Raw genomic sequence first — 50,256 nt, forward strand, 5'->3', positions numbered from 1 at the left:
GAGACGGCGGTCGACGAAACTGGAGAGGAGGTATTACGAGCTCCTGTGCGAATTGAAGGGAGCGCTCCCGCAAACTGCCTATTGACAACTTATAGGAGCGTCGGTTTTTATTTCGCGAAATTCGGCATGGTTGAGGGCGATCGGTTAAGCGTAGTAGATAGGCCCATTTCGTGGCGAACGAATCAGGCTGAGGTGCAAAATGGCCCCCGTCTCAGAAAAATCGTCGGCAAGGTAGCAAAATGTCCCGCGGGCAGGAGGCTTCTCGCGGGGCAAAGAAGAGGGGCTTATTGGTGGCGGACCGAGGGGTTCGGCATGGGGTTTGCCGCGGTCGCTCTTAAGGCATTACAGCTCGACGAGCTGGCCGGTCTCGGCGGCCTCCTTGATGGCGTTGAGAAGCGTGAGCGTCTTGACGTTGTCGGCGGGGGTTACGACGGGCTCGACCTCGCGGCGGACAACCTTCACAAAGTGCTTGAGCTGCATCTTGTGTGGCAGCGCCGGGTCGACAGCCGGAATCTCCATCTGCAGCGGCTTGTGCCAGTTGGAGGCGCCGTCGTAGGAGAACTGGTGCAGGCGGGGCAGCGACAGGGCGCCCTTGGTGCCGCCGATAAAGTAGGCGTCGGCGTCGAAGGGGCGGTACTGCGGATCCTCGCGAGCGGTTGCCTCCCAGTTCCAGGGGCTGGCGGTGGCGTCGGAGATGGTCATGCTTGCGAGCGCGCCATCGGCAAAACGGACGTTGACCACGGCGGAGTCCTCGGTCTCAAAACCGCGGGCGGCGCTGGACTGCATACCCTGGACGGCAACAGGCTCGCCCAGCAGATAGCGGAGCAGGTCGACGTCGTGAACCAGGTTGACCAGGATCGGGCCGGCACCCTTCTTGCGGCGCCACTCGACATCGAAATACTCGTCATTCTTATAGATCATGTAGTGGAAGCTCGACACGGTGAGCTTGCCCAGCTCGCCGGACTCGATGATCTCCTTGGCCTTGTTGACGAAGGGGTTGTGGCGACGGTGCTGACCTACGAGCACGGGCACGCCGGCGGTCTCGGCCTCGGCGGCGAAGGCCTGGGCGTCCTCGAGGTCGTTGGAGATCGGCTTTTCGACCAGCGGCACGATGTTGCGCTTGACGGCCTCGCGGGCAACGCCCAGGTGCAGGTCGTTGGGCGTGGCGATGATGACGGCCTCGGGTTTGACCTCGTCCATCATCTGGGCGGGATCGGTAAAGAACGGCACGCCGGCGGCCTCGGCCGTGGCGCGGGCGCCTTCAAAGGCGTCGGCGATGGCGACGAGTTCGGCCTCGGGCTCCTCGGTGACAAAGCGGATGTGGTTGCGGCCCATGGCGCCGGCGCCGATGACGGCAATGCGGACGGGGTTGAGCTCAGACATTTCGACTCCTTAATTAATGGTGGCGGCGGAATGTGACAAAGGGACAGTCCCTTTGTCACATCGGCAATTACTAAGCGGACTTCTTCTTGCTGTCGGAGACCATCATGTAGACGGTGAGCACGACGGCGATGGCGGCGATCACGATGGCGCCGTAGAAGGACTGCTGGTAGGCGGCGCTGCCGGCCTCGGCGTGATACAGCACGGCGGTGATGGGCTGGCTGATCCAGGTGGAAGCGGCGTAGCCCAAAAACATGATGCCGTAGTTGACGCCGATGTTGCTGGTACCGAAGGCACCACCGGTGAGCGGCGGGTAGATGACGAGCAGGGCGCCAAAGCTAAAGCCGAGCAGGGCGAGCGCCACGAAGAACATGCTCTGCGTAAAGCTCATCGACATGATAACGAGCGCGACGATGGTGACGATAAGGCTGATGAGCAGCGACTTGTAGGCACCAAGCTTGTCGATGATCTGACCAAAGGACAGACGGCCGACCAGGTTGGCGCAGGTGTTGACGGAGACGACCACACCGCCGAGAGCGACGGCAGCGGCGCTCGTGGGGTCGGCGAAGAGCTGGACGGCGGCGATGGAGGCAACCTTGCCGACGAGCAGGGTGCCGGCGGTGGCGGCAAAGGCGAAGGTGATGATGAGGACCCAGAAGCGCGGGGTCTTGACCATCTCGCCCGGGGTGAGGTCGCCGAAGGTGCCGGCGTGGGCGCCGCCCTTGGGGGCCTCGAAGCCCTCGGGCAGCCAACCGGCCTCGGGGGCCTTCAGGAACAGGGCGGAGGCGGCGATCATCACAAAGAAGATGATGCCGAGCGCCTTAAGGGCGCCAAAGATGCCAAGGCTCGGGATGAGCAGCGAGGCGAGCACCGGGGACAGCACAGCGGGGCCGGCGGTCGAAGCGGCCAGGGTGATGCCGGAGGCGAGGCCCTTCTTGTCGATGAACCACTTCTGGCCGGTGGTGAGCGCCGGGTTGTAGCCCAGGCCGTTGCCGACGGCGGCGACGAGCGAGAACCACAGGTAGAACTGCCACGGCTCGGTGACGGTACCGGACATGAACCAGCCCAGGCCGTAGCACACGGCGGCGGCGATCACGACGTTGCGCGGGCCGATCTTATCGGAGATGCGGCCGGCGAAGATGCCCGTCACGGCCATGATGGTCTGAAAGACCGGGAAGGCCCAGGTAAGGGCGCTCGACCACTCGGGGTAGACGGCGAGCAGGTTCTTGCTCACGACGGAATACAGCGCGATGGAGCTGATGAAGAACATGGTGACGCACGCGGCGGAAAGCACGACGGCGCGACCCTTGTTGGAGTTGGTGGAAGCCATTGGACTCTTTCTAATCGATACGGGGGAGGAACAGGCGTGTCTGCGGGTCCTCCCTGTCGGGTTGGTTTACTGGTCAGTCGGCTTGGCGACGCCGGACTCATCGGACCAGAGCTCGACACCCTTGTTCTTAAGGTAGTTGTCGGCATAGGCGCGACGGCCGCCGGGCTTGGCGGTGAGGTCGCCCATCATGTTGGAGAAGCCGCCGTCGACCTTGATGGCGTCGCCGGTGGTAAAGTCCGAGCGCTTGGACGCCAGGAACATGACGGCGTTGGCGATATCGCTGACCTCGCCGATGCGGCGCGTGGCGATCAGGCGGCTGCGGCTCTTTTCGACCTCGGGGTCGGCGTAGAAGTTGGCCGACATCGGGGTCTTAACGAAGCAAGGCTCGACGCAGTTGGAGCGGACGCCGTAGGGGCCCCATTCGGCAGCCAGCATCTTGGACATCATGTTGACGCCCGCCTTGGTGGAGCTGTACACGCCCGAGAACGTCTCGGGGGAGTGGCTGGCAACGGTCGAGATGTGCACCAGGCGACCCTGGCCGGCCTTGATCATCTCGCGACCAAAGCGCTGCGAGGTGATGAAGTAACCGGTGAGGTTGACGTTGAGCACCTGCTCCCAGTCGCTCAGCGGCAGGTCCTCCATGGCGGCGAAGCGCAGGATGCCGGCGGTGTTGACAAGGACGTCGACGCGGCCGAAGTCGGCGATGGTGGCATCGACGGCGGCCTGAACCTCGGCCTCGTCGGTGGCGTTCATCTTGTAGCCCTCGGCGTGGATGCCAAACTCGGCGGCGAGGTCGGCGGCTGCGGCCTTGACCTTCTCCTCGTCCAGGTCGAGCAGGACGACGTTGGCGCCGTTGCGGGCGAACTCGCGGCAAATCTCGACGCCCATACCGCCGAGCGCGCCGGTCACGGCGCAGACATCGCCCTCGAGCTTAAGCCAATTGCTCATAGGAACTTCCCTTCTTGTGCCTCCCGGTGGGTCGCTCCCATTAACCGACCCACGTGGTTTTCGCTGGTTATCGTATGCTTTGCATTTGCGCAGGTGAATTGCATATTTGTTAGAATGGCGTTAACCGTAGGTTTATAGCTCGCAAGACGATGTGTCCTTGATTGAGTGTGTGACCTGCGAAAACAACCCCCTGTGGCACCATGTGGCCATGGGCGCGAAAACGGGAGATTGACGTGTACGATCGACGACTCGAGGCCATATCGGCCGCCGCGGAGCTGGGAAGCTTCTCGCGTGCGGCGGCAAAATTGCGCGTGTCGACCCCGGCGCTCGTCAAGCAGGTGTCGGGCTTCGAGGCCGAGTTTGGCATCACGCTGTTCGAACGCTCGCACTCGGGCGTCAAGGTGACGCCGGCGGGCGCACTGCTGGTGGACGACGCGCGCTCGATCATGCGGCAGTCCGAGGACGCGCTGCGCCGTGCCCGACGCGCGGCGGGCGATGGCGGTGCCGTGCGCCTGGGCGTGTCGATGATGTGCCCAGGGCGCCAAACGCTGTCGATGTGGTCGGGCATCCACGATCTGGAACCGTCGCTGCGATTTGAGATCGTGCCGGTAAGCGACCTCTACGACGAACGCGAGACCGTCATGCGCAGCCTCGGTCGCGAGGTGGATGTGGTGCAGTCGAGTTTTTCGACCCCGCGCTGGGGTGACGCCTGCCAAAAGCTCCGCATCGTTAACGTGCCGTTTTATATCGACGTGCCACGCACGAGCCCGCTGGCGCGCAAGACACGCATTACGGTTGCCGACCTGGAGGGCATGCGCCTGCGCGTGCTCCGCCACGGCAACGACGCAATGGACAGCCTGCGCATCGACCTTCTGGCCGACGGCGGCGTTGACGTGATCGACGTGGACAGCTTTGACTTTGCGCTCTTTAACGAGGCAGAGGAAAAGGGCGACGCGGTGCTCACCTGCGGCGCATGGTCGGGGGTACACCCGGCCTTTGTGGGCGTGCCGTTCCTATGCGGTCGCGAGGTGCCGGTCTTTTTGCACTATCCGCTCGAGCCCACCCTCCAAGTCCAAAAATTCGTCAACGCCATGGCACAACTTCTCAAATAGCCAAAAGAGTCCCGTCCCAAATTAGCTACCCTTTGCTACGGGTTTAGCGGTCCTCGCGTTGCGGCCCGGCTGCCTCGGCTGTCTTTACGCGGTTCTTGTCGATGTACATGTTTTTGTCGGCCTGAGAAAAGAGCTCACGCATCATAGGCGGTTCATCAAAATCACTGGAAAGCGCGTAGCCCACCGCATAGCTGATAGGCATGTCGGGGTGAGCCCCGGAATACTCGTTCACGTTCGCACGAACCCGAGCGAGACAGGATTCCACAGCGGCTCGGTCGGCATCCCACAGCACCGCGATAAACTCATCGCCGCCGTCGCGACCCACAAAGCACGTCTCCGACGCCACACTTCCCAGTTGTTGGGCAAAAGAGCGAATGTATTCATCGCCCTTCTCATGGCCGAAGTTGTTATTGACCATATGCAGATTGTTAAGATCGAAGACGCACAGCGCAACGGGCGGTTCAGCGGAAACGGGATGCTCCTGCCCCAAGATCTCCTCGCACTTATTCTTATTGGGCAGTCCTGTGGCTTCGTCGAGATAGACTTTGCTCTGCAGCTCGCGGTTGAGCGCGGCAGTGCGCACCGCGCGAACAAGTTCGACCGCAAAGGTCGCCACCAAGCCCACGATGTCGATGATCACCAAGCCCTCGAGATAGTTGAGCGCCGACGCCTTCTCCTGAGAGTAGTCCTCTGCGAGTCGCGTAGCATCGTCGCAAATGCCAAAGAACTCCTCGCTCATGGAGATGATGTCGGTGCTCTCGTAGCCGACTTCGCGCACGCGGCTAATCTCGGCGCAAAGCTCATCATAATAATTTGCAAGCTCGGTCATCTTTGCCTGATACTCATCGTCGTCGAGACGGACGAGGTTGAGGTCGTCACTTCCGTAACGCAAGCCGTTGATGTATGAATCCACGGCTTTGAGCAGGTCATCTTGAGGCTGGCCCGCGTCCTCGAGCTTAACGATTCGCTGCGTGGTACCGCGCACCAGACCGGCGTAATTGACCACGCGCGCCGTGCCCTGGATATCGGAGACGAGCAGCATAACATTGATGAAGAAGAAGATGAGAACTGCCGTGAGCACCATCATGAGCAGGCGCACCGCCTGGCTGGCCTTCTTGGCGACAGAAGTATTCACAAGTTCACTCCCCTAAATGACAAAAGAGCAGGCAGCACGCAGTGTGCTGAAATTCATGGGTGGTTAACTCTACCATATGGGCCAGCAGCCTCAAACTGCAGCAGACGCTCGTCCAAATTGGCGTGACGCTTGCCTTGTTGTTCTTGACCTGGCTGCGCTATCGGACATGCTTCTGGTCTTGGATCACCATGGGAAAGCTCATCCCGTTTTGTGCGTCTAGAGTGGGATGCGGCTTCCCAAAGGTGCCGTTAGGGGAAACTACATCCCGGTTTACTCCCTTGAAATGGGATGCCGTTTCCCGGAGGGGGTCCAGCGGGAAACGGCATCCCATTCTGGGCCCGAAAAGTGGGATACGGTTTCCGGCTGGCATGAAAAAAGCCCCCACAGCTCATATGAACTGCGGGGGCTTATGCGTTGCGGCGTAGTTCCGGGTTGCCAGATCTACTCGAGCTCAAAAGCTCCGGTGTACAGCTGGTAGTAATACCCGCGCTTGGCGATCAGCTCGTCGTGGTTGCCGCGCTCGATGATACGGCCGTGGTCCAGGCAGATGATCGCGTCGGAGTTACGCACGGTGGAGAGGCGGTGCGCGATGACAAACGTCGTGCGGCCCTCCATGAGCTTGTCCATGCCCGCCTGCACGATAGCCTCGGTGCGGGTGTCGATGGAGCTCGTGGCCTCGTCCAGAATCATCGCCGGCGGATCGGCGACGGCGGCGCGCGCGATCGAGATCAGCTGGCGCTGGCCCTGCGACAGCTGCGCGCCGTTACCGGTGAGCATGGTGTCGTAGCCGTCGGGCAGGCGGGTGATAAAGTCGTCCGCTCCCGCGAGCTTGGCCGCCTTGATGCACTCCTCGTCGGTGGCGTCCAGGTTGCCGTAGCGGACGTTGTCCATGACGGTGCCGGTGAACAGGTTCACGTCCTGCAGCACCACGCCGAGCGAGCGACGCAGATCGGACTTGCGAATCTTGTTGACGTTGATGCCGTCGTAGCGGATCTTGCCGTCGGCAATGTCGTAGAAGCGGTTGATGAGGTTGGTGATGGTCGTCTTGCCGGCACCGGTGGCGCCGACAAACGCGACCTTCTGGCCCGGCTTGGCGTACACAGACACGCCGTGCAGCACCTCGTGGTCGGGCGTATAGCCAAAGTCCACGTTGTCCATGACCAGGTCGCCACGCAGCGGCACGTACTCGATCTCGCCGGTCGCGCGGTGCGGGTGCTTCCAAGCCCACATGCCGGTGTGGTGGTCGGCCTCCTCGAGCTGCCAGGTGTCGGGATTCACCTGTGCGTTGACAAGCGTCACGTAGCCCTCGTCGGCCTCGGGCTCCTCGTCGAGTAGCTCAAAGATACGCTCGGCGCCGGCAAGGCCCATGACCACGGCGTTGATCTGCTGTGAGATCTGGCCGATCTGGCCGCAGAACTGCTTGGTCATGTTGAGGAACGGCACCACGACGGCGATGGAGAGCGCCATGCCCGAGAGGCTCAGGTTGGGCACGCCCAGCGCCAGGAAGATGCCGCCGGTCAGCGCGACCAGCACGTAGAGCAAGTCGCCCAGGTTCCCGAGGATCGGCATGAGGATGTTGGCGTACATGTTGGCCTTCTGCGAGACCTCGAAGAGCTTCTCGTTGCGCTCGTCAAAATCGGCCTCGGCGGCGGACTCGTGACAGAACGCCTTGACGACTTTCTGGCCGTTCATGACTTCCTCGATATGGCCCTCGACCACGCCGAGCTCGGTCTGCTGCGCGATAAAGAAGCGCGCGGAGTTGGAGCCGAGCAGCTTGGTCATAAAGGTCATAAAGGCGATGCCGGCAATGATGACCAGGCACATCCACACGCTGTAATACAGCATGATGAAGAACACGGTGACGATGACGATGATCGTCATGAGCAGGTTGGGCAGCGACTGGCTGATCATCTGACGCAACGTGTCGATGTCGTTGGTGTAGTGGCTCATGATGTCGCCGCGCTGGTGCGTGTCGAAGTAGCGAATCGGCAGGTCCTGCATGCGGTTGAACATCTTTTCGCGCAGCTTCTCGAGCGAGCCCTGCGTGATGACGGCCATGGCGCGGTTCCAGAAGAGCGAGGAGGCGACGCCCACGGTGTAGATGCAGCCGAGGGTGGTCACGAGCTTCAGAATCTTGGGCTGCGCGGCCGTCCAGTCGCCCGACTGCCACGATTCGCTAATGACCTGCAGCGCGCTCTGAAGAAACGTCGCGCCGATGGAGTTGATGATGGCGCAGAGCACAACGCCGGCGACGACGAGGGGCAAAAGCACCGGGTAGAAGCCAAAGAGCATCTTGATCAGGCGCGTCATGGTGCCGCCCTTGCGGTTGCGCGCGCGCTCGGCGGTAGCGGCCTTACTCATGTGCCTCGCCTCCTTCCTGGGTCTGAGCTTGCGGTGCGGATGCCTCGGTGTCGGCTGCGGCGGTCTCGCCCGCGTCCTCGCCTTCGGCACTCATCTTATTTTGCGAGGTAAAGGTCTCGCGGTAGATCTCGCTCGTCTTGAGCAGCTCATCGTGGTTGCCGATGTCCTTGATGCGGCCGCCCTCCATGACGATGATGCGGTCGGCGTCCTGCACGGAGCTGATGCGCTGGGCGATGATGAGCTTGGTCGTGTTGGGCAGATAGCTCGCCAGGCCCTCGCGGATCTTGGCGTCGGTCTTGGTGTCGACGGCGCTCGTGGAGTCGTCCAGGATCAAGATCTTGGGGCGACGCAGCAGGGCACGCGCGATGCACAGGCGCTGCTTCTGGCCGCCGGAAACGTTGGAGCCGCCCTGCTCGATCCAGGTGTCGTAGCCCTTGGGGAAGCCGTCGACAAACTCGTCGGCGCAGGCCAGATGTGCGGCCTCGCGGACTTCCTCGTCGGTGGCGTTCGGGTCGCCCCAGCGCAGGTTCTCGGCGATGGTGCCGCTAAACAGCACGTTTTTCTGCAGGACCATGGCTACCTGGTGGCGCAGCGCGTCCAGGTCGTAGTCGCGCACGTCCACGCCGCCGACGCGCACGGTGCCCTCCGTGACATCGTACAGACGGGCGATCAGGTTCACGAGCGTCGACTTGGCCGAGCCGGTGCCACCGATAATGCCGATGGTCTCGCCGCTCTTAATATGCAGGTCGATATCGTCGAGCGCCTGGCGGCGGGCATGCTCGGAATACTTAAAGCTCACGTGATCGAAGTCGATGGAGCCGTCGGCAACCTCGTGCACGGGCTCGGTCGGGTTAGCGATCGTGGGCTCGGCGGCCAACACCTCGGTAATGCGGTGCGCCGACTCATCTGCCATGGTCACCATGACAAAGATCATCGACAGCTGCATTAGGCTCATCAGAATCTGGAAGCCGTAGGTAAAGATGGAGGAGAGCTGGCCCACATCGAACAGGGTGCCCTGGCTCGTGATGATGAGCTTGGAGCCCAGGTAGATGATGACGACGAACGCGCCGTTGACGCAGATGTTCATCATGGGGTTGTTGAAGGCGAGCAACTTCTCGGCGCGGGTGAAGTCCATCTGGACGTCGCGCGCGGCGGTGGCGAACTTCTCCTTCTCGTAGTCCTGGCGCACGTAGCTCTTGACCACGCGCATGCCGGTGACGTTTTCCTCGACCGATTCGTTGAGCGCGTCGTACTTGCGGAACACGCGGGTAAAGATCGGGCGCACCTTATAGATGATAAAGAACAGGCCAAAGCCCAGCAGCGGAATGATGACCAGGTAGACCATGGCGACGCTGCCGCCCATGGCGTATGCCATGGTAAAGGCAAAGACCAGCACCAGCGGCGAGCGCACGGCGATGCGGATGAGCATCATAAAGGCCTGCTGCACGTTGTTGATGTCGGTGGTGAGGCGCGTGACGAGCGAGGAACTCGAGAACTCGTCGATGTTGGCGAAGCTGAACGTCTGGATCTTGTAGAACAGGTCGCGACGCAGGTTCTTGGCAAAGCCGCAGCTGGCATGGCTGCAGGTGATGCCCGCAGCGGCGCCAAAGGCGAGTGACGTCAGCGCGATGAGTACGAGAAGGCCGGCGGTGGGCAGCATCTCGGTAACGGCGGTGCCGTCCTTGATGGCGTCGATCATGTCGGCGGTGATAAACGGGATCATCATCTGGCAGATTACCTCGCCAAGCACCAGCAGCGGCGTGGCGATCGTGACCTTCATGTAATCGCGGATGCTGCCCATAAGGGTTTTAATCATCCAGTTCCTCCCAGGTTACGCGGATTTTCTCGAGCATCTCGGCGAGCTGTTCACGCTCGTCGTGGGTGAGGGCACTAAAGGCCTGCTCTCTAAAGCGAATGCGGGCTGCCTGCTCAACGCGGGCCTTTTCCCATCCCGCATCGGTCAGGCGGATGGTGAGCTGCCGACGGTCTTTGGGATTGCGACTGCGCTCGATAAGACCGCCCAGTTCGAGCTTGGACAGAATCTCGGAAAGGGACCCCGGCTTGAGGTCGAAGTGCATGCCGAGCTCCTGTTGGGACAGCTCGCCGGTCGGCTGCTTGGCGAGTAGGCAGACAATAGGCGCCTTGCCAGATATGCCGCCGCCGTGAAAATGCATGTAATGGCCGCAAAACCCCAGCCCATTGAGGATTCGCTTGGCGAGACGGTCTTTGTCGGACTGGGTCTCGGGCTCGTCTGCTGGCCGTGAGGGGTCGCCGCCGGGTTCATGCGGATAGGCGAGTGGTTCAACACGCATATCTAATCTTCGCTCCTTTCTTTAGTTAGGTAGTGAAATTGTTTTGTGCCTAACCAATTTAGGAGCGTGAGAAATCAATGTCAAGGTACCAAACTTATTAAGTTACGGCGTTTTACCAAACGCCGTAACCGCTCGACGCTGCGCGGGCCGCATTTGGACAATCTGACGTTCAACTCCAAGGGCGCGACCAGAAGGTCAGCGCCCTTTCGTTTCACGTCATCTTGCCTCAAATGCGACCCGCTCGCTGTCGTTGCCAAAACATCGACGTTGCCCTTTTTGGCACTTGGGGACGTTCCTTATGTGCCGGCACTTGGGGACACTCTTTGCACTGATAGTCGTTGGGTTAGTCGTTGGGGACGTTCTTGTTTGGCTAGTCATTTAAGAACGTCCCCAATGACTATCCACTGGGCCGCGATGTAGCAAACAGCCCCCATTTCCGAAACCTTTCCGCAACAATTTGCCCTTCGTACCGCTCGCCTCCGCTCACAACGTCCCCTGCGCTACACTTAGTTGCACTATGGCGCCATCGTGCCGCGCCCGACCCAAGGGGGACTCTCATGAAGAACACTCAGCTGCTGCTGATCAACGATATGTGCGGCTACGGCAAGGTCGCGCTCTCCGCCATGCTGCCGGTGCTGTCGCACATGGGCTATCGCATCCACAACCTGCCGACGGCGCTGGTGTCCGATACGCTCAACTATCCCAAGTTCTACATCCATGACACCACCGAGTACGTGCGCCAGAGCCTCGCTATCTGGGAGGAGCTCGGGTTTGAGTTCGACGCTATCTCGACCGGCTTTATCGTGACCGAGGAAGAGACGCGCATCATCTCGGACTTTTGCCACCGCCGTGCGCAAAAGGGCACCAAGGTGTTCGTCGACCCCATCATGGGCGACAACGGCAAGCTTTACGCCGGCGTGCCCGAGTCCACGATCGGTCTCATGCGCAGCCTACTCGAGTGCGCCGACTATGCGGTACCAAACTACACCGAGGCGTGCCTGCTCACCGATACGCCCATTGCCGAGCAAATCACGCCCGATGAGGGCCGCGTTCTTGTGGATGCCGTGCGTGCCCTGGGCGCCAAGTCGGTGGTCATTACGAGCGCTGTGGTCGACGGTGCGAATGTCGTCATCGGTTACGACCATGTGGCGGGGGAGTACTTCACGATTCCCTTCGAGCTGATTCCGGTCTACTTCCCGGGCACGGGCGACACGTTCTCGGCGGTGCTTGTCGGCCGCGTTATGGCCGGTTGGAGCCTGCAGCGCGCGACGAGCGATGCCATGCGTGTGGTAGCGGAGCTCATCGAGCGCAATGCCGACCAGGAGGATAAGTCCGCTGGCCTTCCCATCGAGGCCTGCCTGGATGTGATTGACCATGAGTAACGCCGACGAGAGCAGCACCGAGGCGGCGGGCGAGAACAAGCCGCTCGGTGCCCCGCGCGGCAGGCGCCCACGTATTCGTATTAGCTGCGTGGACCAGCTGGGCACATGCCGCTGCCATCACGGGCACAAGCCGGGTGACGTCTTCGACTTCGACCGCGACCGCGGCAAGATGTGCGCCATGGCCTGCCATGTGGGCTTTCCCTATATCGATATCCTGCGCTATGGCGGAACCGTGCCTGGCAACGAGCCTGGTACGGCAAAGTTCTGCTGCCCCGAGGTCGATACGCTGAACGTCTGGCTTGCCGAGATCGTCGACGAGTAATCGAGCGAGGATTTTCTCCCGTCGAAATATCGAGCGTGGATTATCTTCCGTTTTGGGCGCAATTTCGCACTCAAAGTGGGAGATAGTCCTCGCTCGATTTGTATGCGAGAATCTCGACCTCACTTATGCCCATGCTTAGACGCACGCGTCGTTGTTCTGTGCGCGAGTAAGCTCAAATTTCTGCATTTCATCTAATTTCTGTACTTAAAATCTCTGCATTTCATCGATAATAGTCGATATTAATATCTGCATTTCATTTATCGAGGCGATGGGAGAGCTTATGTTGCGCAGGAAAATCGCTGATGAGCTTGATTGTTGGCAGGGATCCATTGAACGAAAGGCGTTGTTCGTCACGGGTTCTCGCCAAATCGGTAAGAGCTACTCGATTCGCGAGTTCGGTAAGTCAAACTACGCAACCTATATCGAGCTCAATCTCGCGGAAAACCGCCAGGCAAAAGACGCCCTTCTCGGGGCGAGGGATGCTGATGACTTCATCAGCAGGGTGACGCTTCTCACGGGCAAGTCGATAGCGCCGGGCAAAACTCTCGTATTTATCGATGAGGTGCAGGAGGCGCCGGACATCATGACGATGGCCAAGTTCCTTGTCGAGGACGGCCGTTGTCGCTGGGCATTCTCGGGGTCCATGCTTGGGACCCAATTCAAGGGCGTCAGGTCTTATCCCGTGGGGTACGTCCATGAGCTCAGGATGTTCCCGCTGGATTTTGAGGAGTTCAGCTGGGCGATTGGGGTGAGCGAAGAGGCGAGGCGCTCGATTCGCGATGCGTGCCGCAACGAGACGTCGGTTCCTGGTTATATTCACGACGCAATGATGGCAAACTTCAGGACCTATATCGTCGTCGGCGGTATGCCGGAGGTTGTGCAGCGATTCCTCGACACGCAGGGTGATCTGGCGTCCGTCCACCAGCTTCAGTCCGAGCTGAACGGGCAATACCGTCGGGATATCTCAAAATACGCGAACGGACGCGCGCTCCAGGTGCAGAGCATTTTCGACCAGCTGCCCGTCATGCTGGAGGGCGAGAACAAGCGTTTCGTGCTCAACTCCATAGATCCCAAGGCGCATTACGAGAAATACCAGCGAGATTTTGTCTGGCTTGTCGATGCCGGCGTCGCTCTCAAGACCGACATCGTGACCGAGCCCAAGTCCCCACTGCTTAAGACGGCACGGCCGTCCCAGTTCAAGCTGTACCAGTCCGATACCGGGATGCTGATGGCCCGTTATCCTATCGGGGTCGCCCAGGCGGCGTACCTCGACAGCAAGGATCCCAACCTCGGCGGCGTGTACGAAAACGTGGTGGCTCAGCAGCTGGCTGCCCAAAATCGCCAGCTTTACTACTGTCAGACAAAAAAGCGCGGTGAAGTGGACTTTGTGGTTGACGGACCGGATGGAACGGCTGTTCCGATCGAGGTTAAATCGGGCTCCTATTACCATGCGCACGCCGCGCTCGGCCATGTGCTTGAAACGGCCGAGTATGGCGTAAAACGCGGGATTGTTTTCTCGAGAGGCAACGTTGAGCGCGACGGCGCCGTTCTCTATCTGCCTCTGTATGCGATCTGGACCCTTTCGGATGTTTTTGGTGACTCCCGTGCCGAGGGGATAAAGCTGGAGGTCAAACCCGTCTAGGGCCAGTTCCGAATGCCCGGCAACGAGCCCGGTACGGCCAAGTTCTGCTGCCCCGAGGTCGATGCGTTAAACGTCTGGCTCGCCGAGATCGTCAACGAGTAACCGAGCGAGGATTTTCTCCCGCCTAGGTGACGAGGGTGGATTATCTCCCGTTTTGGACGCAATTTCGTATTCAAAGTGGGAGATAATCCACCCTCGATTTGCATATGGGAGAAAATCCTCCCTCGATGTATGCCGATGGCGCGGTTCGCGCGCTCGATAGCCTACAGTTGCTCGAGCATGGCGGTGCAGCCGTCGAGCACGTCGCGGTAGGTGGCATCAAAGTTGCCGGTGTACCAGGGATCGATCACATCGCCGGGGCGATCGGTCCAATCGAGCAGGCGTGAGATCTTGCCATCGGGGTCCTTGCTAAAGATGCGCTGCAAGCCGCGGGCGTTCTCGTTATCCATATAGACCATGTGGTCCCAGTCGCCATACTCCGCGCGGCGCACCTGACGCGCGCGATGTGCTACGACGGGAATCCCGACCTCGCGCAGCTTGGCGACGGTGCCGTGATGCGGCGGATTGCCGATCTCCTCAGTCGAGGTCGCAGCAGAATCAATGACGAACTCCGCCTCGCGCCCAGCACGGCGCACCAGCTCAGTAAACACGGACTCAGCCATCGTCGAGCGACAGATGTTCCCATGGCAGATAAACAGTACACGTTGCATATGCGGTTTCCTTTCGATCGCCATCATCGAGCTCGAGTATCGCATCTACGCCTGCGCCATCGCCCTCTTGCGTTCCCAGCGAGCCAACTTAATCGTCACCAGCGTAAGCACCCAGGCCACAAGCGAGAACACGGCACCGACCGCGCCAACGTAGGCAATGCCAGCTCCGCTTACCACGGCGCCGCCCACCGCGGTGCCAAACGAAATGCCGACATTAAACGCCATGGGTTCTACCGAGCTCGCGAGCACCATCGATTTGGGATGGCGGCTGCGAGCCACGTCCATAAAGTGCGTGATGCACGACACCGAGAACAGGTACATGAGCATCGCCAGGCTAAAGACAAAGACAAGTGCGAGCGGCATGGCAGCGCCTACGGCAAACAGCCCAAACAATGCCGCCGCCTGCAGCACAAACGTCACAAGCAGCGCCTTCATGCCAAAGCGCGCATCGATCCATCCGCCCAGGATGTTCGAGATCAGGCAGAACACGCCGTAGGCCATAAGCGTGGTACTGGCTTCGACCGTGCCCATGCCCAGCACCTGCTCAAGATAAGGCGTCACGTAGCCGTAGAACACATAGACCGACCCCACGCCAAACAAGAAGATGAGCATGCCAGTGATGATGCTCGGCTCGCGCAGCAGACCCGCCTGCTCGCGAAAGGTGGCGGGCTCGTCGGTTTGCCCAGCGCGCGGCATAAACGTCACGAGCGCTCCGCAGATCAAAACGGCAAAGGCCAGCGTGCCGTACATGGCCACGTGCCAATCGAGCGTGTCGGCCACAAATTTGCCAATCGAGGTCACAAAGACCATCGCCACGGAAAACGCACCGTACACTACCGAGATGGCAAGCGAAGTTTGCTGCGGGGACAGAAGCTCAGGGATGTACGTCACGCCTACGGCGAGCAGTGCGCCCGAGACGGAGCCCAGGACAATGCGCGAGATAAAGAGCACCTGGAAGTTGGGCGCCAACGCCATGACCAGGTTGCCGAGCACAAAGACGATGCTATAGCACACGAGCAGCTGGTAGCGGCGAAAACGTCCCGTGCTGAGCGCAAGCGTCGGCGTAGCGATGGCGTAGACGAGCGCAAACACGCTGATGAGCTGGCCCGCAGTGGCAAGTGATACGCCGAGTTCCGTTGCCAAGTCGCTTTCGATGCCGATGACCACGAACTCGGAGCAGCCGAGCGAGAATCCCAACAGCACGAGCAGCGCCAGGCAGAGCTTGGTGCGCGCGGGGGAGAGCGCGGCGGCGGTTGACTTACTTTTAGGCGTGGTTGCGGCGATCAAGGTTGTCACTCCAATGTCGCATGAATAAGCGGGATTCAATCCCTGCAACTCTAGCAGAATGTGACAAAGGAGCAGCGCCTTTGTCAGGTCGGGACCTTGCCTGTATAGTCGCAATACAGGCGAAGATGGTCTCAGGTACATCGCGGGCGACAGGAGATCCCATGGGTATGCACACGACAAAGGTTGCAGTGGGCGAGGGCAAGTTTGCGCTCGAGGCCCAGCTGACGGTGACGCCGCGAGGCATGGCGGTGTACGCCTGCTCGCCGGAGTTCGCGCACCTGGGCGCCACGGCGCAGGCCATTCCGCGTCCCGAGCCCGGCCGTACGGCGACGGTGAGCATCCTGGCCGTTCCGTGCCATCGAGACGAGATCCCGGCGCACGATATCGCGGCGGCGCTAGCCACGCGCTTTGACGTGCCGGTAGTTGCAAGCACGGGTTTTCATGTTGAACAGGCGAGCGGGGACGACCTGCAGCGCGTGCTCGACACCACCAAGGAGCTCATCGCCGCGCTCGAGGAAGCCGCAGCCCGTATTCTGCGCGCCGGCTGGGATGAGGGCGGCGCGGGCGCCGAGGTCGTGGCGGTCGATGCCGCGACCGGCGAGGCGCTTGGCCCCGTCGACCGTATCGAGGCCCATACCGGCGAGGGCATCCTGCATCGGGCATTTCTGACGCTTTTGGTCGAGGGCCGGGGCGAAGACGCGCGCCTGCTGCTCTGTCGCCGCAGCCCGCTCAAGCGCTTGTGGGGTGGGGTGCTGGCCGATAGCTGTGCCGGCCATCCGCTTCCCGGGGAAGACGTCGCGGCCGCCACGGCGTGCCGCATCAACGAAGATCTCGGCATTACGCGCGAGCCCGATCAGCTCAAGCACCTCGGTCACGTGGTGTACCGCGAGGACCACGGCGATGGTCGCTGCGAGTGCGAATGGTGCGAGGTCTACCTTGCCCATGTTGAGCCGGGCGAGCTGCATATCAACCAAGAGGAGATCTCGGAGGTGCGCCGCGTGGCTCCATCCGAGCTCGACGGCTACCTGCGGGGTCACCCCGAACAGCTGGCCCCTTGGCTCCGCGAGGCCCTCAGCGACCCATCCATCCGTACGGCCCTCGCTATGTGACATCGGACAGCCTCTTTGTCACATCCAAACCGTCACAACATTCGGCGAAAATCTCGAAAACGAGAAAAAGCGTCGAATGTTGTGACGGTTTTTGTCCAGGGGACCGCTTCTCATCCAAAAAAATCCGCTTGACTGTATTGCCGCAACACAGCGCAACGTAAGGGGCGTCCGATAACGGGCGCCCCTTTTTAAGCGGCAACGTGGCTGCGAATCCGGAGCGCCCCCAACAAGAAAGGTGGGGAGATGGAAGCGGAAAAGAAGGCGTTTAAGATCACCAAGCGCGAAATTGGCTTTGTGCTGGGTATCGTTGTCTTTTTGCTGGTGAAGTTTCTTCCTTTGGCGGAGCTGAGCTCGACGGTCGAGCTCACGGTCGGCGGTCAGACCTGTCTGGCACTGACGCTCGCCACGGTGGTGTTCTGGGCATGTGGCGTGGCACAGCCGGGCTTTGTGGGCCTGCTCTACTGCGCGCTGCTCGTTCTGTTCAAGGTATGCGTGGACGACACGGGCGCCGCGAGCATCTCGGCGACGGTCGCCTCTACGTTTAGCTCGTGGACCAAGGCCACCATGTGGCTCGTCATCGGCGCCTACCTCATCGCCAGCGCGGTCAAGGAGTCGGGCCTGGGCGAGCGTATCGCCTACACGTTCATGCTCAAGTTCGTGCGCGATGCTAAGTCGCTCATCATCTCGATCTTCGCGCTCACCTTTGTGCTGTCGCTGCTGATCCCGCATCCGTTCCCCCGCGCCTTCCTCATCCTCGCCGTCGTCTCGGTCATCGCCGAGTCCGCCGGCTACGGTGACGACGACAAGGGCAAGCTCGGCTTCCTCGTGTTTGCCGCTGCCGCCCCGGGCTCCATGTTCTTCCTGACGGGCGACTCCACGCTCAACCCGCTCGTTGCACAGTACAGCGCCGAGGCCGGCGGCATGAGCCCGTCCTTCGTCGACTGGTTCCTGTACATGAGCGTGCCTATGCTGGTCGCGCTGCTGTGCACCCTGTTCTTGGGCCTCTTCCTCTTTAAGCCCAGCAAGGAGCTCGTCTACGATCGCGAGCAGATCGTGGCCAAGCAGGCCGCGCTCGGCAAGCTCTCCGTCAAAGAGATCCGCACCATCGTGTGGCTTGTCATCGCCATCGCGCTGTGGCTCACCGTTTCGGGCGATTACATCGGCTGGGTCACCCTGGCCATTGGTGTCGCTCTCGCCATGCCCATCATCGGCGAAGTCCTCACCCCCGCCAGCTGGAACGCTGTCGACATCAAGTCCCTCATGTTCCTGACGGCCGCCATGGCCGTGGGCTCCGTGGGCGGTGCCACCGGCATGAACGCCTGGATCGCCGATGTCGTGCTCCCCAGCTCCGTGCCCGAGAACATCTTCCTGTTCGCCCTGCTCGTCGCCGCGCTTTCCATGATCATCCACATGTTCATGGGCTCGGTCATGGCCGTGCTCGGCGTGTGCGTGCCGGCGTTCATCAGCTTTGCCGCCGGCTCCAGCGTGAGCCCGCTCGCCGTGGCGCTCATCGTCTTCACGTCCATCAACATCCACTACATCCTGCCGTTCCATAACCTGCCGATCCTTATCGGCGAAGGCAAGGACGCCGGCGGCTACACCTCCAAAGAGGCCATGCGCATGGGCATCCCCCTCACCGCGGTCGTCTTTGTCGTCGTGCTGGTCGAGGCCGCCTGGTTCCACCTCTTTGGCCTGATGTAAGCGGTCGAGCGCCCCGGCTGTAAGCAGCCAAGCGCTTGAACTTCGAGTGGTCGAGCGCTCCATTTGTGAGCGCCGCGGCCCCATTACGTTACCCCGTCCGGCGGCACCCCGTCGCCGGACACTCTCCCGAAAGGAGTACGCCATGTCCACTACCGATGCTTCCCAGATCCACGACCTGCGTTCCGCGCTCGACTTTTTGCGTGAGATGCCGGGCCAGCTGCTCGAGACCGACACCCAGGTCGATCCCGATGCCGAGGTCTCGGGCGTCTACCGTCACGTCGGTGCTGGCGGCACCGTCATGCGCCCGACCAAAGAGGGTCCGGCGATGGTCTTCAACAACGTCAAGGGCTTTGACGACGCCAAGGTCTGCATCGGTATGCTTGCCAGCCGCAAGCGCGTTGCCGCCCTGCTCGACCTGGACGAGGAGCACCTGGGCCTCGAGATCGGCAAGCGCTTCGAGAACCTGATCGCCCCCGAGCAGATCGCCGAGGGCAAGCACGTCGACTGCCAAGAGGTCGTGTACAAGGCGACCGACGAGGGCTTTGACCTGCGCAAGATCGTTCCCGCTCCCACCAACACGCCCGTTGACGGCGGCCCCTACATCACCATGGGCCTCGCCTATGGCACGAGCCCCGATGGCACCCAGTCCGACGTAACCATCCACCGCTTCTCCTGCGTCGACAAGGACAAGCTCGCCATGTGGATCACCCCGGGCAGCCGTCACCTGGGTGCGTTCTTTGACGAGTACTGCCAGCGCGGCGAGGATATGCCCATCTCCATCTCCATCGGCCTGGACCCCGCCGTGTACATGTGCTGCGGCTTCGAGGCTCCCACCACGCCGCTCGGCTTCAACGAGCTGCAGATCGCCGGCGCCCTGCGCGGCCGCGCCGTCGAGCTTGCCGACTGCGTCACCGTTCCGCAGAAGTGCATTGCCAATGCCGAGTACGTGCTCGAGGGCTACCTCATGCACGACGAGACCATCAACGAGGATGTCAACGGCCACGGCTACGCCATGCCCGAGTTCCCCGGCTACACCGGTGGCGCCAAGGTCTGCCCGGTGATCAAGATCACCGCCGTCACCACGCGCGTCAACCCCATTATGGAGAGCTGCATCGGCCCTTCGCACGAGCACGTGTCCATGGCCGGTATCCCCACCGAGGCCTCCATCTACAAGATGGTCGAGACCGCTATCCCGGGCCGCCTGCTCAACGTTCACGCCGCTCCCTGCGGTGGCGGCAAGTTCGTTGCCATCATGCAGTTCAAGAAGTCGAGCAAAAATGACGAGGGCCGTCAGCGCAACGCCGCCATGCTCGCCTTCTCGGCGTTCTCCGAGCTCAAGCACGTCATCCTTGTCGACGAGGATGTCGACATCTTCGATATGAGCGACGTGATGTGGGCCATGACCACGCGCTTCCAGGCCGACGTGGACCTCATCACCATCCCCGGTTGCCACTGCCACGTGCTCGATCCGTCCAACGACCCCGCGTTCGATCCTTCGATCCGCGAGCACGGTATCGCCTGCAAGGCCATCTTCGACTGCACGGTTCCGTTTAACCTCAAGAAGAACTTCATCCGCTCGCAGTTCATGGAGATCGACAAGGACAAGTGGGCCGCCGAGCTCGCCTTCTAGTAAGTAGCCCTACCAAGTAGTTAAGGAGTTGTCATGCCTGAGTCTTTTGTTCGTCCCCGTCGCATTGTCGTTGGCGTGTCTGGCGCCAGCGGTGCGGCACTGGGCCTTGAATGCCTCAAATGCCTGCGCCAGGCCGGCGCTGAGTCGGCGCTTGTCGTCACGCGTGGGGGAGAGATCACCATCGAGCAGGAGCTCGGCATGACGCTCGACGAGTTTGCGTGCTATGCCGATGTGGTCTACGACAACAAGAACATTGGCGCTGCCATCGCAAGCGGCACCTATCCGGTCGACGGCATGATCGTGGCTCCCTGCTCCATGAAGACGCTCGCCGGCATCGCGAGCGGCTACAGCGAAAACCTGTTGCTGCGTGCGGCCGATGTGCAGATGAAAGAGCAGCGCCGCCTGGTGCTTATGGTGCGCGAGACGCCCTTCAGTGCGATCCATGTCGACAACATGGCACGCCTGGCGCGCGTGCCGGGCGTCATGCTCATGCCGCCCATGCTCACGTTTTACAACGGCCCTGCCACGCTCGATGAGGCGGTGCATCACATCGCCGCCAAGGCACTCGAGGCCGTCGGCGTGTCGTGCGCCAACTATAAGCGCTGGTCATAGGCATCTTTAGGGTAGGATACGAGTAGTGTTTGAGCCCGCTGCCCCTGTGGGCGGCGGGCTTTTCGTGTCAAAGGGTGTGTCGGGAGGACCTATGCAGACGGGTATGTATGCGATTAGCGAGATGGCGAGCTTGTTTAACGTTTCGCGCCAAACGCTCATCTACTACGACAAGATCGGTCTGTTTAAACCCGCCGTGGTTAACGAAAAAGGCTACCGTTTCTATTCGCCCACGCAGATCCCGCTCATGCGTCTGATCTGCATGCTGCGCGACTTGGGGCTGGAACTCGATGAGATCGATCGCCTGACCTCGACGTTCGACATTGGAGAGATGACCGATCACCTGCGCTCGCGGGTGCAGGCGCTCGACGAGCAGATTGCCGGGCTCAAAGCCGAGCGCGCGAGCGTGCAGGAGCGGCTGAGTTTTTACGACGAGGCGGTCTATTGGCGCGAGCGCGAGGGCAAACCGGAGCTCAAGCAATTCGAGCGCCGCTACGTGGTCTTTGAGGAGTTCCCGAGCGATATCGAGCGTGGCCGCTCGATGCTGCACCCCACGCTCATGCGGGCGATTCTGCGCATGCGTGCGCTCACGGGCACACGCCCCATGCGCGGTTGGGGCGCCATGCTGCGTCGCGAGGCGCTGCATTCCGACGACCCCATCGCCGGTGCCGGCTCCTTTGCCGTGCTGCCGCGCGGTGCTGAGGAAATACTGCCGAGCGATCCTGCCGAGCTGGCAGAGATTGGCGTCGAGGTGCTGCCCGAGGGCACGTACCTGTGCATGAGTCGCTGGGGTATGCCGTACGAGCCCGAGGGCATTCGCGCCATCGTGACCTGCATGGACAGGCACGCGCTCCAGCCCATCGGCAACGCTTTCGATTTTTGCTACCTGGACACCACGAGCTACGACGAGTCCCATCAAGAGGATTTCTGCTGCATCCAAATCCCCGTCGCCCTCCGGATGTGACAAGGGGCAGTCCCTTTGTCACATTGCGCTGCCGGCCAGTCGCCCAAACCATCACAACATTCGATGAAAATCTCGAATTCGAGGAAAAGCGTCGAATGTTGTGACGGTTTTCGTGTCCGGCGCGGGTGAGCTTCGGTGTCGTCTGGGGGTATAAGACTAGCGAGTGTTTATTTGCGAGGCCTAAGGGGCGCCCCGTATGGATATCGATAACTTTGAATGGTGGTATAGCGAGGGTGAGACTCCGGACGAGGGGTGGGACGAGCCTACGCCGCGTGGCGTGTCGAGCGACGAGGACGAGACCGGCAACGACGTCGCCGCCGACTCGGACGCCGCCCTCGATCCCGTCGAGCCCCTGACCTTCGAACAAGCTTGGGCCCAGGCCGAGGCAGACGAGGCCAAGGCCGACGCTACGGCCACGCTCGGCGAGCCAGCCGACATGTCGATCTCGCCGGCAAAGACCCCGCAGCCGCGTCACACCATCGATCCCGACAGCACGGCATCCTTCAGTATTCTCGACGTGCCCTCGCAGGGCGCTCAGGCGCCCGCACCCACACGTCGCCCCAATCTGTCTCGCGAGGAAGATGCAGGACGTCGCTCTCCGCTTGGCCCCATCCTTATCGCCTTCATGGCCGGCGTTATCGCATGCTCGGTAATTGGAAACGTCTGGAGCCATGTCGAGCAGCAGCGAAAAGACGCCGCCAGGGTCGAGATGTCTGTCGAGCAATCGCTCGGCCGCACGCGCTCGGTACATGTGTCGGTCGAGGTCAAGGACGGCGCGACGTGGGACACCGCGCGCGGCGACAGCCAAATGCTCATCCATATCGTGGGGCGCACGCTCAAAGGGCAGACGATTGACGAGTATCAATACGTCAATTCCGCTGGTGACGGCATCGAACTTAAGCCCGGCGACTACGAGCTCACCGTCGATGAACCGCCCGTCGCCACCGACGGCACGCGCTTCCGTGCCTCAAAGCGCATGGTTCCCGTGAGCTTTAACTCGCAGGCGCCCGATACGGTCGACACCACGCCACAGGGCGGGTTTGACCTTTACGTAGATACCCAGTAGGCGCTCGCCGCTCATTCCGCTATGGCTACTCAATAATCGCCTGCCGTCCCGTCCCGCCGCCAAGAGTGGGACAATAGCCCTCGACACTATTGTTTACTTTTGGAGGAAGTAGCATGTCTACCGTCACTACCATCAAGCGCGGCGGCCTCACCGCGGCCATCGATTCCATGGGCGCCCAGCTCACGAGCCTTGCTCTCAACGGCAACGAGTATCTGTGGCAGGGCGACCCCGCCTTTTGGGGCAAGCATGCGCCCATCCTGTTCCCCATTGTGGGTTCGCTGCGCAACAACACGGCAACGTCTGCGGCCGGCACCTGCGAGATGCCGCGCCACGGACTCGCGCGCATCGTCGAGCACAAGCTGGTCGAGGTTTCGGAGGACGGCTCCTCGGTAACGTACGAGATCACCGACACGTCCGAGTCGCTCAAGGCCTTTCCGTTCCACTTTAAGCTCAACATGACCTATGCCCTGACCGGCGACGCCATCCTCACGCAGACCTTTGCCGTCACCAATACCGGCGACGTGGACCTGCCGTTCTCGGTGGGCGGCCACCCTGCGTTTAACGTACCGGCTCCCGGTGCCGAGGACGAGGCATTCGAGGATTACGAGCTGGCGTTTACCGAGGCTTGGACTAACGAGGCTCCCATCATCACGCCCGACGGTCTTATGACGTTCGAGGGCAGCTACAAGGCTCCCGATAACTCGGACGTGCTGCCCATCACGCACCGCAGCTTCGATAACGACGCCATCATGTTCACCGATACCCCGGGCTCCACGCTCACGCTGCGCGGCCGCAAGTCGGGTCACGGCGTCAAGATCGACTTTGAGGGCTTTAAGTACATTGGCGTGTGGTCTGCCGCCAACGACGCTCCGTTTGTGGCGCTCGAGCCCTGGACCGGTCATACCACCATGGACACCGAGGACGATGTCTTTGAGCACAAGGTCAACACCATCACCCTGGCCCCGGGCGAGACGGACAAGCGCAGTTTTAGCGTTACCTTGCTCTAGAGGTTCCGCCGCTCGGTCGATGCTGCGCGTCGTCCAGAGCGACAAGTTGTCATTCAAAAGGCAAGGCATAGACCTTCTGGTCATGCCTTGCCTTTTTCATGCCACTTGTTCGCTCTGGACGTCGCTCGCCGGCATTGCCAAAACATCGGCGTCCCCAATGACTACCGCGTGTCTATTAATTTTTCGAGCTTGTGCTGCGCTGCTAGTTGCTGGCGTATATCCTGTTAAGTCGTCAGCATACGATTCAACAGGGAAGGCAGATTATGCATTCTCCCCATCAACGCGACGCGCATCCACAGCCGGTATGCAGCCGTCGCATCTTTTTGGGTAGCGCTCTCGCTGCGAGCGCTTCCGTCGTCGCCGGCGCGCTTGCCGGCTGTCAGCGCCCGTCAACGCTCAAGGTGGTTCGGCCCACGACGGGCGGCGGTCGCGACGACCTGTCCGATTCCGTGATCGGCAAGGACAAGATCCGCATTGGCATGGAGGCGGCCTACGCCCCGTACAACTGGCAGGTCTCCGAAGCCAGCGAGTACACCATCCCCATCGACAACGTGCAGGGCGCCTATGCCGATGGTTACGACGTGCAGATCGCCAAGATCGTCTGCAAGGCCCTCGGCGGCGAGCCCGTTGCCGTCAAACAGAGCTTCTCGGGTCTTATCGATTCGCTCAACAACGGCCAGATCGACCTCATCATTGCCGGCATGAGCGCCACGCCCGAGCGCGAGGAGTCCGTTGGCTTTTCCGATCCGTACTTCATTGGCTACTTTGGCCTGTTCGTAAAAGAGGGTTCCCCCTACCAAAACGCGACCAAGCTCAGCGACTTTAGCGGCGCTACGGTGCTCGGGCAAAAGGACACCATGCTCGATACCGTCATCGACGAGATCCCGGGCGTTGTCCACAAAAACCCGGTCGACTCGGTCCCCACGGTGTTTTCGAATCTGCTGCAGGGCACCTGCGACGCCGTGACTTACAACACCGAGAATGAGAAGGGCTATATGGCCCAAAATCCCGGTATCGTCCCCATCCAGTTTGCCGAGGGCGAGGGCTTTAAGCAGGAGGTCACGGCAAATGTCGGTTGCCGCAAGGGCTCGGACAAGCTGCTTAAGCTCATCGACAAGACACTCAAGGGCATTAGCCAAGAGGAGCGCGACCAAATGTGGGGCGCGTGCCTCGACCGTCAGCCGGCATAGGGAGGCAGCATGAAAACCATTAATCGCCTGGCCTCCTTTATCAAGGCCGACCACCGTTATGTATACCTGGGCACGAGTGTTATCGCGGCGCTCGGCCTGGCGTTTAGCCAACGCAACCCCACGCCGCTGAGCTTCTTGGCCCCCACCGGTATCTTCCAAGACTGCCTCTGGGCAATCCTTTGGGCCTGGCTCGTCGTGTCGGCGGCGGCGCTGGTCACCAAGCTCATGCACTGGAACGACTATCGCGAAAAATCGCCGTTTGTTTCCGAGCGTTTCCGTCGCGGCGCGCGCCTAGGCAGCTATGTCGTCGTTGCTATTGCGGCGATCTTCTTTGTCGACCGCTGCGTCATGTCATTTATCGACCTGGTGCAGGTGAGCATTGTCTCGGATTCCAACCCCAGCGACTTTTTGTCGAGCCTGGTCTACATGACCTACAAGAGCGGGGACTTCTTCATTCGCGGTATCGAGATCACCATCGCGCTTGCCACCTTCGGCACCGTCATCGCATTCTTCCTGGCACTGCTCTTTGTGTTCCTGCGTATTCAGACGTTCGACCGCGTGGATAACGACCTGGTGCGCTTCTTTAAGAGTATCGGCCGCGGCTTTGCGACCGTCTACTCCACCATCGTGCGCGGCACGCCCATGATGGTCCAGGGTCTGCTCATCTATTACGCGGGCTTCACCGTTTTGCGCGGCATGGGCTTCGAGACCGCTCAGGCCAACCAGATTTGGAGCACCTTCACCGCCGGCCTCGTCACCATCTCGCTCAACTCCACCGCCTACATGATGGAGGTCCTGCGCGGCGGCATCGAGTCCATCGATCCCGGCCAGGCCGAGGCAGCACGCTCGCTGGGCCTGTCGCAGTGGCAAGCTATGCGCAAAGTCGTGTTCCCCCAGGGCATTAAAAACGCGATTCCGGCGCTCACCAACGAGCTCATTATCAACATCAAGGACTCGTCGGTGCTCTCGGTTATCGGCGTGTTCGACCTCATGTACGCCACCACCACCGTCGCCGGCGTGTACTATCGCCAGATGGAAGTCTACTGCGTGGCGCTCGTGGTCTACCTGATCCTGACGCTCGTGGCGAGCCGCCTGCTCGAGGCCTTTGGCAAAAAGCTCGGCGCCGAGGCTCCGGTCACGCTGCCCAGCTCCAACTAGGCTAAAGACGAGGAGAATCATCATGGCAGATACCGCCATTACCGGCGTTGCGGCCGCCGCACAGACCAATGAGCCGCTCATCCGCGTCGAGGGCCTGCGCAAGAGCTTCGGCTCGCTCGAGGTGCTCAAGGGCATCGACCTGTCCGTTAACCCCGGCGAGGTCGTCACCATCATCGGCGCCTCGGGTTCGGGCAAGTCGACCTTCCTGCGCTGCCTCAACCTGCTCGAGACCCCGGACGCGGGCCACATCTGGTTCCACGGCCAGGACCTCACGGCCGAGCGCTGCAACATCAACAAGCTGCGCGAGGACATCGGCATGGTGTTCCAGGGCTTTAACCTGTTCAACAACATGGATGTGCTCGATAACTGCACGCTCGCGCCCGTCACGCTCAAAAAGATGAGCAAGGCCGAGGCCGAGAAGGTCGCGATGGAGCATCTGACGAGCGTGGGGCTCGAGAAGTTCGCGCACGCCGCCGTGGGTCGCCTGTCCGGCGGCCAAAAGCAGCGCGTTGCCATCGCTCGTGCCCTATGCATGAATCCGCAGATCATGCTGTTCGACGAGCCGACCTCCGCACTCGACCCCGAGATCGTGGGAGAGGTGCTCGAGGTCATGCGCAAGCTCGCTGCCGACGGCATGACCATGGTCGTCGTCACGCACGAGATGGCCTTTGCCCGAACCGTGTCCGACCGCGTGGTCTTTATGGATAAGGGCGTGGTGCTCGAGGACGCCGCGCCGGCCGAGATCTTTGGCAACCCCAAACACCAGCGCACCCGCGAGTTCCTCTCGCGTTATCTCGAGGACAAGTAACCGACCGCAAATGTTTGCATGACAGGGCCGCTCCCGTGGGGCGGCCCTCGTCATCACAATCGAAAGGATGTCATGGCCGAGGTTTGGCGCTTCTTTGCGCATGAGGATGATTTTGCCGATTTGGACGAAGCTGGTGCGTGCGAGCGCCTGGGCCGCGTGCTGTCGTTTCCGACGATTTCGAGCATGGATGCCCAGACGGTGGACTGGCAGGCGTTTGACGACCTGCGCGCCTATATGCAGCAGGGCTGGCCGCGCGTGTTTGCGACGGGCGAGGTCGAGCTCATCGACCATTCGCTGCTCGTGACGCTTGCCGGCACCGACCCCGCCCTCAAGCCGGTCATGCTCATGGGCCACATGGACGTGGTTCCCGTGGTACCCGGCACCGAGGCTGACTGGACGCATGCCCCCTTTAGCGGACATGTGGACGACACCTACATTTGGGGTCGCGGCGCCATCGATATGAAAGACCAGGTCGCAGGCATTCTCGAGGCGGTTGAGTATGCGCTCGCACACGGCTGGGAGCACAAGCGTACCCTGCTGCTCGCCTTTGGCCAGGACGAGGAGACTACGCAGTACGGCGCAGGCGCCATCGGCCGCGCGCTCGAGGAGCGCGGCATTGAGCTTGAGTACCTGATCGACGAGGGCGACTACCGCATCGTTTCGGCTGCCGAGTACAGCGCGGGCGAGGACTGGCTCATGCACGCCGACCTTGCCGAGAAGGGCTATGCCGATATCGTGCTCAAGACGAAGAGTGAGGGCGGGCATTCGTCCAACCCCTACGGTGGCACATCGCTCGAGGTGCTCAGCCGTGCCATCACCGCAATCTGTGATATCGAGTGGCCGACGCGCGTGACCGACTTGCTTGCCGCCCAGCTCGTCGAGTTGGGGCTCTACACGGCCGACGAGATTGCCTCCAACAAGGACACCATCGTGCGCGATTGCCTCGCCAGCAAGAAGCTCTATCCGCTCGTGACCACCACCTGCGCGCCCACGCAGGTCGAGGGTGGCAGCACCGGCGCCAACGTAATGCCGCAGGATATGTGGGCCAATATCAATTTCCGTATGCTCGAGGGCACGAGCGTGGCCGATGTCGTGGCCCGCTGCCGCGAGGCGGTTGCCGCGGCGGGCCTTGCCGACCGTGTCGAGGTCGAGCTCGGCCCCGGCAGCTCCGAACCCTCGCCGTCTCCGCGCATCGGCGGACCGGGACTCGAGGCGGTTCGCTCCATCGCCGCCCGCTATTTCCGTGATCCAAAGGGGACGGAGGAAAACGGATCATCCGAGCCGTTGGCGATTGTCCCCTCGACCGTGATCGGCGCGACCGACGCTGCCAACTACCAGCGCATTTGCTCCGAGTGCATTCGCTTCTCGGCCTTTGTGGTCGACGATGACGAGTGCGATCGCGGCGTCCACGGCACCAACGAGCGCATTACCCGCCGCGCCTACCTCCAGGGTGTCCGCTTCCTCGTCGTCCTGATCCATACGCTTTAGAATCCGACAAAGGGACTGTCCCTTTGTCGGATTCCGTGCGGGTTATATGCAGGTTTGCCTGCGCACGCTATCATGTATGGGTTAGACCGCAACTATGTACCTCATACGCGAAGGGATGCGCATGTATCTGAAGATCGACATGTTCTAGCTGGGCTTACCCCCGCAGTGGCGCCGCGCGCCCCATCAACTCTGCCGATTTTCGCCTTCACGCACATAAAGGAGTCCCGCCATGCGCGACAAGCTCGAAAAGATCATTAAGGCCTACGAGGAGCTCGAGAAGAAGCTTTCCGACCCGGCCGTCGCCTCCGACATCAAGGAGTTCACGCGTCTCAACAAGGAGTACGCACACCAGTCCGACCTCATCGCTGCCTCGCGCGAGTACATCGGCGCGCTCGATGACATCGAGGCCGCCAAGGAGATGCTCCGCGACACCAGCGATGCGGACGAGAAGGAGATGCTCCAGATGGACATCTCCGAGAACGAGGAAAAGCTTCCCCAGCTCGAGGAAGACATCAAGTACATGCTCATCCCGAGTGACCCCAACGACGACAAGAACACCATCGTCGAGATTCGCTCCGCCGCCGGTGGCGACGAGGCGGCCATCTTCGCCGGCGACCTGTACAAGATGTATCAGCGCTTTTGCGAGTCGCGCGGCTGGAAGACCACCGTGCTCGACTCCAGCCCCAGCGAGGCCGGTGGCTTTAAGTCCATTGAGTTCAAGGTCGAGGGCGACCGCGTCTACTCCGTTATGAAGTTCGAGTCCGGCGTGCACCGCGTCCAGCGCGTTCCCAAGACTGAGTCCCAGGGCCGCATTCAGACCTCCACGGCTACCGTCGCCGTACTTCCCGAGGCCGAGGAGATCGACGTCCAGATCAACCAGTCCGACCTGCGCATCGACACCTACTGCGCCTCCGGCCCTGGCGGTCAGTGCGTTAACACCACCTACTCCGCCGTGCGCATCACCCACCTGCCCACCAACACCGTGGTGCAGTCGCAGGAGCAGCGTTCCCAGATCCAGAACCGCGAGGTCTGCATGCAGATGCTGCGCGCCCGTCTGTACGAGATGGAACTCGAGAAGCAGCAGGCAGAGCTCGGTGCCGAGCGCCAAAGCCAGATCGGCCACGGCAACCGTTCCGAGAAGATCCGTACCTACAACCAGCCCCAGGACCGCGTGACCGATCACCGCATCGGTTTCAACTCCACCTATAACGGCGTCCTTCTGGGCGATCAACTCGGCACCGTCATCGAGGCGCTCGCCGCCGCCGAGCGAGCCGAGAAGCTGGCACAGGCTGTGTAGGTTCCGCCGTTCTACCGAACGGCGGACCAGCCGACGCTGCGCGGGCCGCATTTGGACAATCTGACGTTCAACTTCAAGGGCGCGACCAGAAGGTCAGCGCCCTTTCGTTTCACGTCACCTTGTCTCAAATGCGACCCGCTCGCTGTCCGTCCTCTACCTGCGGCGCTGCCTTGCTCCGGATGCGGTATGCTCAACCTGCGGCGCCTTAGAGGTAGTCATTGGGGACGTTCTTAAATGACTAGGTTGGGCACATTGCTTTGAGATGTTATTCAATCGGCTTTGATGGCCATGAAGTCGGCTACCTGCTCAAAGAAATTAGCGGCATTCATCTGCTATTGAAAATATTGCTCGAAAAACCGTTCAAGAAGTCGCGGGGTGATTTTTACCGCGTCGCGCGTCAAGTGATTTGGCAAGTTCTTGGTTAGATATTGGTCAGTTTTGGGCAACCTTGCCAAAAGCTTGACGAATGCAAATCTAGACGTCGGCGAATGAACATTTCAGGCAGGTTCCAAGCAAAATTCTGGGCTGATTCTCGATAATCGCCTTCAATTGTCCCTTGCCAAGCGCTGGCCTCGCGTACAATCTGCTCCGACATTCGCGCGCCGCCCGGCGCTTAAGAGGGGAGGGCCCCATGGCAAACGAGATTTGGACCATCAAGCGTTGTCTCGAGTGGACCAAGGAGTACCTGGCCGAGCGCGGCGAGGAGCACCCCCGTCTTTCTGCCGAGTGGCTGCTGTGCGCCGCCACGGGCCTGGCACGCATTGACCTATATATGCGTATGGACGAGACGCTTAACGCGGCTCAGCTCGAGACCATGCACGCGGCCGTTGTTCGTCGCGCTAAAGGTGAACCGCTGCAGTACATCACCGGCAGCACGCAGTTTCGCATGATCGACGTCGCGTGCGCCCCCGGCGTGCTCATTCCGCGTCCCGAGACCGAGATGCTCGTCGAGGAAGTCCTCAATTATCTGGATGCCGAGGTGCTGAGCCCCGAGGCTGCCGCCCGTCAGCGCGTTGAGCTGCCCTGGAACGATGAGGTTGAGGAGGCACGCAAGGCCGAGGCCGCGCTGGCAGACGAACGCGCGACCGCCGAGCGCCGTGCCGCTAACCTGACGGCCGCCGACGAGGCGGCGCTAGGCGGCGACGTATTGGGCAGCCGCGCCTATGCCGAGGAGCTGGCCGACCGCGAGGCCGAGGAAGCCGCCGCGCAGGCAGCAGAAGCCGAAGCCGCGGAAGCCGCCGAGCCCGAGCTCGACGAATACGGCATCGCCATCGAGGGTGCCGGCCAGGAGACGGCTTCGGCTCAGGATGCCGCTGCGCCTGCCCCAGCCGAGCCCCGTATCGCCCGCGTTCTCGAGGTCGGCTGCGGCACGGGCTGCATCTCGCTCTCCCTTGCCTGGGAGCGCCGCGGCCACGTTACCTGCACCGCCACCGATATCGAGCCACGCGCCATCGATCTGGCCACCAAAAACCGCGACGCGCTCGGCCTCACGGCAGATGAGGTTGCCTTTAGTCTCACCAACCTGGTGAGCTCCATTCCCCACGACGAGTGGGGCACCTTCGACGTGCTCGTTTCCAACCCGCCCTACATCCCGACCGGCGTCATGCGCTCGCTGCCGCACGAGGTCAAGGACTTTGAGCCCGACTTGGCGCTCGAGGGCGGTGCCGACGGCCTGGACATCTTCCGCCGCCTGCTCAATGCGGCGCCTTACATGCTGCGCGCCGGCGGCCTGTTTGCCTGCGAGCTCTACGAGGGCGCCCTCGATGCCGCGGCCGAGCTCTGTCGCCAGGCAGGCCTTTCGGACGTGCGTATCGTCCACGACCTCACCGATCGTCCCCGCATCGTTCGAGCCATCGTCACCGAGCCCAAACAGCGTATTTAAGCTGAATAAATAGACATTTGCGCAAGTTTGTCCTTGCAATATACCGTAAAACTTCTACTATAGAAGGAGAAAGGTATATCAAATCAGCTGCATCGGTACCGTATCGTGCTTGATTACATTGAACCTTGGCTTGATGAGCAGGATGAAGCTACGCTGAAGCAGATTTATGCAGACCTTTTGGTGCTCGAGAAGGAAGGTCCCAGCCTTGGTCGTCCGCTGGTTGACCGCGTAAAGGGCTCGAAGCTTCATCATTTAAAGGAGCTGAGAGTGACGTCGTGTGGTGGGCAGGTGATTCGCATCCTCTTCGCCTTTGACCCCAAGCGCCAGGCGGTATTGCTATTGGCGGGTGATAAGTCGCGAGCGGGATCGTCAAGGGCAAAATGGAACGGTTGGTATGCGATCAACATTCCAAGGGCCGAGCAAATATACCGTCGCCACGTAAGGAGGCTCGATCGAGATGGAACTGCATGAGTATATGGAATCTCGCGGGATAACACGCGACTCCATTACCGCCGAGCAGGAGAGGACTCGCGATCGTATCGAAGCCTATAAGCTTGCTCAGATTCGCAGGTTAAAAGATCTAACACAGGCGTCGGTCGCCCAGTCGATGGGCGTTTCTCAAAAACGTGTATCCGAGCTCGAGCGTGGGGAGTTGGGTTCGATGAGGCTCGACACGCTGAGCAGGTACGCAGAGAGCCTCGGCGGAAAACTGGTTGCAAGCATCGAGTTTCCCGATCGTACCGTTACGCTTGCGCGCTAAAAATCTTCAATTAACCCCCTCACTTTCACCGACTACTAGAGCCGCTCACCAAACCAACATGCGCTCTGGGCAAATAGGTTGAATGTTTCGTGCGAGAATGCCCCACAGTAAACAAACTTGCACCGGAGCGTAAGGGGCTGGCATACACATGCAGACGGTCTATCGGGTATACGAGGGAACGCGCGAGCCGCATCGGCTTGCCGTCGAGCGCACGGCCGAGGTGCTCGGCCGCGGCGGCCTGGCCTTGATTCCGACCGAGACCGTCTACGGTGTCGCCGTGGCAGTCAACGCCTTCTCGGATGCCGTGCCCCAAGATACAAGCGAATTCCCATCGTGGCCGCGCGATCCGCAGGCTGCCGTCAATGGCGCCGCAGTTCCTGCGCTCGGCACCGGCTATCGCCGTATCTTCACTCTCAAGCAACGTGAGCTCACGCAAACCGTCGCTTGGCTGGTCGATGGCGTCGAAGCACTCGACCGCTATGGCGTGGATATCCCGGAAGATGCCCGCGTACTCGCGCGACGATGCTGGCCGGGAGCCCTGACTATCGTGGTCAAGGCAACCCCCTGCGTGCCGACCTTTATGCGCGCTGCCGACGACACCGTGGCCCTGCGCGCTTCGGCCTCTCCCGTGGTCCAAGCGCTCATCCGCGCCTGCGGCAGTCCCCTTGCCTGCACGAGCGCCAACACACACGGCGCGCCTTCGCCGGCAAGCTTTGCCGCCGTCGAGGGTCGCATCCTGGAGGGGGTCGATGTTGCCGTCGACGCCGGTGAGACCCCGTGTCGCGACGCCTCGACCATCGTGTCGTTCCAGCACGGCGGGCTCCAGATCCTGCGCCAAGGCGCACTTCCCGCATCAGAGATCGAGCGGGTCCTGTCCGACCCGATGCAATAGAAGGGTGTAAGCGATGTCGTTGAATCTGGGCAGCCTGGGCATGGAAGATGCCTCGTTTAACTTTGGCGGTTCCTACATCATGGCGCTCGACTGCGGCACTACCTCGGTACTCGCGGCCATTGTCGACGAATACGGCTGCATCGTTGCCCAGGCGCGTCGTAGCGTCAAAACCAGCTTCCCGCGCCCCGGCTGGGTGGAGCAGGATCCCACGGAGGTGCTTGCCAGCCAGATCGGCGTGATGATGGAGGTTCAGTTTAAGAGCGGCATCCATTCCGATCGCATCGCCGCCATCGGCATCTCCAACCAGCGCGAGACCACGGTGGTCTGGGACCGCGTGAGCGGCCAGCCCATCTATAACGCCATCGTATGGCAGTGCCGTCGTACCGCGCCGGCGATCGACGCGTTGGTTGAACAGGGTTGCGAGGAGCTGGTGCGCTCCCGCACGGGACTTACGCTTGACCCGTATTTCTCGGCCTCCAAGGTGCAGTGGATTCTCGACAACGTTGACGGCGCACGCGAGAGCGCGGCGGCGGGCGACCTCATGTTTGGCACCATCGACACCTGGCTCATCTACAACCTCACCGGCGGCCAGGTCTTTGCCACCGACTACACCAATGCCAGCCGCACGGCACTCTTTAATATCCATACGCTCGATTGGGACGACGACCTGCTGGCGCTCTTTGACGTTCCACGTTCCATGATGCCCGAGGTTCGCTGGAGCTCGGGCGACTACGGCCGCGTCGCGAGCGACATCATGACCAACATGCCGCCCATCATGGGCGTGGCGGGCGACCAGCAGGCATCGCTGTTCGGCCACTGCTGCTTCTATCCCGGCCAGACCAAAAACACCTATGGCACGGGCTGCTTTATGCTCATGAACACCGGTGACGAGATCGTCGAATCCAAGAACGGTCTGGTCTCCACGATCGGTATCGCCGCGGACGGCAAGATCAGCTATGCGCTCGAGGGTTCTATCTTTGCCGCCGGCTCAACCATGAACTGGCTGCGCAACAACATGGGCATCATCTCGAGTGTGAGCGAGTCCGCGCAACTCGCCGCTTCGATCAACGACAACGAGGGCTGCTACTTCGTCCCCGCCTTCGCTGGCCTGGGCGCTCCCTGGTGGGATCCGCATGCCCGCGGTATCGTGTGCGGCCTGACCGGTGCCTCGAGTCGCGCGACCATTGTGCGTGCGGCCTGCGAGTCCATGGCCTACCAGAGTTATGACGTGCTGCGCGCCATGGAGCAGGACGTGGGACTTTCGATTGAGCGCCTGTCCGTCGATGGCGGCGCCTCACGCAACGAGTTCATCATGCAATTCCAGGCCGACCTGCTGGATATCCCCGTGCTGCAATGCGAGACGGTGGAGACCACGGCAATCGGTGCCGCGTACTTGGCGGGTCTTGCCGTCGGCTATTGGGAAGACCTTGAAGAGCTGGAGCAAAATGCCCAGATCGTTAGGACCTTTCTTCCCCATATGTCCGCCGAGCGTCGCGAGCAAAACCTTGCGGGCTGGCGTGATGCAGTCAAGCGCTCGCTCAGTGCTGCACAGTAGGGCTGCGATGGGCTGCTCGATACAACAAACCGCTAAACTTATGCATGGCGTGCGGCGGCAACGTTGCTGCGCGCCTTGTCAGCAAGGCCGTTTTGCGGCCGCAACGAAAGGGGCAATCAACCCATGACCGTCACCTACGATGCGTCCCGTGTGACGCTTGTCGATCATCCGCTCGTCCAGCACAAGCTGTCGATCCTGCGCGACAAAAACACCGGCACCAACCAGTTCCGCCAGCTCGTGCGCGAACTCGCGCTTTTTGACGGCTACGAGGCCATGCGCGACCTGCCTATGGAAGACGTCGAGGTCGAGACCCCCATCACTACCGCCACGTTCAAACAGCTCGCCGGCAAGAAACTCGCCATCGTGCCCATCCTGCGTGCGGGCCTTGGCATGGTCGACGGCATTCTCGACCTGGTGCCCTCCGCTCGCGTAGGCCACATCGGTATGGAACGCGACGAGGTTACCCATGAGCCGCATGAGTATTACTGCAAGATGCCCAAGGATATCGACCGGCGCATCTGCCTGGTCGTCGACCCCATGCTCGCCACGGGCGGTTCGGCCGAGATGGCCATCAGCTACCTGCGCGAGCGCGGTGTCAAGGACATCCGCATGCTGTGCATCGTCGCTGCCCCCGAGGGCCTCAAGTCGCTGACTGAGAAGGACCCCGATGTGCATATCTATACCTGCGCCATCGACGACCATCTCAACGAAGCTGCCTACATCGTTCCCGGCCTGGGCGACGCCGGCGACCGCATCTACGGCACGCTGTAATCTCTGGGCCATACCGGCTAACGTCGAAAATACGAAGAAATGGTGCGCGCGGGCGAGCAAAAGACGACCGCGCGCACTCCTGTTAACGGACGTTTTGCCCTGCAGGGTTCGAGAAAAACGTATTACCGTACCTGCGGCATAAAGAAGGTCTTAAGAAAACGAACAGGTGCGTATTAACCGATGCTTTTTTCGGTTGTACTTTAGCGATTGGCTCGTACAATAGTCACCAATGTTTGGCGGGAACTGTCCTGTGAGGCGATAAAAAAGGAAAGTGAGGACGCCAGTGTTTCAGATAGCCGATCTGCTCGCTATCGTTGCAGGTGCCATCGCGGGCGCGATTGCCTTCCTTCCCTTTGTCTTTACGCTCAAGCCGGTTCTTGACGATAAGCAGAATGCGGACATGCTCAAGGGTATGGTGAGTCTCGCGGTCTCGGCAATCGCGTTGCTTGTCTTTACCTTGGTTGTGTTTGTGTTGTTCGGAGAGGCATTTCGCATGTTCCTCCTGGGCGAGGCGATCGGCTTCGTGGCCTTTATGGCCGCCTGCGCGGTTCGCGTCGCCAAGGCGCTGCGAGATCCTCATGAGGTCGAAAGGTAAGTCGTGGAAATTTTTGAAAAGCTGCCTGATGAGATTAATCATCTGGTCAGCGAGTTCAGCTCCACCCCTGTCGTGGGCGATCTGAGCTGCGGCATCACGCAGTACTCGTTTTGGCTGATCGTCTCCACGATCGTGCTCCTGATCGTCCTGGCCGTGTTCAAGAAGAAGCAGACCCTGGTTCCCAAGGGCTTCTTCGTCAACGGTTTCGAGTACATCATCGAGTACGTCGAGAACGATATCGGCAAGGGTGTCGTGGGTGAGAACTGGAAGAAGCACTTCCCGTTCCTGTGCTCGCTTTTCCTGTTCATCCTGATCAATAACATGATCGGCCTGATCCCGGGAATGAAGCCCGGCACCGGCGCAATCGGCTCCACCGCCGCACTCGCCATTTTCGCCTTCGTGTACTTCATCTACTACGGATGCAAGGCTCACGGCGTGATCGGCTACATCAAGAGCCTCGCCCCGCAGGGCGTGAGCTTCCCGATGAACGTGCTCGTGTGGGTCGTCGAGCTTTTCTCGACCTTCCTGCGCCTCATCACGCTTGCCGTCCGTCTGTTCTGCAACATGTTCGCAGGACACGTGGTCATGGGCTCGTTCGCCATCATGGCGAGCATGTTCATGCAGCCGCTGCTTCAGCAGGTTTCCGCGGCCCACGCCGTCGGCGCCCTGCCTTCGCTGGCCTGGCTTGCCATCCTCATCCTGATCTATGCGATCGAGCTTGTGGTCGGCGCCATCCAGGCTTACGTCTTCACGGTCCTTACCGCCGTGTATGTCTCCGAGGCAGAGGAGGTCGCGGAGGAGGAGTAGTCTTCCGTTCGTGCCTTAAAGGTAAGGCAATTCGTTAAACCGCCGGTGCCCGTACCCATGGAGCCCGGCAGTTATAAAAAGGTTATCCTGCGTGAAATAAGACACGCACGACAAAGGAGGAATCGTGGGAGTTATCGGTTACGGTCTCGGTGTTATCGGCGCTGGTCTTGCTATCGGCCTGTCTGCTCTGGGTGCTACGGGTGCTATGGCCCGTCAGCCTGAGGTCCAGGGCCGCGTGTTCACCGTCTTCATCATGGGCTCCGCTTTCGGCGAGGCTCTGGCTCTGATCGGCTTCGTTGTCGCGCTGATCGTTAAATAGCACGGAGCGTCAAGTATGAATCTTTCATCCCAGAAGAGCGCGATCGCACTCTCCGCGTCCGCGGCCGCGCTGCTCATGCCGGTTTCCGCGTTCGCCGAGGACGGCGCCGCCGGTGCGGACATCCTCATCCCTAAGATGGCGGAGTTCATCCCGGCGCTTATCGCCTTCCTGATTATCTGGATCGTGCTGGCCAAGGTCGCCCTGCCGGGCATCATGAAAACCATGGAGGAGCGCGGCAAGAAGATCGAGGAGAGCCTCGACGAGGCCGAGAAGACCAAGCAGGAGGCTATCGCCAAGCGCGCTGAGTCCGACTCGATCGTCACCGACGCCCGTCGTCAGGCTGCCGACATCGTTCTCGAGGCCCGTAAGGACGCCGAGTCCGAGCGTGCCCGTATCATCGAGGCTGCTCACAAGGAGGCCGAGGAGATCATCGCCAAGGCCCATACGACCGTCGAGGACGAGCGCAAGTCCATCTATGCCGGTGCCGCGAGCTCCATCGCCGACCTGTCCGTTGCCGTCGCCACCAAGATCGTGGGCGAGGCACTCGAGGACGATGCCGAGCAGAAGAAGCTCATCGAGCGCTACATCCAGGAAGCAGGTAGCCTGAATGCCGACTAGCCGCTATCAGGACAAGGTGCTCGAGACCTACGCGCGTTCCCTTTTGGAAGCCGCCAAGGCCGAGAACCATGTGTTCGAGGACCTCGAGATGGTCGAGCGCTTGGCTTCTGCCAGCCCCGAGATCATCGCCGTGCTCGACACCATGTCCAAGCGCGACCAGCTCGACCTTCTTCCCAAGGTGGCAGCTGCCTTTAAGTATGTTGCCGAGGAAGACGAGGATGTAGTGGGCGTGACCGTCACCACGGCGATCCCGCTCGACGACGAGCTGCGTCAAACCATCACTAAGAAATGCGAGCAGGACTTCGGCCGCAAGGTATTCCTTATCGAGCAGGTCGACCCGTCTATCGTGGGCGGCCTGGTGCTCGAGGCCCGCGGCGAGCGTCGTGACATTTCCGTCAAGACGCAGCTGCGCATCGCGCAGGAGACCCTCGCAAACTCTGCTAATTCGTACGGAGGTGAAGCCTAATGTCCGAAACCCTCAATGCCCAGGATATCGCCAAGAAACTGCAGGAGCAGCTCACGAGCCTCTCCGCGACGGTCGATACGCATGAGGTTTCAACGGTCGACGAGGTAGGCGACGGCATCGCGCGCGTCTCCGGCCTCAAGAGCGCCATGGCAGGCGAGCTTCTGGAGTTCAAGAGCTCCGATACCGGTGAGACCGTCTTCGGCCTTGCCCAGAACCTTGACCGTGACGAGGTCGGCGCCGTTCTGTTTGGTGCCGTCGACTCCATCAAGGAAGGCGACGAGTGCCGCACCACTGGCCGCATTATGGATATCCCCGTGAGCCGTGCCATGCTCGGCCGCGTCGTCAATCCGCTCGGCCAGCCCATCGACGGCCTGGGCGACATCGTCGCCACGCACCGTCGCCCCATCGAGTTCAAGGCTCCCGGCGTCATCGATCGTACCCCGGTGTGCGAGCCGGTTCAGACCGGTCTGCTCGCTATCGACTCCATGGTGCCTATTGGCCGCGGTCAGCGTGAGCTCATCATCGGCGACCGTAAGACCGGTAAGACCGCCATCGCCATCGACGCTATCCTCAACCAGCGCGGCAAGGGCATTGTCTGCATCTATGTCGCCATCGGCCAGAAGGCCTCCACGGTTGCCAACATCCGCGAGACCCTCGCTCAGCACGGTGCGCTCGACTACACCATCATCGTTTCGGCCACCGCTGCCGATTCCGCCCCTATGCAGTACATCGCGCCTATGGCCGGTGCCGCTATCGGCGAGTTCTTCATGTACAACGGCGAGGACGGCAAGCCCGCCAGCGAGACCAACCCCGGCGGCCACGTGCTCGTCATCTACGATGACCTGTCCAAGCAGGCTGTGGCCTACCGTCAGATGTCGTTGACGCTGCATCGTCCGCCCGGACGCGAGGCCTATCCTGGTGACATCTTCTACCTGCACTCTCGTCTGCTCGAGCGTGCTGTCAAGATGTCCAAGAAGAACGGTTACGGCTCCATGACAGCTCTGCCGATCATCGAGACCCAGGACGGCGACGTCTCGGCCTACATTCCGACCAACGTCATTTCCATTACCGATGGTCAGATCTACCTGCAGTCCGAGCTCTTCTTCCAGGGCCAGCGCCCGGCAGTCGACGTGGGCATTTCCGTGTCCCGCGTCGGTGGCGATGCGCAGACCAAGGCTATGAAGCAGGTCGCCGGCAACCTCCGTCTGGACCTCGCTTCCTATCAGGAGCTCGCTGGCTTTACGCAGTTTGGCTCCGACCTTGACGAGGCTACTCAGAAGCAGCTGACCCATGGTGCCCGCATGACCGAGCTCCTGAAGCAGCCGCGCTACAAGCCGTTTGAGGTTGGCGAGCAGATCGTTACGCTGTTCGCTGGCAACGAGGGCTTCCTGGATGACCTGGAGATTGCCGACGTGCTGCCTTTCCGTGCCGAGCTCATCGAGTACATGGACAATGGCTTTGGCTCGCTGCTCGACAAGGTTCGCGCCAAGAAGATCGATGATGACACCAAGGCTGAGCTCTTGCGCGTCATCGGCGACTTCAAGCAGCAGTTCATGGCCAAGCACCATTCGGATGTTTCTGGATCAGAGGAGAACTAAGCCCCATGGCCAACCTTCGCGACATTAAGAAGCGAATCTCCTCGGTTACCACGACCAAGCAGATCACGCGCACGATGGAGATGGTCTCTACGGCCAAGATCCGTCGTGCTCTCGATCGCTCCAAGCAGGCCGAGCCCTATAAGGAGGCGCTGACCGACGTCATGTTGACGGTCGCCGGCGACGCCTCCTGTTCGGGCACCGATCCCATGCTGCAGAAGCATGAGAGCGTCAAGCATGGCCTGATTGTCGTTATTGCCTCGGACCGCGGCCTTGCCGGCGGTTTCAATACGACGGTGGAGCGCACGGCCGAAAAGCTCGCCGCTTCTTGGGCGAACGACGGCATCGAGTGCGAGATCATCACGTGTGGGCGCAAACCGGCCACGTATTTCCGTGACCGCGCAAACGTCGTCATGCACTTTGAGGGCAACTCCTCTGAGCCCGATTTCAATCAGGCCCGCATGATCTCCTCTCATATCTGCGATGCGTATCGTGCCGGTGAGCTTGACCGTGTCGAGCTTGTCTACCACCACGCCAAGAACCGCGTGGATCAGGAGCTTCGCGTCGAGCATCTGTTGCCGCTCGACCCCGAGATGATCGCTATGGCCCACGGTCCGCGTAAGAACGAGACCGACGCCCCTAAGCGCATCTCGTCCACGTTCGAGTTCGTGCCCTCTCCCGAGCATGTTCTCGGCAAGCTTGTGCCGTCTTATATCCTGACGGTCATCTACCAGGCCCTGATCGATTCGGCGGCTGCCGAGCAGGGTGCACGCCGCAAGGCCATGCACTCCGCGACGGAAAACGCCACCGCGATCATCTCGACCCTTACCCGCACGTATAGTCGCGTGCGCCAGGCTTCGATCACGACCGAGATTAACGAGATCGTCGGCGGAGCCTCAGCATTGGAGGAACAGTAATGGCTAATAACACCGTAAAGCTTGCGGTCGAGGAAGCCACCAAGAAGACGACTGCCGGTGATGGTCGCATCGTGCGAATCATCGGCCCTGTCGTCGACGTCAAGTTTGACGGCGCGGTGCCCCCGATCTACAACGCGCTCACGGTCGAGGCCGAGACCCCGATCGGTCATCTGAGCACGATCCTCGAGGTCGAGAGCCAGCTTCCGGGCGGCGTCGTCCGCACGGTCGCCATGTCCTCGACCGACGGCCTGCAGCGCGGCCTCATCGCCACCGATACCGGTGAGCCCATGAAGATGCCCGTTGGCCCCAAGACGCTCGGCCGCATTTGGAACGTCATGGGCAAGCCCGTCGACGGCAAGCCCATGCCCGAGGTGGAGGAGTTCTACCCCATCCACCATGCAGCGCCCCGTTTCGACGAGCTCACCACCAAGACCGAGATCTTCGAGACCGGCATCAAGGCCGTCGACCTGCTCGAGCCCTACATCCGTGGCGGCAAGACAGGCCTGTTCGGCGGCGCCGGCGTTGGCAAGACCGTTCTGATTCAGGAGCTCATCAACAACCTCGCCCAGGAGCACGGCGGCACCTCGGTGTTCACCGGCGTCGGCGAGCGTACCCGCGAGGGCACCGACCTGTTCCTCGAGATGAGCGAGTCTGGCGTTATTGACAAGACCTGCTTGGTCTATGGTCAGATGAACGAGCCGCCCGGAGCGCGTCTGCGCATCGGTCTGGCCGGCCTTACCACCGCTGAGTATTTCCGTGATCGTGGCCAGGACGTTCTGCTGTTCATCGACAACATCTTCCGCTTCTCCCAGGCAGGTTCCGAGGTTTCCGCACTGCTGGGCCGTATGCCGTCCGCCGTTGGTTACCAGCCCACGCTGGCAACCGAGATGGGCGACCTCCAGGAGCGCATTACCTCGACCAAGACGGGCTCCATTACCTCCGTCCAGGCTGTCTACGTCCCCGCAGACGACCTGACCGACCCGGCGCCTGCCACGACGTTTACGCACCTCGACGCCACCACGGTTCTTTCGCGTAGCATTTCGTCGCTCGGCCTGTTCCCGGCTATCGACCCGCTCGCGTCTTCCTCCGACGCTCTCGATCCCTCGATCGTCGGCGAGGAGCACTACCGTGTCGCCGTCAAGGTCCAGGAGCTCCTGCAGGAGTACTCCGACCTTCAGGACATCATCGCCATTCTGGGTATGGACGAGCTGTCCGAGGAGCAGCGCCTTACGGTCAACCGTGCCCGTAAGATCCAGCAGTTCCTCTCGCAGTCCTTCCACGTCGCCGAGAAGTTCACCGGCAACCCCGGTGTCTACGTCCGCGTCGAGGATACCGTCCGCTCTTTCGCCGAGATTGTCGACGGCAAGGCCGATGACCTGCCCGAGCAGGCTTTCCGCTATGCTTCCACGATTGAGGACGTGCGCGAGCGCGCCCGCAAGATGGGGGAGAAGTAGGTTATGCGTATCCGCATCGTGTGCCCCGTGAGCTGCGCCTATGAGGGCGACGCTGCGTTTGTTTCGATTCCGTCCACGGATGGCGAGTTTGGCGTTCTGCCTGCTCACTCCAGCGAGATCTGCACGATCGACCGCGGTTACGTTCGCGTTTCCGATAAGGCCATGGGCACTGTCGACCACACGTTTGCCGTGGCCGGCGGCTATGCCCAGGTTGCGGACGATGTCGTGACCGTTCTCGCCGAGCGCGCTTGCGATTTGGCGACCGTCGATGCCGACAAGCTTAAAGCTGATATTCAAGGTTTTGAAGAGAAGCTGGGTAATTTGTCGGAGGATGATGCACGCCGCGCCTACCTCTATAATGAAATCGCATGGTGTAAGCTCAAGCTTGCCCAATAGTCAAACGATTTATCGTTCGACCATTTGCGAACACATCATGCCCGGGATGGCCCAGCCATCCCGGGCATGCTTTTTGAAAGGGTAGACCTTGGATATTATCCGCGTTGAGGGTGGCCACGCCATCGGAGGCTCCGTGCCCGTTTCGGGCGCCAAGAACTCCGCACTCAAACTCATGGCGGCAACGCTTCTGGCGCCGGGCAAGACGACGCTGCAGAACGTGCCCGATATTTCCGATGTCCACGTGATGGGCAAGGTGCTCAAGGGCATGGGCGCTACGATCGATGTTCTCGACGAGCATACGCTCGAGATTGATACCTCTCAGGTCGATTCTTGGGAGGCCCCCTACGAGCTCGTTGCCAAGATGCGTGCTTCCACAGCCGTGATGGGACCCCTGCTGGGCCGTTTCCATCGTGCCAAGATAGCCATGCCCGGCGGCTGCAACCTGGGTGCTCGCAAGATCGATATGCACATTCTTGGTCTTGAGGCCCTGGGCGTTGAGTTCGATACCGCCCACGGTTACATCAACGCTAATGCGCCCCAAGGTCTGCGCGGTACCACCGTCACGCTCGAGTTCGCCAGCGTCGGTGCGACCGAGAACCTCATTATGGCATCCGTGCGCGCGCAGGGTACCACGGTTATCGACAATGCCGCCCGCGAGCCCGAGATCGTCGATCTCGCTAACATGCTCAACGAGATGGGCGCCAAGATTGTCGGCGCGGGTACGCCCGTCGTGACTATCGAAGGCGTGGAAGAGCTCCATCCCGTTACCCATCGCGTGGTGGGCGACCGCATCGAGGCCGGTACCTTTATCGTTGCCGGTGCGTTGATGGCCGACGATCGCGGTGTCGATGTCACGGGCTTTTGCCCCATTCACTTGTGCATGGTGCTCAAGAAGATGGAGCTCATGGGTATCGACTGCGAGCGCGTCGAGGATGGCGTCCATGTAAACCGTGCCGAGCGTATCAAGCCGGTCGACATCCAGACGCTTCCGTTCCCCGGTTTCCCGACGGACATGCAGGCGCAGATTATGGTGCTCTCCGCTCTCGCCGACGGCAGTTCCGTTATTACCGAGAACATCTTCGAGAATCGCTTTATGTTTGCCTCTGAGCTGGTGCGCATGGGTGCCGACATTCGTATCGAGAGCCATCATGCCATGATTCATGGCGTCAAGGGCTTCTCGGGCGCACAGGTTACCTCGCCCGATCTGCGTGGCGGAGCGGCCCTCGTCGTAGCGGGCTTGATCGCCGACGGGACGACCGAGGTTTCGGCCATCCATCACATCAAGCGCGGCTACGAGCAGTTTGTCGAAAAGCTGCAGGCGCTCGGCGCGCATGTCGAGCATGCTTCCGTCCCCGATCCCGTCATCTACTAATACAGGTTGCCTATGTTTAATAAAAAGCCCCTCGCGGATACCACCGCCCGAAGACCCTCAACTGGTGCGCAGGCCAAGATCTACAGTCGCGATAACGTGGCTCGCTATTCCGAGCGCGCTCGTCAACGTCGTCGTAGCCACACGATTCGTCACGTCGCGCTCATTGTCGTGCTTGGCGTGCTGCTGAGTGCCACTACCGCTGCCGGCCTGTGGTTTGCCACCATTATGGGCAAGCTCGGCGATTCTAATGTCATTACCGACAATCTGCGTCGGGTTCTGGTTGACACCGATGAGGCAAAGGATCCGTTCTACGTGCTGCTTCTTGGCACCGACGGCCGTCCGGGCGAGGATACGTATCGTGCCGACTCGATTATCTTGGCACGCATCGACCCCACGCAAAAGCAGGCGACGCTCATTTCCGTTCCGCGCGACACCAAGGTCGAGTACAAGGGCGAGACCATGAAGATCAACGCCTGCCATACCGTTGGCGGTGCCGAGGCCATGGTCGAGGCGGTCAACGAGCTGTGCGGTGTTCAGATTTCCCACTATGCCGAGGTCAGCTTCGACGGTATGCAGGCGCTGATTGATTCGGTTGGCGGTATCGACATTAACGCAACCGATGATGTTGACGACCCCGAGCACCTGGATATCAAGATTACCGCTGGCCAGCAGCATATGGACGGTGCCACCGCCCTTACCTATGCCCGCTGCCGCTACACCTATGCCGACGGCGATTACACGCGCATGCGCCACCAGCGTCAGGTACTTGGCGCCCTTGCCAACCAGATTCTCAATAACTTCGATGCCACGAAGATCTTTGGCCTGGTTAATTCGCTGTCCGATATGCTTGTAACCGATATGAGCGTTCAGGATATCGTGGCTACGGTCAACGCCATGCGCGGTATGGATGTCGACGGTATCTACTCGGCCAACCTGCCCTCGTACGCCGACGACAGCACCATGATCGACGGTGTGAGCTACGTCTTTGTCTACGAGGACGAGCTCAAGGAAATGATGGAGCGCGTCGATGCCGGCAAGGATCCCAAGGGTCCCAACACCATGGGTCTTTCCGACGGTTCCAGCTCTACGATCGGCGACCTGAACAACAACACGTCTGACGACTACGCAAACGGTACCGCAACCTCATCGGTCAGCTCTGACGATCCCGATGACTCAAGCGATTCGAGCGATTCGGACTACTACGAAGAGCCCACCGGCGACGGCAACGGCTACGAAGCCAACTACTAAGTTACGGCGTTTTACCAAACGCCGTAACGGCTCGACGCTGCGCGCCGCCCAAGGCGACAATTTGTCATTCAAAAGGCAGGGCATGACCAGAAGGTCAATGCCCTGCCTTTTTCATGCCAACTTGTTCGCCATGGACGTCGCTCGCTGACGTTGGCTCAACCTGCGGTGCTGACTACTCCCCTTGCACCAAAAACCGCCCCGTTCTCTCGGTTTTGAGGACGGGGCGGTTTTGCTTACCTAGATTGTTCGAGTTCCCTATGCAAAGCGGGCGACGAGCTCCTGGAGCACGTCGGTCATCTTGACGAGCGAACTGACCGGGACGAACTCGTTGACGCCGTGGTAGCAATAGCCGCCGGTGGAAAGGTTGGGGCAGGGCAGACCGCGGAACGACAGCTGGGCGCCGTCGGTGCCACCACGAATTGGCAGCACTTGGGGCTCAACGCCGCAGGCAAGGTAGGCTTCCTTGGCAACATCAATAAGCTCGGGATAGTCACGAACGATCTCGGCCATATTTCGATACTGCTGCTTAATCTCGACCGTCACGCGCTCCTCACCCAGACGCTGGTTGAGCATCGAGGCAGCGGCATCAATAAGGTCGAGTTTCTGCTGGAACTTGGCGGCGTCATGGTCGCGGACGATATAGCGCGCTGTGGCGTGATCGACGGTCGCAGATACACCCTCAAGGTGATAAAAGCCCTCGTAGCCTTCCGTATACTCCGGGCGCTGTACGTAGGGGAGCAACGCGTTGAAGTCGCAGAACAGATTGCCTGCGTTGACCATACGGCTCTTAGCGTCGCCCGGGTGGATGGACTGGCCCTCAAAGCAGACGGTCGCCTCGGCGGCGTTAAAGCATTCCCACTCCAGTTCGCCGATGGGGCCGCCGTCGACCGTGTAGGCGTACTTGCAGCCAAAGGTATCGATATCCAACAGCTCGGCTCCGTGGCCGATCTCCTCGTCAGGGCAGAAGCAAATGCCGAGTGCGGGATGGGGCAGAGAAGGGTCCTGAGCGATACGCGCGACAAGCGACATGATCTCGGCGACGCCTGCCTTGTCGTCCGCGCCCAGCAGCGTGGTGCCATCGCTGCAGACCAGGTCCTCACCTGCGAGGTCGTTCAGGGCGGGAAGCTTGGCGGTACTCATGGCAACGGGCTTACCGTCAACCGTGCCGCAGACCAGGTCGCCGCCTTCGTAGTGTACGATGTGCGGTTTCACGCCGGCACCCGGTGCAACTTCGGTGGTGTCGAGATGGGCGATCAGGCCCAGGGCGGGCTTGTCCTCAGCGCCCGCACTTGCGGGGATATGCGCGCAGACATAGGCGTGCTCGGTCACGTGGGCATCTTCCGCACCAAGCTCGCGCAGCTCTTCAGCCAGCACGTTGGCAAGGTCAAACTGAACGGCGCTCGAGGGTACCTGGTCGCAGTTTGCATCCTCGGACTGCGTGTTGATCTGGACGTAGCGCAAAAAGCGCTCGAGGACATCGGGGTTCGTGGTGGTGTTTTCCATAAAGACCGCTCCAATCTTGGTCGTCGTGTGCAACAAGAACTCTAGCACGGTATGCCACGGCATACCGCGACGCTTGGATGGGGTAGAATCAGCCATTGAATGCAGAAGGGACGGAAGATCATGGATACGACAAATAGCTCGCGCGAACTACATCTGACGGTGGCGAACGAAGACTACTTGGAGTGCATGGTTCGCATTGAAAGCGAAGAGGGGGAAACCAACGGCGTTCGATCGGTCGACATCGCGCAGCGCCTTGGCGTCTCCAAGGCATCGGTCAATAAAGCGGTTTCGGCTCTCAAGGCATCCGAGCTTGTCGAGCAATCGCACTACGGCAAGGTGATCCTGACCGATCGCGGCCGCGAGGTTGGCACGGCTATCTGGTACCGTCATCGCCTCATCCGCACGTTTTTGGTTCAGGAGCTCGGTGTCGAATTTGAGCGAGCCGATTCCGAGGCCTGCATGATGGAGCATGCGCTATCCGAGGACACGATGAGCCGCTGGCTCGCCTATCTCGAAAAGCAGGGAATCAGCGTCGAGGAATAGCGGGATATATATGGATACGAGTTATTACAACCGCTTTGGTGCCGAGGAACTTACGCGCCGCTTGTCGAGCGAGACCTTGTTGGCGCAGGGCCCCATGGGCAGTGTTTTGTTGAGTGAGTACGATGCCGCCGACATTCCACCGGCGTTTTGGAATCTGGCAGAGCCGCAGACCGTTTCTCGTATCCATCGCTTGTATGTCGCCGCCGGCGCGCAGGTGCTCATTACCAATACCTTTCAGGCATCGAGCTATGCCCTCAAGCACGACCAGATTGCGCCGTCCGTGGCGGAGGTCAATCGCGGGGCCGTCGACGATGCCCGCCAGGCGCACCCTCAGCTACTGCTGGGCTCGATGGGCCCGATCGGTATTGAGTGGTTTGCCGAGGACTCTGTCGAGTATCGTGAAATCCGCGGCATTGCGCGCGAACAGGCGCACGCCTTGCTCAATGCTGGTGTTGACGGTCTGCTGATCGAGACGGTGACGTCTATCCGTAATCTGCAGCCCATGCTTGCCGGCGCCCGAGATGCCGCCGACGGCATGCCTGTTCTGGTGAGTTTTGTCGTTGACGATAAAGGCGACCTGCTGGGCGATGGCCTCAACATCGAGGCAGCCGTTTTGTACGCCGAAAAACACGGCGCAAACTCGGTTGGTGTTAATTGCTGTTCGCTTGCGGCCGCGAATGCGGCGGTGCCCAGGATGGTTGCATCGGCGACTACTCCCGTTACGGTGCGTCCCAACGTAGGCGATCCGGTCCAGACTCAGGATGGCCCCGTATGGCACGAGAATCCCGAAGCTTTCGCGCGCGCATGCATCGAATGGAGACATGCCGGCGCCGCAATGGTGGGCAGTTGCTGTGGAACCACGGCAATCACTACGGCAGCGATGGCCGAGGCGCTCGATATATAAAGGGCAAAACCGCTCCATACGGGGCGGTTTTTTTATTGCTTGCATGTCCTCGGCAGCATTTGCCCAAATGGTGAATGCTGGTGCCGGCAGGTTGCTGAGTGCGTGTTGCGGGTATACCTCACGCGTACCATGATCCAAACACTGTGAGGTGTCTGCGCGTGTGCGCGATAATTCATTTTGGAACTGACGGTTGGCGCGCTCGCGTCGATGAGGACTTCACTGCCGATAACGTTGCCCGTATCGCCGATGCCGTCGGCGAGTTGTGGCAAAAGACCAATCCGGGCAAAACGGTATATATAGGGTTCGACACCCGGCCCCTGGCGAGCGAGTTCGCTGAGCTTGCGGCGGGCGTGCTAGCAGCGCACGGGCTGGACGCCGTGCTCGCTTCGCGACCTGTTCCGACCCCTGCCCTTACGTGGGCGGCGGCTTATGACGGTGAGGCGTGCGGCGCGCTCATGGTGACGGGGTCCCATCATCCGCAGGGTTATCTGTGCCTCAAGATTCGCATGGGTGACGGCTCGACCGCCAACCAGGATGTCATCGAAGAGCTCGAAGAGACCATGGCTCCCGAGCCAATGGGGATCGAGGGGCAATATCGCACCGCGGATATCATTCCTGACTATATGCAGGCGGTGGCATCGTTTGTCGATGCCGAAGCCATCCGCGGCGCGCACATGCGCGTGGTTGTCGATCCCATGGGCGGCGCAGCCCAGGGTTATCTAGCCGACTTGCTGCGCGAGCTTGGCGTTGAGGTGCACGAGATTCACGCCGGGCAGGCGTCTGACCAAGAAGATATCTGCCCCGACCCCGTTGAGCCTTGGGTGGACGCTTGCGAGCGCACGGTTATCGATGACGGAGCTTGCGCTGGTCTGGTGACCGACGGCGACGCCGACCGTATCGGTGCGGTTGACGAGCGCGGCAGATATATACATCCGCATCAGATCATGGCGCTCGTTTTGGGCGACTTGGTTCAATTTCGTAATTTGGAGGGGCGCGTCGTCGTCAATCTTTCATGCTCGACGCTCGTGCGTCGCATTGCCGAGGCGCTTGGCTGCCGCGTGACCGTCAAACCAGTCGGTTTCAAATATATAGCGGCGGAGATGAAGAAGGGCGGCGTCCTCATAGGCGGTGAAGAAGCCGGTGGTATCGGCATCGCCGCGCATATGCCCGAGCGCGATGGAATCCTCGCCTGTCTGATTCTGTGTGAGCTTATGGCTAAGACGGACGCGCCTTTGGGCGTTCTGGTCGACCAACTCGAGGACAGTTTTGGTAAGACGAGTTACGGTCGACGGGATTTGCGCCTTGAGGCCGAAGATGCCGAAACGTTACGAACCCTGCTGCCGGGCGTAAACCCCAAGTCGATTTGTGGCAAGGTGCCGCAAAACGTTAGTCATATGGATGGCTTGCGTTTGGCATTCGAGGATGATACGTGGCTGCTGGTTCGTCCTAGCGGGACCGAACCAGTGGTGCGCGTCTACGCCGAGGGGTTCTCGGTGGAAGAACGTGATGAGTTGCTCGATGCTGGCTGTGCTTTAGCTAGGGGGACGTATCCGCTTTAACCATGAGACTGCCTTATATAAAGAGATGCTCGGCGAGCGGTAGGTAACGGCTGGCAAACGTTAGTCGGATCCCAATATGTGTAGGAAATGTGTACGCCCAGATTCCCGCCCCCGGGGCCCCTCCGGTCTGGCAATATATCTCCTTGCCGCGC

At 60.8% G+C, this 50,256-nt stretch carries 46 protein-coding genes; 36 read left to right on the plus strand and 10 right to left on the minus strand.

What is annotated here, in order from left to right:
* Positions 1-342: 342 nt before the first annotated feature.
* The 3 genes from LK493_RS07830 to LK493_RS07840 form a co-directional block, all read right to left on the minus strand.
* A complete protein-coding gene (locus LK493_RS07830; protein WP_138375132.1) occupies positions 343-1,383 on the minus strand; it encodes a Gfo/Idh/MocA family protein in 1,041 nt (346 codons plus the stop codon).
* A 70-nt stretch (positions 1,384-1,453) separates the two neighbouring features.
* On the minus strand, positions 1,454-2,710 hold the full coding sequence (locus LK493_RS07835; protein ID WP_227790657.1) for an MFS transporter: 1,257 nt from the start codon (positions 2,708-2,710) through the stop codon (positions 1,454-1,456).
* 66 nt (positions 2,711-2,776) lie between these two features.
* On the minus strand, positions 2,777-3,658 hold the full coding sequence (locus tag LK493_RS07840; RefSeq protein ID WP_118934451.1) for an SDR family NAD(P)-dependent oxidoreductase: 882 nt from the start codon (positions 3,656-3,658) through the stop codon (positions 2,777-2,779).
* Positions 3,659-3,891: 233 nt separating this feature from the next.
* Here LK493_RS07840 and LK493_RS07845 point away from each other — a divergent pair, with 233 nt between their 5' ends.
* Entirely contained in the window at positions 3,892-4,770 is an 879-nt protein-coding gene (locus LK493_RS07845; protein ID WP_227790658.1) for a LysR family transcriptional regulator, read from the plus strand.
* Between the two features lie 43 nt (positions 4,771-4,813).
* Here LK493_RS07845 and LK493_RS10305 read toward each other — a convergent pair whose 3' ends face one another.
* From LK493_RS10305 to LK493_RS07865, 4 genes are all read right to left on the minus strand, one after another.
* Positions 4,814-5,905 carry a GGDEF domain-containing protein gene (locus LK493_RS10305; RefSeq protein ID WP_227790659.1) on the minus strand — a complete coding sequence of 364 codons (1,092 nt, stop codon included), beginning with the start codon at positions 5,903-5,905 and terminating at the stop codon, positions 4,814-4,816.
* Between the two features lie 441 nt (positions 5,906-6,346).
* Positions 6,347-8,266 carry an ABC transporter ATP-binding protein gene (locus tag LK493_RS07855; protein WP_227790660.1) on the minus strand — a complete coding sequence of 640 codons (1,920 nt, stop codon included), beginning with the start codon at positions 8,264-8,266 and terminating at the stop codon, positions 6,347-6,349.
* Positions 8,259-10,082: an ABC transporter ATP-binding protein gene (locus LK493_RS07860; protein WP_227790661.1), complete on the minus strand. Its 1,824-nt coding sequence runs from the start codon at positions 10,080-10,082 to the stop codon at positions 8,259-8,261. Before LK493_RS07860 ends, LK493_RS07855 begins: the two co-directional genes overlap by 8 nt.
* The gene (locus tag LK493_RS07865; protein ID WP_161145206.1) at positions 10,075-10,578 is read right to left on the minus strand and encodes a MarR family winged helix-turn-helix transcriptional regulator; all 504 of its coding nucleotides are present in this window, start codon (positions 10,576-10,578) and stop codon (positions 10,075-10,077) included. Before LK493_RS07865 ends, LK493_RS07860 begins: the two co-directional genes overlap by 8 nt.
* A 557-nt stretch (positions 10,579-11,135) precedes the next feature.
* Between LK493_RS07865 and LK493_RS07870 the strand changes: the two genes are divergently transcribed.
* The 3 genes from LK493_RS07870 (at position 11,136) to LK493_RS07880 (ending at position 13,924) form a co-directional block, all read left to right on the plus strand.
* The gene (locus LK493_RS07870; RefSeq protein ID WP_227790662.1) at positions 11,136-11,960 is read left to right on the plus strand and encodes a PfkB family carbohydrate kinase; all 825 of its coding nucleotides are present in this window, start codon (positions 11,136-11,138) and stop codon (positions 11,958-11,960) included.
* Entirely contained in the window at positions 11,953-12,282 is a 330-nt protein-coding gene (locus LK493_RS07875; RefSeq protein ID WP_226812458.1) for a TIGR04076 family protein, read from the plus strand. The genes LK493_RS07870 and LK493_RS07875 overlap by 8 nt, the downstream gene beginning before the upstream one ends.
* A 280-nt stretch (positions 12,283-12,562) precedes the next feature.
* On the plus strand, positions 12,563-13,924 hold the full coding sequence (locus LK493_RS07880; protein ID WP_227790663.1) for an ATP-binding protein: 1,362 nt from the start codon (positions 12,563-12,565) through the stop codon (positions 13,922-13,924).
* A 263-nt stretch (positions 13,925-14,187) separates the two neighbouring features.
* On the opposite strand, the gene LK493_RS07885 is transcribed toward LK493_RS07880, so the two are convergent.
* Together LK493_RS07885 and LK493_RS07890 are read right to left on the minus strand one after the other, a co-directional pair.
* Entirely contained in the window at positions 14,188-14,634 is a 447-nt protein-coding gene (locus LK493_RS07885) for a low molecular weight protein-tyrosine-phosphatase (protein WP_227790664.1), read from the minus strand.
* A gap of 45 nt (positions 14,635-14,679) precedes the next feature.
* The gene (locus LK493_RS07890; RefSeq protein ID WP_227790665.1) at positions 14,680-15,930 is read right to left on the minus strand and encodes an MFS transporter; all 1,251 of its coding nucleotides are present in this window, start codon (positions 15,928-15,930) and stop codon (positions 14,680-14,682) included.
* 152 nt (positions 15,931-16,082) lie between these two features.
* Here LK493_RS07890 and LK493_RS07895 point away from each other — a divergent pair, with 152 nt between their 5' ends.
* From LK493_RS07895 to LK493_RS08035, 29 genes are all read left to right on the plus strand, one after another.
* Positions 16,083-17,030, plus strand: coding sequence for an isopentenyl-diphosphate Delta-isomerase (locus LK493_RS07895; protein ID WP_227790666.1), 948 nt, complete (start codon positions 16,083-16,085; stop codon positions 17,028-17,030).
* Positions 17,031-17,273: 243 nt separating this feature from the next.
* Positions 17,274-18,731, plus strand: a complete 1,458-nt coding sequence (locus LK493_RS07900) for an SLC13 family permease (protein ID WP_227790667.1) — start codon at positions 17,274-17,276, stop codon at positions 18,729-18,731.
* A 142-nt stretch (positions 18,732-18,873) separates the two neighbouring features.
* A complete protein-coding gene (locus LK493_RS07905) occupies positions 18,874-20,361 on the plus strand; it encodes a UbiD family decarboxylase (RefSeq protein WP_195445310.1) in 1,488 nt (495 codons plus the stop codon).
* Between the two features lie 33 nt (positions 20,362-20,394).
* The gene (locus LK493_RS07910; protein WP_227790668.1) at positions 20,395-20,973 is read left to right on the plus strand and encodes a UbiX family flavin prenyltransferase; all 579 of its coding nucleotides are present in this window, start codon (positions 20,395-20,397) and stop codon (positions 20,971-20,973) included.
* 91 nt (positions 20,974-21,064) lie between these two features.
* Complete coding sequence (locus LK493_RS07915) at positions 21,065-21,934, plus strand: MerR family transcriptional regulator (RefSeq protein WP_227790669.1); 870 nt, start codon at positions 21,065-21,067, stop codon at positions 21,932-21,934.
* Between the two features lie 196 nt (positions 21,935-22,130).
* Positions 22,131-23,000, plus strand: coding sequence for a hypothetical protein (locus tag LK493_RS07920; protein ID WP_035138779.1), 870 nt, complete (start codon positions 22,131-22,133; stop codon positions 22,998-23,000).
* Between the two features lie 113 nt (positions 23,001-23,113).
* Positions 23,114-24,007 carry an aldose 1-epimerase family protein gene (locus tag LK493_RS07925; RefSeq protein ID WP_035138780.1) on the plus strand — a complete coding sequence of 298 codons (894 nt, stop codon included), beginning with the start codon at positions 23,114-23,116 and terminating at the stop codon, positions 24,005-24,007.
* 263 nt (positions 24,008-24,270) lie between these two features.
* Positions 24,271-25,197 carry a transporter substrate-binding domain-containing protein gene (locus tag LK493_RS07930; protein WP_227790670.1) on the plus strand — a complete coding sequence of 309 codons (927 nt, stop codon included), beginning with the start codon at positions 24,271-24,273 and terminating at the stop codon, positions 25,195-25,197.
* Positions 25,198-25,206: 9 nt separating this feature from the next.
* Positions 25,207-26,355, plus strand: coding sequence for an amino acid ABC transporter permease (locus LK493_RS07935; protein WP_227790671.1), 1,149 nt, complete (start codon positions 25,207-25,209; stop codon positions 26,353-26,355).
* A gap of 22 nt (positions 26,356-26,377) precedes the next feature.
* Complete coding sequence (locus tag LK493_RS07940) at positions 26,378-27,163, plus strand: amino acid ABC transporter ATP-binding protein (RefSeq protein ID WP_227790672.1); 786 nt, start codon at positions 26,378-26,380, stop codon at positions 27,161-27,163.
* Positions 27,164-27,235: 72 nt separating this feature from the next.
* Positions 27,236-28,651: a M20/M25/M40 family metallo-hydrolase gene (locus LK493_RS07945; protein WP_227790673.1), complete on the plus strand. Its 1,416-nt coding sequence runs from the start codon at positions 27,236-27,238 to the stop codon at positions 28,649-28,651.
* Positions 28,652-28,880: 229 nt separating this feature from the next.
* On the plus strand, positions 28,881-29,948 hold the full coding sequence (prfA, locus tag LK493_RS07950) for a peptide chain release factor 1 (protein ID WP_138375237.1): 1,068 nt from the start codon (positions 28,881-28,883) through the stop codon (positions 29,946-29,948).
* A gap of 631 nt (positions 29,949-30,579) precedes the next feature.
* On the plus strand, positions 30,580-31,830 hold the full coding sequence (locus LK493_RS07955) for a N5-glutamine methyltransferase family protein (protein ID WP_227790674.1): 1,251 nt from the start codon (positions 30,580-30,582) through the stop codon (positions 31,828-31,830).
* A 105-nt stretch (positions 31,831-31,935) separates the two neighbouring features.
* The gene (locus LK493_RS07960; protein WP_227790675.1) at positions 31,936-32,301 is read left to right on the plus strand and encodes a type II toxin-antitoxin system RelE/ParE family toxin; all 366 of its coding nucleotides are present in this window, start codon (positions 31,936-31,938) and stop codon (positions 32,299-32,301) included.
* The gene (locus tag LK493_RS07965; protein ID WP_006235701.1) at positions 32,288-32,590 is read left to right on the plus strand and encodes a helix-turn-helix domain-containing protein; all 303 of its coding nucleotides are present in this window, start codon (positions 32,288-32,290) and stop codon (positions 32,588-32,590) included. The genes LK493_RS07960 and LK493_RS07965 overlap by 14 nt, the downstream gene beginning before the upstream one ends.
* Before the next feature lie 148 nt (positions 32,591-32,738).
* Positions 32,739-33,482 (plus strand): L-threonylcarbamoyladenylate synthase, encoded by a 744-nt coding sequence (locus LK493_RS07970; RefSeq protein WP_227790676.1) that lies wholly within the window; start codon positions 32,739-32,741, stop codon positions 33,480-33,482.
* A gap of 13 nt (positions 33,483-33,495) precedes the next feature.
* Positions 33,496-35,037 carry a glycerol kinase GlpK gene (gene glpK, locus LK493_RS07975; protein ID WP_227790677.1) on the plus strand — a complete coding sequence of 514 codons (1,542 nt, stop codon included), beginning with the start codon at positions 33,496-33,498 and terminating at the stop codon, positions 35,035-35,037.
* A 123-nt stretch (positions 35,038-35,160) separates the two neighbouring features.
* On the plus strand, positions 35,161-35,808 hold the full coding sequence (gene upp / locus LK493_RS07980) for a uracil phosphoribosyltransferase (protein WP_195544539.1): 648 nt from the start codon (positions 35,161-35,163) through the stop codon (positions 35,806-35,808).
* Positions 35,809-36,091: 283 nt separating this feature from the next.
* Positions 36,092-36,403: a hypothetical protein gene (locus tag LK493_RS07985; protein ID WP_035138788.1), complete on the plus strand. Its 312-nt coding sequence runs from the start codon at positions 36,092-36,094 to the stop codon at positions 36,401-36,403.
* Between the two features lie 3 nt (positions 36,404-36,406).
* Complete coding sequence (gene atpB / locus LK493_RS07990) at positions 36,407-37,210, plus strand: F0F1 ATP synthase subunit A (protein WP_022094263.1); 804 nt, start codon at positions 36,407-36,409, stop codon at positions 37,208-37,210.
* A 124-nt stretch (positions 37,211-37,334) separates the two neighbouring features.
* Positions 37,335-37,529, plus strand: coding sequence for an ATP synthase subunit c family protein (locus tag LK493_RS07995; protein WP_022094262.1), 195 nt, complete (start codon positions 37,335-37,337; stop codon positions 37,527-37,529).
* A 15-nt stretch (positions 37,530-37,544) separates the two neighbouring features.
* The gene (gene atpF / locus LK493_RS08000; protein WP_006235712.1) at positions 37,545-38,147 is read left to right on the plus strand and encodes a F0F1 ATP synthase subunit B; all 603 of its coding nucleotides are present in this window, start codon (positions 37,545-37,547) and stop codon (positions 38,145-38,147) included.
* Positions 38,137-38,613, plus strand: a complete 477-nt coding sequence (locus LK493_RS08005; protein WP_035138792.1) for a F0F1 ATP synthase subunit delta — start codon at positions 38,137-38,139, stop codon at positions 38,611-38,613. Before atpF ends, LK493_RS08005 begins: the two co-directional genes overlap by 11 nt.
* Positions 38,613-40,211, plus strand: a complete 1,599-nt coding sequence (atpA, locus tag LK493_RS08010; protein WP_227790678.1) for a F0F1 ATP synthase subunit alpha — start codon at positions 38,613-38,615, stop codon at positions 40,209-40,211. The genes LK493_RS08005 and atpA overlap by 1 nt, the downstream gene beginning before the upstream one ends.
* Before the next feature lie 5 nt (positions 40,212-40,216).
* Positions 40,217-41,125, plus strand: a complete 909-nt coding sequence (gene atpG, locus LK493_RS08015) for an ATP synthase F1 subunit gamma (RefSeq protein WP_227790679.1) — start codon at positions 40,217-40,219, stop codon at positions 41,123-41,125.
* Positions 41,125-42,579, plus strand: a complete 1,455-nt coding sequence (gene atpD, locus LK493_RS08020; RefSeq protein WP_006235717.1) for a F0F1 ATP synthase subunit beta — start codon at positions 41,125-41,127, stop codon at positions 42,577-42,579. The genes atpG and atpD overlap by 1 nt, the downstream gene beginning before the upstream one ends.
* Before the next feature lie 3 nt (positions 42,580-42,582).
* On the plus strand, positions 42,583-42,975 hold the full coding sequence (gene atpC / locus LK493_RS08025) for an ATP synthase F1 subunit epsilon (RefSeq protein ID WP_006235718.1): 393 nt from the start codon (positions 42,583-42,585) through the stop codon (positions 42,973-42,975).
* A gap of 88 nt (positions 42,976-43,063) precedes the next feature.
* Positions 43,064-44,347 carry a UDP-N-acetylglucosamine 1-carboxyvinyltransferase gene (gene murA, locus LK493_RS08030; RefSeq protein ID WP_227790680.1) on the plus strand — a complete coding sequence of 428 codons (1,284 nt, stop codon included), beginning with the start codon at positions 43,064-43,066 and terminating at the stop codon, positions 44,345-44,347.
* Positions 44,348-44,359: 12 nt separating this feature from the next.
* Positions 44,360-45,595 carry an LCP family protein gene (locus LK493_RS08035; protein WP_227790681.1) on the plus strand — a complete coding sequence of 412 codons (1,236 nt, stop codon included), beginning with the start codon at positions 44,360-44,362 and terminating at the stop codon, positions 45,593-45,595.
* A gap of 255 nt (positions 45,596-45,850) precedes the next feature.
* On the opposite strand, the gene pepT is transcribed toward LK493_RS08035, so the two are convergent.
* Entirely contained in the window at positions 45,851-47,098 is a 1,248-nt protein-coding gene (gene pepT / locus LK493_RS08040; protein ID WP_227790682.1) for a peptidase T, read from the minus strand.
* A gap of 120 nt (positions 47,099-47,218) precedes the next feature.
* Here pepT and LK493_RS08045 point away from each other — a divergent pair, with 120 nt between their 5' ends.
* The 3 genes from LK493_RS08045 to LK493_RS08055 all read left to right on the plus strand — a co-directional run bounded on the left by LK493_RS08045 (position 47,219) and on the right by LK493_RS08055 (position 50,104).
* On the plus strand, positions 47,219-47,641 hold the full coding sequence (locus LK493_RS08045; protein ID WP_040359600.1) for a metal-dependent transcriptional regulator: 423 nt from the start codon (positions 47,219-47,221) through the stop codon (positions 47,639-47,641).
* A 10-nt stretch (positions 47,642-47,651) separates the two neighbouring features.
* The gene (locus LK493_RS08050) at positions 47,652-48,545 is read left to right on the plus strand and encodes a homocysteine S-methyltransferase family protein (RefSeq protein ID WP_006235725.1); all 894 of its coding nucleotides are present in this window, start codon (positions 47,652-47,654) and stop codon (positions 48,543-48,545) included.
* Between the two features lie 158 nt (positions 48,546-48,703).
* On the plus strand, positions 48,704-50,104 hold the full coding sequence (locus LK493_RS08055; protein ID WP_227790683.1) for a phosphoglucomutase/phosphomannomutase family protein: 1,401 nt from the start codon (positions 48,704-48,706) through the stop codon (positions 50,102-50,104).
* The last annotated feature ends 152 nt before the right edge of the window (positions 50,105-50,256 follow it).

Origin of the sequence: Collinsella aerofaciens (assembly GCF_020709435.1) — a bacterium.
GTDB lineage: Bacteria > Actinomycetota > Coriobacteriia > Coriobacteriales > Coriobacteriaceae > Collinsella > Collinsella aerofaciens_AU.

Excerpts from the sequence above, each read along its gene's own strand:
- LK493_RS07830 (WP_138375132.1), bottom strand. The coding sequence starts at position 1,383 with ATGTCTGAGCTCAACCCCGTCCGCATTGCCGTCATCGGCGCCGGCGCC.
- LK493_RS07835 (WP_227790657.1), bottom strand. The coding sequence starts at position 2,710 with ATGGCTTCCACCAACTCCAACAAGGGTCGCGCCGTCGTGCTTTCCGCC.
- LK493_RS07840 (WP_118934451.1), bottom strand. The coding sequence starts at position 3,658 with ATGAGCAATTGGCTTAAGCTCGAGGGCGATGTCTGCGCCGTGACCGGC.
- LK493_RS07855 (WP_227790660.1), bottom strand. The coding sequence starts at position 8,266 with ATGAGTAAGGCCGCTACCGCCGAGCGCGCGCGCAACCGCAAGGGCGGC.
- LK493_RS07860 (WP_227790661.1), bottom strand. The coding sequence starts at position 10,082 with ATGATTAAAACCCTTATGGGCAGCATCCGCGATTACATGAAGGTCACG.
- LK493_RS07865 (WP_161145206.1), bottom strand. The coding sequence starts at position 10,578 with ATGCGTGTTGAACCACTCGCCTATCCGCATGAACCCGGCGGCGACCCC.
- LK493_RS07870 (WP_227790662.1), top strand. The coding sequence starts at position 11,136 with ATGAAGAACACTCAGCTGCTGCTGATCAACGATATGTGCGGCTACGGC.
- LK493_RS07875 (WP_226812458.1), top strand. The coding sequence starts at position 11,953 with ATGAGTAACGCCGACGAGAGCAGCACCGAGGCGGCGGGCGAGAACAAG.
- LK493_RS07880 (WP_227790663.1), top strand. The coding sequence starts at position 12,563 with ATGTTGCGCAGGAAAATCGCTGATGAGCTTGATTGTTGGCAGGGATCC.
- LK493_RS07885 (WP_227790664.1), bottom strand. The coding sequence starts at position 14,634 with ATGCAACGTGTACTGTTTATCTGCCATGGGAACATCTGTCGCTCGACG.
- LK493_RS07895 (WP_227790666.1), top strand. The coding sequence starts at position 16,083 with ATGGGTATGCACACGACAAAGGTTGCAGTGGGCGAGGGCAAGTTTGCG.
- LK493_RS07900 (WP_227790667.1), top strand. The coding sequence starts at position 17,274 with ATGGAAGCGGAAAAGAAGGCGTTTAAGATCACCAAGCGCGAAATTGGC.
- LK493_RS07905 (WP_195445310.1), top strand. The coding sequence starts at position 18,874 with ATGTCCACTACCGATGCTTCCCAGATCCACGACCTGCGTTCCGCGCTC.
- LK493_RS07910 (WP_227790668.1), top strand. The coding sequence starts at position 20,395 with ATGCCTGAGTCTTTTGTTCGTCCCCGTCGCATTGTCGTTGGCGTGTCT.
- LK493_RS07915 (WP_227790669.1), top strand. The coding sequence starts at position 21,065 with ATGCAGACGGGTATGTATGCGATTAGCGAGATGGCGAGCTTGTTTAAC.
- LK493_RS07920 (WP_035138779.1), top strand. The coding sequence starts at position 22,131 with ATGGATATCGATAACTTTGAATGGTGGTATAGCGAGGGTGAGACTCCG.
- LK493_RS07925 (WP_035138780.1), top strand. The coding sequence starts at position 23,114 with ATGTCTACCGTCACTACCATCAAGCGCGGCGGCCTCACCGCGGCCATC.
- LK493_RS07930 (WP_227790670.1), top strand. The coding sequence starts at position 24,271 with ATGCATTCTCCCCATCAACGCGACGCGCATCCACAGCCGGTATGCAGC.
- LK493_RS07935 (WP_227790671.1), top strand. The coding sequence starts at position 25,207 with ATGAAAACCATTAATCGCCTGGCCTCCTTTATCAAGGCCGACCACCGT.
- LK493_RS07940 (WP_227790672.1), top strand. The coding sequence starts at position 26,378 with ATGGCAGATACCGCCATTACCGGCGTTGCGGCCGCCGCACAGACCAAT.
- LK493_RS07945 (WP_227790673.1), top strand. The coding sequence starts at position 27,236 with ATGGCCGAGGTTTGGCGCTTCTTTGCGCATGAGGATGATTTTGCCGAT.
- prfA (WP_138375237.1), top strand. The coding sequence starts at position 28,881 with ATGCGCGACAAGCTCGAAAAGATCATTAAGGCCTACGAGGAGCTCGAG.
- LK493_RS07955 (WP_227790674.1), top strand. The coding sequence starts at position 30,580 with ATGGCAAACGAGATTTGGACCATCAAGCGTTGTCTCGAGTGGACCAAG.
- LK493_RS07965 (WP_006235701.1), top strand. The coding sequence starts at position 32,288 with ATGGAACTGCATGAGTATATGGAATCTCGCGGGATAACACGCGACTCC.
- LK493_RS07970 (WP_227790676.1), top strand. The coding sequence starts at position 32,739 with ATGCAGACGGTCTATCGGGTATACGAGGGAACGCGCGAGCCGCATCGG.
- glpK (WP_227790677.1), top strand. The coding sequence starts at position 33,496 with ATGTCGTTGAATCTGGGCAGCCTGGGCATGGAAGATGCCTCGTTTAAC.
- upp (WP_195544539.1), top strand. The coding sequence starts at position 35,161 with ATGACCGTCACCTACGATGCGTCCCGTGTGACGCTTGTCGATCATCCG.
- atpF (WP_006235712.1), top strand. The coding sequence starts at position 37,545 with ATGAATCTTTCATCCCAGAAGAGCGCGATCGCACTCTCCGCGTCCGCG.
- LK493_RS08005 (WP_035138792.1), top strand. The coding sequence starts at position 38,137 with ATGCCGACTAGCCGCTATCAGGACAAGGTGCTCGAGACCTACGCGCGT.
- atpA (WP_227790678.1), top strand. The coding sequence starts at position 38,613 with ATGTCCGAAACCCTCAATGCCCAGGATATCGCCAAGAAACTGCAGGAG.
- atpG (WP_227790679.1), top strand. The coding sequence starts at position 40,217 with ATGGCCAACCTTCGCGACATTAAGAAGCGAATCTCCTCGGTTACCACG.
- atpD (WP_006235717.1), top strand. The coding sequence starts at position 41,125 with ATGGCTAATAACACCGTAAAGCTTGCGGTCGAGGAAGCCACCAAGAAG.
- atpC (WP_006235718.1), top strand. The coding sequence starts at position 42,583 with ATGCGTATCCGCATCGTGTGCCCCGTGAGCTGCGCCTATGAGGGCGAC.
- LK493_RS08035 (WP_227790681.1), top strand. The coding sequence starts at position 44,360 with ATGTTTAATAAAAAGCCCCTCGCGGATACCACCGCCCGAAGACCCTCA.
- pepT (WP_227790682.1), bottom strand. The coding sequence starts at position 47,098 with ATGGAAAACACCACCACGAACCCCGATGTCCTCGAGCGCTTTTTGCGC.
- LK493_RS08045 (WP_040359600.1), top strand. The coding sequence starts at position 47,219 with ATGGATACGACAAATAGCTCGCGCGAACTACATCTGACGGTGGCGAAC.
- LK493_RS08050 (WP_006235725.1), top strand. The coding sequence starts at position 47,652 with ATGGATACGAGTTATTACAACCGCTTTGGTGCCGAGGAACTTACGCGC.